Source organism: Hymenobacter antarcticus, from assembly GCF_039539545.1.
Taxonomy (GTDB): domain Bacteria; phylum Bacteroidota; class Bacteroidia; order Cytophagales; family Hymenobacteraceae; genus Hymenobacter; species Hymenobacter antarcticus.
This window is the reverse complement of the sequence record NZ_BAABDI010000004.1, coordinates 1-56,684: the sequence shown is the minus strand read 5'-3', so window position 1 is coordinate 56,684 and position 56,684 is coordinate 1. Positions and strand designations below refer to the sequence as shown.

Below are 56,684 nucleotides of genomic sequence, written 5' to 3'. Positions count from 1 at the left end.
TGGCCCGCGCCATATCCAGCACATGAATGAGCGGCCGCCAGGGCGTGCCGTCGCTCATGATGCTGATTTCGCCGGTAGCCACCGCGCCGGCCACGAAGTCGTTCAGCACCAGGTCGAGCCGCAGCCGGTCGCTCCAGCCGCAGGCCGTGGCAAAGCGCAGGCAGGTCACCCGGAACTTCTCGTCGGCCAGCGGGGCCAGGTCGCGCTCGCTGGCCACCTTGGAGCGGGCGTAGGCCGTGAGCGGGTTCAGGGCCGACTCCTCGGTTTTGGCATCGGAGCCGCCCAGGCCGTACATGCTGCACGAGCTGGCAAACACAAAGCTTTTCACGCCGTAGGCCTTGGCGCGCTTGGCCAGCGCAATGCCGGCCCGGTGGTTTATTTCCATCGTCACGTCCTCGTAGGCCGTGCCCATGGGGTCGTTCGAAATTGCGGCCAGGTGCACCACCGCATCTACCCCGGCCAGCAGGCCCGAGGGCAGAGCGCGGATATCGCCAAATACCTGCCGCGTCAGCCGGGTTTCGGGCAGGCGCGTGGTACCCGTCAGGCAGTGGGCAAAGTAGCCCAGGTCGTAGCCAATCAGCTCGGCTTCGGGAAAAGTCTGGCGCAGGTGCCGCACCACGCCGGGCCCCACGTAGCCCATGTTGCCGGTAATGAGAATTCGGGCTGGTTTCATACTCTTTGCAGTTAATGGAGGTAATCTTTCGGAACGTCATGCTGAACGAACGGTCATGCTGAGCGGAGCGCAGCGCAGCCGAAGCATCTCTACCGCTTCGTTGTGGCAGCATTGAATTACTTGCGCGGCAGAGATGCTTCGACTTCGCTGCGCTTCGCTCAGCATGACGTTTTTTTTGTTGCGGATTCAACCGCTGAAAGAAATCAGTCGCGGGGCATCACGGCCGCCGGGCCGGCGCGGCGGCTCACCGGCGTAGCGAGCGGCGCGGTTAGTATCTGGTCGAGCTCGGGCCTGGTCACGGGGCGGGCGGCCTCCTGGGCCCACACGTTCCATTCGGCCTTGCCGGCCTGCCACAGCTCTTCCAGCATGTTGCGGTCGCGCAGCGTATCCATGGGCTGCCAGAAACCGGCGTGGCGGTAGGCGGCCAGGTGGCCATCGGCGGCCAGGCGCTCGAGCGGTTCTTTTTCCCACACCGTCTGGTCGTTGTCGAGGTAGTCGAAGATGCCGGGCTCCAGCACGAAAAACCCGCCGTTAATCCAGGGCGTTTCGCCGCCCTCGGGCTTCTCCCTGAAGTTGCTCACGCGGCTGTCCTCGCCGGCCAGGTTGAACACCCCGAACCGGCCCGGCTGCCGCACCGCCGTGAGGGTGGCCAGCGCGCCCTGCGCCCGGTGGTACCGGATGCTGGCCGCGATATCGACGTTGCTCACGCCGTCGCCGTAGGTCAGGCAGAAGGTTTCGTCGTCGAGGTACTTCTGCACGCGGCGCAGGCGGCCGCCGGTCATGGTTTCCAGGCCGGTATCCACCAGCGTCACGGTCCAGGGCTCGGCGTTGTTGCGGTGCACCTGCATCTCGTTGCGGTCCATGCGAAACGTCACGTCGGAGTTCAGCAGGAAGTAGTCGGCGAAATACTGCTTTATCAGGTGCCCTTTGTAGCCGCAGCACACCACAAAGTCGGTGATGCCGTGGTGAGCATATATTTTCATGATGTGCCACAGAATAGGCTTTCCCCCGATTTCCACCATCGGCTTGGGCCGCACGCCACTTTCTTCGCTGATGCGGGTGCCGTAGCCGCCCGCTAGAATCACTGCTTTCATGAGGTGAAGGTTTTTGGGGTAGGAGGGTATGAGGGTTTGGGGGTAGGAGGTTTTTTAGGGTAAGAGGGTAGGAGGGTGTGAGGGTGTGAGGGTAGGAGGGTGTGAGGGTAGGAGGGTGTGAGGGCAGGAGTTTTTTTGGGGCAGGAGGGTGTGAGATTTTTTTGGGTGTGAGGGTGCGACAACAATTTCCCCTCCTACCCTCCTACCCTCACACCCTCCTACCCTCTTACCCTCCTACCCTAAAAAACCTCCTACCCTAAAAGCCTCACCACTAAGCAAACGCGGGCAGCTGCCCGGCCAGGTTTTCGAGGCTGCGGCGGGCCATCAGGTACACGAAGCGCGCGTTGGTGCTCAGGTAGCGGCGGCCCAGGCGGCGGGGCTCCTGCCACAGCCGGTAGGCCCACTCCAGCCACAGCCGCCGGGCCCACACGGGCAGGCGCGGCTCCAGCCCGGCATACACCGGAAAGGCCTGCCCCACCCCCAGCATGCACGCCCCGATGCGGTCCTGGTGGGCCGCCATCCAGGTTTCCTGGCGCGGGCAGCCCAGCGCCACAAACAGCAAATCCGGGTCGGCCGCGTTGATGTGCGCTACCTCGGCCGCATCCTCGGCGGCCGTGAGGGGCCGGAAGGGCGGCGCGTGCACGCCGGCAATGCGCAGCTCCGGCACCTCCCGCCGCGCCCGCTTCACCATGGCCCGCAAAACGTCGGGCGTGGTGCCGTAGAAATACACCGACTGCTCCCGTTCGGCGGCCTCGCGCAGCAGGGCCGGCAGCAAATCCATGCCCGCCACCCGCTCCTGGGTCGGCCCGCCGCACCAGCGCACGGCGGCGGCCACCGGGCTGCCATCGGGCACGGCCACGGCGGCGGCATTCAGCACCTGGGCAAACGCGGGGTTGCGCTCGGCTTCTACCAGCATGTGCACGTTGGTAAAGCACACGTAGGCCGAGGCACGCGCCGCCCCCAGCCGCAAAATGGCGTCCACGAAATCGGCCGGGCAACCCGTCGAGATATTAGCGTGCAGAACGGAGAATTTAGGTAGCATTGGAGGCAATGAGTAAATGAGTGAATGAGCGAGTGAGCGAACGGTGGGATAGGTTTGAGTTGTGTGATTGTGTGAGCTTGGCCAGATTCACTCATTCACTCATTCACTCATTGCCCTAATAGGCATTTTCCTCCCCGCGCACCATGTTGCGCACGGTTTTACCGATGATTTGCAGGTCGAGCGCGAACGACCAGTTTTCCACGTATTTCAGGTCGTATTCCACCCGCTTTTCCATGGCGTTGGGAGCCCGGGTTTCGCCCCGGAAGCCGTTCACTTGGGCGTAGCCCGTGATGCCCGGCGTCACGGCGTGGCGCAGCTGATAGGTGCGGCTGCGCTTGGAGTATTCCTCCAGCTGCGACACCATGTTGGGCCGGGGCCCCACCACCGACATATGCCCCAGCAGCACGTTGAAAAACTGGGGCAGCTCGTCGAGGTTGTATTTGCGCAGGTACCGGCCCACGCGCGTCACGCGCGGGTCGGCTTTGGTGGCCTGCAACTCCCCCTGGCACTGGTCGGTGCGCATGGTGCGCAGCTTGAAGCACGGAAACAGCTTGTTGCGCTTGCCCGGCCGCATCTGCCTGAAGAACACCGGCCCGGGCGAGTCAAGCTTAATGAGCAGGGCCAGCACCGGCAGAATGAACGGAAACAGCCCCCCTATCACCAGCAGCGAAAAGCCCAGGTCGAACAGCCGCTTCAGTACCTGGTTGGTGCGGAAACCCAGCGGCTCGTGCCGCACCGTGAGAATGGGCAGGTGGTCGTTGAAATACACGCTCACTTCCTTGCCCACGGTGCCCTGGTAGTCGGGCACGATGCGAAAGGCCAGGAAATGGTCCTCCGCGTAGCGCGACAGCTCCTCAATCAGGTCGTGGCGGTCGAGGGGCAGGGCGTAGTAAATCTCATCTACCGGCGTGCTCTGGCAGTAGGTTATCAGGTCGGTCACGGCCCCGCGCCGCAGCGCCCGCAACGAGGTGGGCAGCGGCTCATCGGTGAAAAACCCCTTAAACTGGTAGCTCGCCGAATCGTCGGCCATCAGGTAGTGGTACAGGTCCTGTCCGCTCTGGCTGGCTCCCAGTATTACGAAGCGGTTGTGCTGGCGCGAAAAGTGCCGCAGCCACGCCCGGTAGCACAGCGTGACACCAAACCGCCCCACCACCACGCCCACCACCGCAAACCCGTAGATGGCCACCAGGTAGCTCGTGGCGGCATCGGCTACCCGCAGCGCTACCACGGTGCCCACCACCAGCACGCCGTGCACCAAAAAAGCCTTCAGCAGGTGGCGCAGCTTTTCGCCGTAGGTAATGCGCCGGTCCAGCCGGAACACGTTGGCGTACTGCCAGGCCAGTATCCACCACAGCAGCACAAACGTGAGAAAAAAGAATAAACCCTCCCTTTCGATGGCCCACGAGTGCCACACCACAAAGCCCGCCAGGTGAAAAGCCACCCAGATAAGGCAACTGTCCAACACGGTCAGGATGTTGCGGGAAGTGTCCGAGTATCGTACATATCGTTCCATAAGTAAGCACGGATAATGCGCGGGATAAAAAGTGGCGTCCGCCGGGCACGGATACGGCCAGACCGGGTAGTTCTGAACGAAAGTTAACCATTTATATACATTTTACAATATTTAATATAACCCAACTCTTGCGGTCAAATTTTGACTATCGATAAAATCATATTCAATACATCTGTAAATCATTCACTTGACATAATAAAGCCGTATATATTACATTTAATATATTTGTGCTTATCCCCATTCGTGGCGCTATTGCTGATGGCTTCCCTGCCCATTGGTGCCCCAATCCCGCGCCTGGGCAGCGCTACGGTCCTTTCCCACCAAAGCACCTGCCCACTGCCCCTCACCCGGGCTCCCGCATCCACCACAGGCCAGTCCCGTTCAGATTAGCAATAAACTACTAATCAGATTATTTTATTTATAATATTTATGCTATATTTAATAATCCGCTCGCCTCGGAGAATATTTTTCCGTTGGGGTGCCATATGCGGAGCGGGGTATAGTCCACCGCCTAATACTTCCATACCGGGCCATTCCCATCAGGTCAACGGTATTTCCGCCTAGCGGCTTTTCGCCATGCGCTTATATCACCTCATTTACCAAAGTCAGGCTCTGACGGCTTTCACGCAACCAGAGCTCGTCGAGCTGTTGCGGAAATCCTGGACCTGCAACCTTGAGCATCATGTGACGGGCATGCTGCTGCACGCCCCCAACGGGCAGTTTCTGCAAGTGCTGGAGGGCGAGGAAGCCGCCGTGCACCACCTCTACTACAACCGCATTGCCCCCGACCCGCGCCACGAGCACCTGATAGTGCTCAGCGAGGGGCCCAGCTCCACCCAGGTGTTTGCCGACTGGTGCATGAGCTTCCGGGCCAGTCCGGGCCTGCCCGCCCTGCCGGGCTACTACGCCCCCACGGCCCTGTACCTGCGCGTGAGCAACCTCACCCGAGCCACCCCCGAACTCAAGCGGCTGCTGCTGGACTTTGCCATGGGCTACGACGATAGTGCCCTGTGCGAGAGCATGATTGGCAGCAGGCGCTAGCCAAGCCCAAGCATTACGTTGGGAATCGGACAAAAAAAACCGCCCGGCCATGATGGCCGGGCGGGGTAGCATTGCCCAAATTGCGCCGCGATTAGTGGGAGAAAACGGACGTGTAGGTGGAAGGTTTGCCGCTGGCACCGCCATCGGTGTAGGTGAGGCTGAGGGTGGAAGCCGTCAGCTCGGTCACGGCCAGGTGGCGCGTTTGGTCGCCCTGGGTCACGATGAGCGAGTCGGCGGCGGCGTTCAGGCGCCATTTGCCGGTCACGGGCTCGGCGAAGGCGCTGCCGGCGCGGGCCCCGCGCATCAGCGAATACGTGCCGTCGGCTTTGTAGGAGGCTACTTTAACCAGCATCGACGGCTTGGCCTGGGCAAAGAGGTCGGAAGTGGCAATCAGGGCGGAGCCTTCGGTGGCCGAGCTCACGGTGAGGCCGGTCTGGTGCCAGTCGCCGGTGGTCAGCAAGTCAGGCTTGGCCTGCAACGAAGCGGCGGCGGATTGGGGCGAGCTGTCTACTTGTTCCAACTCTTTTTCGCAGGAGGCCAGCGTGAGGGCGGCCAGGGCCACACCTATCATTAGGGGCATTTTTTTCATGCAATCAACTTGTGGGGTTTAGGAGCCGGAAAGCGACTCCCGAGTGAAACGTATAATTGTTTAAGGGCAAGCAGATAACTACCGCACCAGTCCAGTGGCTGATACTGCCGACCTAACTACGCCTCAAATATTTTGGTTCAGCTATTCACGGAAAAAGCCTATTATTAGAATTTTGTATTTATAAATTTATATCACTGGAGCAACCATAACAGGGTCAATATTCATCATTTACGAATAATTAATTGTATTATACTGCACCAATTCAAAAATATGCTAATATCCTGTATTGGTTTTGTTTTAAATCAAAACTTTAAATACACTGTAAAAACGCATTATTCAGGAATGTCCGGGCAACGCGGAGCTCCCCGCTGCCGACCGGACAGCAAAAATTATTCGTGCCCGTTTCGGGGTCGCCCTGAAATTTTCGGATTAACGCCAGTTAAAAAACCGCCGGCGGCGACCTGCTTATCCCACGGGCTGCGCCACTTTAGCGCCCATGGCGAAAACCTCCTCTTTCACAAACAGCTCCCCCTCCTGCCGCAGGATGGTGATGTTGTCGATGGTCAGCTTCAGGTTGTAGGCTTCCTGGTTGAGGTAGCTCAGCACCGGCCCCAGCAGGTCGGGGGTGGTGTCGTGCAGGGCCAGCGAGATGTGCGGCAGCCAGCAATCGGGGCCGCTAAACTTATCGGTGCGCAGGCACAGCGGGGCCGTGGCGGCCAGAATGCGCCGGTGCAGGGCGTTGAGGGCATCGGAGCGCAGCACCGGAATGTAGATAACCGGCTGCGCGCCCGGAAACACGCCCAGCCCCGTGGTGAAGGCCGGAAATGGCGGGGTAGTGTCCGCCACGTCGGCCAGCACCTTTTTCAGGGAGCTTAGTTTTCGGACGCCGGCCAGCTGGTAAGTCAGGTGCGGGTCGAGGGTGGCCTGCACGTCGTCGAGGCCGAATTTTTCTTCGAGCCGCTTAATAATGCCGTTGATGTGCAGCACATGGGGCGCGCTGAGGAGGGAAGTAATGGCAAGCATGGTTTCTGATACGGATTTTGGACGCGGGACGACGAGCGCACCCGCCGATTCCCGCAACTCATATTGCGCGTTCATGAGCGGGCCGCTAGTTGGTGGTTGAATTCCTGGCTCTGGCCGCGCGGAATACTCAGCGACTGGAAGGCCTCGCCCCGAGTAGTGATAGTGCTCCGCAAATCGGTGAACCGGGAGCGCAGGTTGCCCACCAGGTGCTGCACGATAACGGCGGCGCTGTTGCTGCCCGGCGCGGGCTGGTGCAGCCACTCGGCCTCCGAGAGCTGGGCCAGGGCCCGGTCGGCCAGGGTTTTGTACATCCGAAAGTTGTGCCGGAAGGATGCCAGCAGAGCCGCGCCAACGGGGTCGGTAGAAGTCGGGTTCAGCATGGGCCAAAAGTAATAAATTCAGCCCGACCGCGCCAGCTGAACAGTTGGCTTTGTTTCGCCCTTGCTCTGCGCTTCGTAGTCGGCAAATTTCCGGCTTTCATCGGCCTGACCAGCGGCGGCATAACCCTGACCCTGCTGTTTATCGTTACGCTAAGCCTGTCCCTTTGCACCGTGCCCGAAACCATTTCTGCTGCCAATTCTGCCGCCGCCGCTGCTTCGTCCGCGCCGGAAACTCCCACGCCGCGCCCCCGGCACTGGGGGCGCTGGCTGCTGGGCGGGCTGGCGCTGGTAGCGGGCATTTGGCTGGCGCTCACCCTTTGGCTCGACCCGTGGCTGAAGCGGCAACTGGAACAGCAGGTGACCAGGCAAACCCACGGCCAGTACCGCCTGCAAGTGGGCGAGCTGCGCACCAGCCTCTGGCAGCGGGCCGTGCGCCTCAGCGGCGTGCGCCTGCGCCCGGCCGCTACGGTGGCCGATACCCTGCCCCGCATTCGCCTCGACGTGGCCCGGCTGAACGTGACCGGCATTGGCCTACTAGCGTTGCTGCGCAAAGCCGTGGTGCCCCTCGATAGCGTGGTGCTGGATTCGGTTAAGATTGAACTACTGGCCCTGGCCACGCAGCCCACGAAAAACGCGGGCAAACCGCTACACGAGCGTTTACCCCTGAAGATTAAGGGCCTGAAAATCGGGTATCTCGGCCTGCTGCACACCCAGGCCAGCTACCGGCCAAGCGTCCAGCCCACGGCGCAGGTACAGCGTGCCGATTTGAGTGCTCACGACTTGCTCATCACCGCCGCTGGCGCGGCCGATACCCAACGTCTGGGCTACGCGGCTAACTGGGATTTACTATTGCGTCATGCGCAGGGCGCGGCAGCGGGCCACCGCCTGAGCCTGGCGGGGCTGAGCGTTTCGACGGCCGACCAGCGCATTCAGCTTGATTCGGGGCGCGTGCGGCCAATAGGTGCCACTCAGCCCGGCCAGGCCCGCGTCGATTTGAGCCTGCCGCGCCTGCGCATCGCCGGGTTGCGAGCAGCGGCGTTGCAGCGTAAACGCGCATTTTGGGCGGATTCGCTGCTGATTGAAAGCCCGCAGCTCACGGCCAACCTGCCCACTACGGGTTCGGCCGGCAGCTCGAAGTCGATTAGTGCGTACTTGCGCAGCCTGGACTTGGCGCACCTCGCCGTGCGTAAGGGATTTGTGCGCGTGACGGGCGCGGCCCCGGCTCCGGTAATTCACGAGTTGGAGGTAGCCGCCACTGGCCTGCACCTCGATTCGGCGGGCGCGCCCGACACGCGCCGCATTTTCTTCGCCAAAGCCTGGAACGTGGCGCTGGGCGCGAGCCGGGCTACCGTGGCCGCCCACGTCCTGACGCTGAAAAGCCTGCGGCTGTCGACCACGGCGGGCACGTTTGAGTTGCGCGCAGTGCGCATTCAGCCGCCCGCGCCCGGGCAGGGCAAGCCCGGTGCCGTGCGCGTCGACCTGCTGCTGCCCAGCCTGGCCCTGACCGGCTGGAATGCGCTGGCGCTGGCGCAGCAGCATTTTCAGGCTGCTTCGCTGGTGCTGGACCGGCCCAACCTGAAGTTCACACCTCCCGCCCAGCCTCCGCCGCCCGTCTGGAAACTGGTGTCGAAGTTTTTGCGGCGCACCGATTTGGCCCAGCTGCGCGTCAGGCACGCCGAGTTTGAGATTAGCGGCCTGCGCCACCTGCCCCAGGTGCGCGACCTGAACCTGACCGGCCGCGCCATTCGCATCGACTCATTGGCGGCCCTCACGCCCAGCCGCATTGCCTACGCCAGGGGCTGGCAGGCCAATTCCGGCCGCATCACCGCGCCGTTCGACCCGCCCTACTACCTTGCCAGCAGCCAGCGCGCGCGCCTCGACACCGACGCCCAAACCTTCCGCTTCGAAGACCTGGCCCTCACCCCAAAATACTCGCCCGTGGCCATGAACCAGCACAAGGGCTACCAGGCGCCCGCCATCACCATTAAGTTGCCGGTACTGGCTTTGAGTGGGCTTGATTTTGCCGGCCTGGTGCGGCGGGCCGATGTGCGGGCGGCGCGGGTGCTGGTGCAGCGCCCGGTGGTGCGCATCCGGTCCGATGGGCGCGGGCCCATTAACCCGAACATGTCCAAAATATCGCCCGAGGAGATGCTGAAACTATCCACTATCATCGATATCCGCCGGCTTGACCTGCGCGACGGCAACCTCTACTCCTCGTACCGCAGCCCGCTCACGCCCATTCCGGGCCGGCTGAGCATCAACCGCTTCAACGGTAGTTTCTACAACCTGAGCAACGACCGCCGCCGCCAAACCGCTGCCACGCCCCTCACCGGCAAGGCCAGCACCTACCTCCAGAACCGGACCCGGCTCGATGCCCAGGTGTCGATGTATGTGCTCGACCCCAAAGGGCGGCACCGGGTCTGGGGTGCGTTCGGCGCCGGCCCGTTTGCCATCCTCAATCCCATGACCGTGCCCACCCGGCTGGTGAAGTTTAAGAAGGGCGAGGTGCAGCGGATACGCTTCGACCTGCAGGCAAGCCGCAAGGGCACCACCGGTACCATGTGGGCCGAGTATTCGGGCCTGCAGCTGGAGCTGCTGGGCTACAAAAACGAGGAAATCAAGAAGCCGCTGCTGAAACGGGTTATCTCGAAGGTGGCCAACGTGGTAGTCATCCGCGACCAGAACCCGCGCAAGCGCGGCGAGCTGGTGACCGGCGAAATGACCAGCACCCGCGAGCCGCGCTTTTCGGTGTTCACCCTCTGGCGCCAGGGCGTGGTGAGTGGTTTGTTTCACAGCATCGGCGTGCCCCAGAAAATAGCGCAGAAGCTCAGCGAATCGAAGGACGAAGCGCCCCTACCCAAGTAAGTAGGTCGGATGAATTGCTTTGCATTATAAAAGAACGTCATGCTGAGCGCAGCCGAAGCATCTCGCGTGTGGTAGTAACTCATTCGATTGGTTTACTACCACACGCGAGATGCTTCGACAAGCGGACGCAAGATGAGCATGACGTGCTGATAAGTTAAACTAATTCCTCCGACCTACTTAGCACCACGAAATTCACAGCCTGAAAACGCTGTACCTTACAGCATCGTTTATCTTAACGCTAGCTTCATTTCGAACATTCTGGGCCCGCAGCGCCTTTTCCTGCCATCCGCCCGGTGGCGCAACCATACCTATGATAATCCTCGCCTTTTTCCTTGCGCACTGGTACCTCTCGCTGTTTACGCAGACGTTTTTCCAGCACCGCTACGCCGCCCACCGCATGTTCACGATGGGCCCGCTCACGGAACGGGTGTTTTTCCTGCTGACCTACGCCACGCAGGGCAGCAGCTTTATGTCGCCGCGGGCCTACGCGCTGTTGCACCGCATGCACCACGCCTATTCCGATACGCCGAACGACCCGCACTCGCCCCACAACAGCACCAACGCCTTCACGATGATGTGGAAAACCCGCACCATCTACCAGGACTGCGTGAATGGCACCAGTGTGGCCGCCGAGCGCTTCGCCGGTGATTACCCGGTGTGGAATTCGCTCGAAGAATTCGGCAATAAGTGGTACTCTCGCGTGGGTTGGGCGGCGGTGTACGTGCTGTTCTACGTCAACTTTGCTACCGCCTGGTGGCAGTTTCTGCTCCTGCCTGTTCACCTAAGCATGGGCGCTTTCCACGGGGCTATCGTGAACTGGGCCGGCCACAAGTACGGCTACCAGAACTTCGACAACAACGACAAGAGCCGCAACTCGCTGTTTTTCGACTTCCTCACCGGCGGCGAGCTGTTTCAGAACAACCACCACAAGCTGCCCAGCCGCGTCAACTTCGGCGTGAAGAAATGGGAGCTCGACCCCTCCTACCCCGTCATCTGGACGCTGGATAAGCTGGGCATCATCAAGCTGCGCCTGGTGAAAGTGGCAGCGCTGGAAACCGCTGCCGCTAAAGCAGCGGCGGCATAAGCAGAAGTAGCTTTCACCACGAGGCGGCCTCTTCCGATTGGGAGAGGCCGCTTTGTTTTATAGAACTGCTGTCACGCAGCGGGATGTAGCGCGGACTTTGTAGTCCGCGAGTCTGCGCCGTTTAGTGGTTGTAGCGGCGCAGACTCGCGGACTACAAAGTCCGCGCTACATCCCCCGAGGCGCTTTAACAATGAGAATGCGTGACATCAGTTATAGAAGTTGCGGAGCCTCCCGCCGCCCGTTCGGCGGGCAGCGGCGCACTTTCTCAGCGCCAGGTTTGGTTGAGTGAATAGCAACCGGGGTTTTTAGCAGGACTACCCCACCCCTGCGCCGTACCTTTGCGCCCGAATACCCCGCGACCCCATGATTTCAATCTCCGACCTCGACTTCCACTTTGGCTCCCGTGCGCTGTACGATAACGCCAGCCTGCACATCAAGCCCAAGGACAAAATTGGCCTCATCGGCCTCAATGGCACCGGCAAATCCACGCTGCTGCGCCTGCTGGTGGGCGAGTACAAGGCCGACGGCGGCAACATTTCGATGGCTAAGGACGTGAGCCTGGGCTTCCTGAACCAGGACTTGCTGAGCTACGACACGCACGAAAGCATTCTGCACGTGGCCATGCAGGCCTTTGAGGAAGCCCTGGAGCTGCAGAAGAAGATTGACGACATTCTGGTGCTGTTCGAAACCGACTACTCCGACGACCTGATTGACAAGCTGGCCACCATGCAGGAGCGGTTTGAGGCGCTGGGCGGCTACACCATGCAGTCGCGCGCCGAGGAGATTCTCGAAGGCCTAGGCTTCAGCACCGAGGAGCTGACCAAGCCGCTGAAGTCCTTTTCGGGCGGCTGGCGCATGCGCGTGATGCTGGCTAAAATCCTGTTACAGCAGCCCTCCCTTCTGCTCCTCGACGAACCCACCAACCACCTGGACTTGCCGAGTATCAAGTGGATAGAAAACTACCTGGCCGACTATGAGGGCGCGGTTATCATCGTGAGTCACGACCGCGAATTCCTGGACCGCACCACCAACACGACCGTGGAGGTGATTGGTGGCAAGCTGGTGCCCTACGCCGGCAACTACTCCTATTACCTGGAGGAAAAAGAGGAACGCAACCTCATTCAGAAGGGCGCTTTTGAAAACCAGCAGTCCCAAATCCGGGCCGCCGAGCGCTTCATCGAGCGCTTCAAGGCCAAAGCCAGCAAGGCCAAGCAGGCCCAGAGCCGCGTGAAGGCGCTCGATAAGCTCGAGCGCATCGAGGACGTGGCCAGCGACGCGGCCAAAATCAACATGAAGTTTACCTTCAAAACTGAGCCCGGCCGCCACATTCTCCGCATGGAGCACGTGACCAAGAAGTACGACCAGAAGCTGATTTTCCGCGACACGAACGTGCACATCGAGCGGGGCGACAAAATCGCGCTAATCGGAGCCAATGGCAAGGGCAAGTCCACGCTCATGCGCCTCGTGGCGGGCACCGAGGCCCCCACCGCCGGCAAACACCAGCTGGGCCACAACGTGATTATGTCGTTCTACGCCCAGCACCAGCTGGAGTCGCTGACGCTGGATAACGAGATTTTGCAGGAGATGAGCGAGGCCGGCTCGAAGCGCAACGACATGGAGCTGCGCTCGGTGCTGGGTTCGTTTCTGTTCACGGGCGAGGAGGTTTTCAAGAAAATCAAAGTCCTGAGCGGAGGCGAGAAAAGCCGCGTGGCGCTGGCCAAAACCCTGATTTCGGAAGCCAACTTCCTACTGCTCGACGAACCGACCAACCACCTGGACATGGTGTCGGTAAACATCCTGATTCAGGCCCTGGAGCAGTACCAGGGCACGTTCATCGTCATCAGTCACGACCGTTTCTTCGTGGAGAATGTGGCCACCAAAATCTGGTACATCGAGGATTTCCAGCTGAAAGAGTACCCCGGCACCTACGCTGAATACGAGACGTGGCAGGAGGACCGCGAAAAGGCCGCCAAGAAGGCCGGCCTGCCCAGCCCCTCGGCCCCCAAGCCCGTGCCAGTAGAGCAGCCCAAAACGGTGCACGTATCCAACAGCAACGACGCCAAGAAGGCCGCCAAAGAGCTGGCTGAAGTAGAAGCCCGCATCACCGCGCTCGAAAAAGAGCTGGCGATTTACGAAGCCCAACTAGCCGACTCGGCCATCTATGCCAACGCGGCGATGCTGAAGGACGCCACCCTCAAATTTGAAGCGGTGAAGAAGGAACTGACGGCCCAGACCAAGCGCTGGGAGGAGTTGATGTAACCGAGAAAATCCTCAGTTGCTGAGGCTCATGGGCGGCGTCGTTTCAAGGAATATCCCCTTGAAGCGACGCCGCTTTTTTTATTCAGTTTTTGGAGTGCAAAGCTGAATCTTCACCAATTATAATCTGTGGTTATAAAACCATCAATTAAATCAATTTTGATTATGAAAAGAGTAGTTGTAAATTTGTCTCAATCCCAGCTTTCCGAGCGGACTAAACTCAGCATCATCGACTGATTAATTCTATCGAAGAAGCTGGCTACCATATCGGAACGCTCGATTTTCGACTCTCAAAATTCGCAGAACAGGACGACCTAAAAATCAATCTCAAGATGGAAAATAACCTGCACAGCCTCCCCCCGGAAAATTCGATTCTCTACGAGCTGAATGAGCCCGCGGCTCAATGCCCGTTTAGCAGCGGCGCGCTGAAACAGAGCGCCGGCGGTGGCCGCACCAACCGCGAATGGTGGCCCAACCTACTGAAGTTGAGCATCCTGCGCCAGCACGCAGCCCCTTCCAATCCGCTGGGCCAGGACTTCAACTACGCCGAGGAGTTCAAGAAGCTGGACCTTAATGCCGTCAAGCAAGACCTGTTCGCGCTGATGACGGATTCGCAGGACTGGTGGCCGGCCGACTACGGGCACTACGGCCCGTTCTTCGTGCGGATGGCCTGGCACAGCGCCGGTACCTACCGCATCGGCGATGGCCGCGGCGGCAGTGGCTCCGGTGCCCAGCGCTTTGCGCCCCTCAACAGCTGGCCCGACAACGCCAACCTGGATAAAGCCCGCCTGCTGCTCTGGCCCATCAAACAGAAATATGGTCAGAAGATTTCCTGGGCCGACCTGATTGTCCTCGCCGGCAACTGCGCCCTGGAGTCGATGAACTTCCAACCCTTCGGTTTTGGTGCCGGACGCGACGACGTCTGGGAGCCCGAGCAGGATATTTACTGGGGCCCCGAAACCGAGTGGCTGGGCGACAAGCGCTACACCGATAAGCGGGAGCTGGACAACCCCCTGGCCGCCGTGCAGATGGGCCTCATCTACGTGAACCCCGAAGGCCCCAACGGCGTGCCCGACCCGGTGCGCTCGGCCCACGACATCCGCGAAACGTTCGGCCGCATGGCCATGAACGACGAGGAGACGGTGGCGCTGATTGCCGGCGGCCACACCTTCGGCAAAACCCACGGGGCGGCCAACCCCGGCGAGCACGTGGGCATGGAGCCCGCCGGCGCCAGCCTGGAAGAGATGAGCACGGGCTGGAGCAACAGCTTCGGCAAAGGCCACGGCGGCGACACTATTACCAGCGGCCTCGAAGGGGCCTGGACCCGTACGCCCGCCCTGTGGAGCAACGACTACTTCGACAACCTGTTCGGTTTCGAGTGGGAGCTGACCAAGGGCCCCGGCGGAGCGCACCAGTGGCGGCCCGTGAACGGCGGCGGTGCCGGCACCATTCCCGATGCCCACGACCCGGCCAAGAAGCACGCTCCCTTCATGCTCACCACGGACATCGCCCTGCGGGTCGACCCGCGATATGAAGTCATTTCCAAGCGCTTCCACGAGAACCCCGACGAGTTTGCCGATGCCTTTGCCCGGGCCTGGTTCAAGCTGACGCACCGCGACATGGGCCCGAAAGAGCGGTACCTGGGCCCGGAAGTGCCCACGGAAGAGCTGCTCTGGCAAGACCCCATCCCGACCGTCACTTATCAAGTGATTGATGAGCAGGATATCGCCGCGCTGAAAGGCAAGATTAAGGATTCGGGCCTGTCGGTGTACCAGTTGGTATCCACCGCCTGGGCCTCGGCCTCCACCTACCGCAGCTCCGACATGCGGGGCGGCACCAACGGTGGTCGTCTTCGCCTGGCCCCGCAGCGGAATTGGGAAGTAAACAAGCCGGCCGAGCTGGCGCAGGTGCTCCAGAAGCTGGAAGGCATCCAGCGGGAATTCAACGGTGCCCAAACCGGCGGCAAGCAGGTTTCCATGGCCGACCTGATTGTCCTCGCCGGTGGTGTGGGCATCGAGCAGGCTGCTCAGCAGGGCGGGCATGAGGTGACGGTTCCGTTCACCGCCGGCCGCGCCGATGCTTCCCAGGAGCAAACCGACGTAGCGTCGTTTGCGGCCATGGAGCCGGCCGCCGATGGCTTCCGCAACTACCTGAAGTCCCACCACAAGGCGTCGGCTGAAGAAATGCTGGTCGACAAAGCCCAGCTCCTGACCCTGAGCGCGCCCGAGCTCACGGTGCTATTCGGTGGCCTGCGGGCCATCAACATCAACTTCGACCAGTCGCAGCACGGCGTCTTCACCGACCGCCCGGGTGCTTTAACTGCTGACTACTTCGTGAACCTGCTCGACATGGGCACCACCTGGAAATCGACGTCGGACGCCCAGAATACCTTCAACGGCCGCAACCGCAAGACCGGAGAAGTGAAGTGGACCGGCTCCCGCGTGGACCTGATTTTCGGCTCGAACTCCGAGCTGCGGGCCCTGGCCGAAGTGTACGGCTGCTCGGATGCCCAGGAGAAGTTCACAACGGACTTTGTGGCCGTGTGGAGCAAGGTGATGAACCTCGGCCGCTTCGACCTGGCCTAAGAGTAGCGCAGCCTAACCGGCCGCAGACAGTTGCATTATTGTGCGTTAAAAAAAGGTGGCCTTGCAAGAGGCCACCTTTTTTTTTGAGTAGAGCTGATGCGCGGTGTGCGGCTGGCACGCCTCTCAGGTGAACGCCGGCCGCTCTCGGACGAGGCCAGCAGCCGGTGGGGGCCGTACTTTCGCGTCATGCGCCTTCTCATCTTCGCTTCCCTCCTGCTCGCTACCGCCTGTGTGCCGCTGGGCACGCCCATCACCAGCACCAACCCCGCCGCGCCCGGCCAGCAGAAGCCCCCGGAATATTACGCCGACAAAACCCTGCGCTACCAGGACTACACGTACGCGCCCGACGTGCGCAGCGTGCAGTGCTACGTGGCCTCGGGCCAGCCCAACGAGGTGTTTAGACCGCCGGTGGTGCCGCTGGGCCAGAGCCCCGGCATCTTGCTGGAGTTTGATGTGCTGGGCGAGCAAAGCCAGCGCTACACGGCCAAGCTCATTCACTGCGACGTGGACTGGAAGCCGTCGGTGCTCACCGACATGCAGTTTCTGAACGAGATAAACGAGTTTCTCATCACCGACTTCCGGGTGGGCACCGGCACCAAAGTGCCGTATTTCCACTACCGGCTGCGGGCCCCACAGGTGAAAATAAGCGGCAACTACCTGCTGGTGGTGCAAAGTTCGGGCAGCGTGCCCGTGGTGTCGCGCCGGCTGCTGGTGTATGAAAACCGCGTGCAGGCGAGCCTGCAGCCCGGTATTGTGATTGGCGGGCAGGAGCGGTTCACGCTGCAACAGCTCGACTTTGCCATCGGCTACGCCAGCGTGGACCTGGTGAACCCGGCCGTGGAGGTGAAAGTGGTGCTGCGCCAGAACTTCCGTTGGGACAACGCCAAGTACAACCTGCGCCCCACGTTCGTGCGCGACGCCGAGCGCCGGCTCGAATACCAGTTTTTCGGCTTCGAAAACGCTTTCCCCGGCCTGAGCGAATACCGATTCTTTGATACCCGCTCGGTGCAGGCTGCCGGCATTGGCGTGCTGCGCGTGGACCCGCGCGCCACGCCCGTCACGGCCGTGCTGCAGCCCGAAGTCACGCGCAGCCTACAGGCCTACAACCAGTACCAGGATGCCAACGGTCAGCGCGTATTCGAAAGCCGCGAGTTCGGCAACGGCGACGTGAACGCCGACTATGCCGACGTCACCTTCCAGCTAAAGGCCACCCAGGCTGCCCCCGGGCCGGTTTACGTGTTCGGCGCGCTCACCGACTGGCAGCTCAAAGACGAGTTTCGCCTCGCCTATGACGAAGCCCAGCAGCTCTACACCGGCCACGCGCTGCTTAAGCAAGGCTACTACAACTACGACTTTGCAGTGGCCGGCGCCCGCGGCGCGGTTCCCAACGAAGTGTATTTCGAAGGCACGCATAACGAAACCGAAAACCAGTATGACCTGCTGGTGTACTACCGCCCGCCCGGAACCCGCACCGACCTGCTCATCGGCTACCAGACCGTGGGTTTCAACAGCCGCCAATAGCGAGGCTCAACAACCCACTGCGGCCAGTTGCGTTTGTTAGCACAAATCACCCAGCCGTTGATGGGCGGACCGCATCCGGCCCGCCGTCCGGTTCCTGGCACCTCTTTCTTATGAAAACACGTCATACCCTGCGCCTTGGCGCGGCTGCCATCCTGCTGTTTAGCGGCTGCGCCGTGAACCCCGTGACCGGCAAAAAAGAAGTCATTCTGGTATCCGAAGGCCAGGAAGTGGCCATGGGCGCGCAGTCGGACCCGGCCGTAACGGCCCAGTTTGGCTTGTACCAGGACCCGAAGATGCAGAAGTTCATCGACGAGAAAGGCCAGAAAATGGCCGCCATTTCCCACCGTAGCAACCTCAAATACCAGTTCAAAGTCGTCGACTCGCCGGTGATTAACGCCTTTGCCGTGCCCGGCGGCTACGTGTATTTCACGCGGGGCATCATGGCGCACTTCAACAACGAGGCCCAGTTTGCGGGCGTGCTCGGCCACGAAATCGGGCACGTGACGGCCCGGCACTCGGCCCGGCAGCAAACCAAGGCCATTCTGGGCCAGGTGGGGCTGATGGGGGCCATGATACTCTCGCCCCAGGTGGCGCAGTTCGGCAACCAGGCCATGCAGGGCATGCAGCTGCTGTTTCTGAAATTCGGGCGTGACGACGAGCGGCAGTCCGACGAGCTGGGCGTGCAATACTCGTCCAAAATTGGCTACGATGCCAGCCAGATGGCCGATTTCTTCCAAACCCTGTCCCGCGAGCAGGCCAAGAGCGGCAAAGAAGCCATTCCCGATTTTCTCTCGACCCACCCCAACCCCGAAGACCGGTACGCCACCGTGAAGCAGCTGGCCGAGCAGTGGAAGCAGGCCAACGGCAATCCCAAGCTCGCCGTGAACCGCGACCAGTACCTGCGCCTCATCGACGGCATGGTGTACGGCGAGGACCCCAAGCAGGGCTTCGTCGAAAACAGCGTGTTTTACCACCCCGAGCTGAAAATCCGCTTCCCCGTGCCCACCGGCTGGAAGCACCAGAACACGCCCCAGCAATTTCAGATGGCCGACCCCGCCGGCAAAGCCCTGCTCATTCTGATGACGGCCCCCGGCGCTTCGCTCGACGAGGCTGCCCAGGCCATTGCCAAGCAGCTCAGTCTGCAGGCCGCCGAGGCCCCGCGCCGCACCACCCTCAACGGCTTTCCGGCCCTGGTCTTCGTGGCCGACCAGGTGCAGCAGGACCAGCAAACCGGCCAGCAAGTGGCGGGCGTGCGGGTATTGGGCCACATCATTCAGGACGGCAAAACCTTATACGCCCTGCTCGGCGTGGCCGCCCCGGCTGATTTTCCGGCCTACGCGCCGCAGTTCAGCGGCGTGGCCGAAGCCTTCCAGCGCCTGAGCGAACCCGATAAGCTCAACCGCCAGCCCGAGCGCATCCGCATCGTGAAGTTGAAGTTGCGCAGCAACCTATCCAAAGCTCTCAGCACCAACGGCGTGCCCGAAAAACGACTGGAGGAAATGGCCATTCTCAACGGCATGCAGCTCAACGAGCAGGTGAACGCCGGCTCCCTGATTAAGGTGGTGGGAAAATAACTGGCATTATGTTGGTTTAACCGCACTTGTGCTTGCCGTGCAACCCTGTTCCCAGCGGTGCGTTCCAAGCTCAGCCGTCGCAGCTCATGCGGCGCATTTAGCTTACTTTTTGGACTATGAATTTTTCCTTCCTGCGTACCGGTGCCGCGCTGCTCCTGCCCCTCACGTTGGTCAGCGCCATTCCCACCAGCCCCAACCAGGGCCCCAAGCCCGACCCCCAGGTACTGGCCCAGTTCGGCCTCTACAACAACCCCACGCTGCAACGCCTGATTGACACCAAAGGCCAGCAGATGAACAAAGTATCGGACCGCCCCGGTGACTACGGCTTCACCATCGTGGACTCGCCCGTCATCAATGCCTTCGCCACGCCCGATGGCCACGTGTACTTCACGCGGGGCATTATGGCCCACTTCAACAGCGAGGCCCAGTTTGCCGGCGTGCTCGGCCACGAGCTTGGCCACATCACGGCCCGGCACGGCCAAAGCCAACAGCGTCGCTCCACGGCCGCCGGCATTGGCCTACTGCTTGGCTCCATCATCGCACCCAAAATCGCGCAGTCCATCGGCGGCATTGCGCAGCAGGGCCTCGGCGTATTGTTCCTGAAATACGGCCGCGACGATGAGCGGGAGTCCGACCAGCTGGGCGTGAAATATTCGACTAAGATTGGCTACGACGCCAGCCAGATGGCCGACTTCTTCCAAACCCTGCAGCGCAACCAGGCGGCCAGCGGCGGCTCCAGCGTTCCTGATTTCCTCTCCTCCCACCCCAACTCGGCCGACCGCTATTCCACGGTAAAAAAACTTGCCGCCCAAGCCAAGCAAAACGCCGGTGGCCGCCAGCTCAATGTGGGCCGCGACACCTACCTACGCATGATTGAGGGCCTGCCCTACGGCGACGACCCGCGCCAGGGCTACGTGGAAAGCGGCGTGTTTTACCACCCCGACCTAAAGTTCCGGATGCCCGTGCCCTCGGGCTGGAAGTCGCAGAACTCGCCTTCCCAGTTCCAGATGGGCGAGCCCAACGGCAAAGCCATGATAGTGCTGGTGCCCGCCAGCGGCAACTCGCTGGACGAGGCCGCTCAGGGCTTGGCTAAGGCCGTCGGCCTGCAATCGGCTAATGCGCAACGCACGACCATCAACGGCTTCCCGGCCGTGGTGATGCAGGGCGAGCAAGCCGCTCAGCAAAACCAAGCCGGAGCCGCCGTGCTGGCCCACGTCATCCAGGACGGCAGCAACTACTACGGCATCGTTGGTCTCACGGCACCGGCCTCCCTATCTGCCTACGCCAACACTTTTAATGGCGTGGCCCAAGGCTTCGCCCGCCTCACCGACGCCAGCAAGCTGAACCGCCAGTCGGACAAAATCCGCATCAAAGCCGCCACCGGTAGCCAAACTCTGGCCCAGGCCCTCACCGCGTCCGGGGTGCCCAGCCGCCGCCACGAGGAACTGGCTATTCTCAACGGCATGCAGCGCACCGACCGTTTGAGCAAAGGCATGCTGTATAAGACGGTGGGCCGGTAAAATCACTGATTGACACGGATTTTAGCGGATTTCACGGATTTTGTAGTCGATTCTCAGAACTGATATGTCACGAAAAAAGGCTTGCCACTTGGCAAGCCTTTTTGGTTTTAAGTAGTCGTTCAAAAGTAACCGTATTCGAGTCGGGCCTGCCGGTCTGACCGCCCCAGGCGGTCTGACCGGTTGAAGAAACAACGATTTTGGTCAAACGGCAACCGGTTAGACCGCCTAGGGCGGTCGGACCGGGGCATTCGATTACTTATGCATGAGTGCTTAATCGACTACAAAATCCGTGAAATCCGCTAAAATCCGTGCCAATCAGTGATTCTAGACGTTGAAGCGGAAGTGCATGATGTCGCCGTCCTGCACCACGTAGTCTTTGCCTTCCACGGCCATTTTGCCGGCTTCTTTGATTTTCACTTCGGTCTTGTACTCCTGGTAATCCGGCAGCTTAATAACCTCGGCACGGATGAAACCTTTCTCGAAATCGGAGTGAATAACGCCGGCCGCGGCGGGCGCTTTGTCGCCGCGGTGCACGGTCCAGGCGCGCACTTCCTGCACACCGGCGGTGAAGTAAGTAATCAGGTTCAGCAACTCGTAGCTGGCCCGGATTAGCTTGTTCAGGCCCGACTCGGTGAGGCCGTATTCGCCCAGAAACATAGCCTTCTCCTCGGGGTCTTCCATCTCGGCAATCTGCGCCTCAATGGCTGCCGATACCAGTACCACCTGGGCACCTTCGGCCTTCACGTGTTCGCGCAGGGCGGTTACGTGGTGGTTGCCGTTGGCCGCAATGCTGGCTTCGTCCACGTTGGCCACGTAAATCACGGGCTTGATGGTGAGCAGCTGTAAGTCGGCCACGGCCTCCAGCTCGTCGGCGGTGGCAACCACGGCGCGGGCGTTCTGGCCGGCTTCCAGCTCGGCTTTGAAGCGCTGGAGCACGGTTACTTCCTTCTTGGCCAGGGCATCGCCGGCCTTGGCGCTGCGCTCCGACTTCACCAGCTTCTTATCGATGCTCTCCAAATCCTTGATTTGCAGCTCGGTGTCGATAACGTCTTTGTCGAAAACGGGGTCAACCCCGCCGGCTACGTGCACGATATTAGCGTCGTCGAAGCAGCGCACTACGTGGATGATGGCGTCTACTTCGCGGATGTTGGCGAGGAATTTATTGCCCAGGCCTTCGCCCTTGCTGGCACCTTTCACGAGGCCGGCGATGTCCACGAATTCGATAATCGTGGGCAGCACGCGCTTGGGATTCACGAGGGCTTCCAGTATCTGCAGGCGCTCATCGGGCACGGTGATAACGCCCACGTTGGGCTCGATGGTGCAGAACGGGTAGTTGGCCGATTCGGCCTTGGCGTTCGATAACGCGTTGAAAAGAGTGGATTTACCGACGTTCGGCAAGCCGACGATACCGCAGCGGAGGCCCATGCTTCGAATTAAAAATTATGAATTAAAAATTATGAATTGGGGACAATTCGGGCGCAAAGGTACGGCTTGCAACCACGCAAAACGGCGCGAACGGATGCTCATCCATTCGCGCCGCTGAAATCGGGCTAAAAAATTAACCGCTAACCACTAATCATTCACCACTAATGCCTAGTAGTTGTCGTCGCTCCGGTTGGGGTCGAAGGCGGGGCGGTCAAGCTCCGGCCGGGGGCGGTCGGGCTCCGGCGCGGGGCGGTCGGGCTCGCGGCGGGGCTGGTCGCGGTCGTCGTAGTCGCGGGGGCGGTCAAGCTCGGCTACTTCTTCGGGGCTCAGCAGCTCTTCGCGCACGTAGTACACGGCATCCTGCAGGGCATCCACGAATTTGAGAAAGTCCTCCTTATATAGGAAGATTTTATGCTTTTCGTAGCTCACGGTCTCGTCGCCGTTCTGGCGCCGCTTGCTTTCGGTGATGGTCAGGTAGTAATCCTGACCGCGGGTGGCTTTCACGTCGAAGAAGTACGTGCGCTTGCCGGCTTTAATGCGTTGGGAATAAATTTCTTCCTGGTCGTGACGGTCGTCCACGGCGTTGGGTTGGGGTATGAGTGGGAAATAGAATCGGTCGATTGATTGAAAGGGCTAACTTACGAAATGCGGGCCAAAGATAAACGGTTGGCGTGGCGGTGGTGTTGATGATTGGCAACGCCACCAGCCCGTCTACAGAACGTCATGCAGAGCGTAGCGAAGCATCTTTACCTCAATACTATTCCTTTCAATTGAGTTACTGCTGCGGCAAAGATGCTTCGCTGCGCTCTGCATGACCGTGCTTTTACGCCGTTCTTTATGCTCCCGTACTCCCTGCCCATGCCCCTCGACCTCGCCGCCATCCGCTCCTTCGAAAACCTCGAATTTCTGGCCCGCCAGCTGGTCGATGGGTTTATTACCGGGCTGCACCAGTCGCCGTACCACGGCTTTTCGGTCGAGTTTTCGGAGCACCGCCTCTACAACCCCGGCGAGAGCACGCGGCACATCGACTGGAAGGTATTTGCCCGCACCGATAAGCTGTTCGTGAAGCGTTACGAGGAAGAAACCAACCTGCGGGCGCACATTTTGCTCGACGTAAGCCCCAGCATGTACTACCCCGCGCCGGGCTACGACAAGCTGAAATTCAGCATTCTGGCCGCCGCGGCGCTCACCACGCTGCTCACCCGCCAGCGCGATGCCGTGGGCCTCGTCACCTTCGCCGATACCATTGAGCTGCAAACGCCGGTGCGCTCCACCAGCACCCACCGCCACACCCTGCTGCTGGCCCTGCAACAGCTGCTGGAGCGCCCGCCCGCGCCCAAAACGGGCCGGGGCACCGACGTGGCCGGCACCATCCACGCCATCGCCCAGCAGATTCCGAAACGCTCGCTCGTCATTCTCTTTAGTGACATGCTGGGGCGCGGCGCGGCCGAGCAGGACGCGGCGCTGTCTGCTTTGCAGCACCTCAAGCATCAGCACCACGAGGTACTGCTTTTCCACGTGCTGGACCGGGCCACCGAGGCCGATTTTGAATTCGCCGAGCGCCCCTACATTTTCGAGGACGTGGAAACCGGCCTCGAAATCAAGCTCCAACCCGGCCAGATTAAGGAGCAGTACCGCGCCGCCATGACGGCCTACGAGCAGGAGCTGGCGCTGCGCTGCGGCCAGCTCCGCATCGATTTTGTGCCCGTAGACGTACGTGAGCCCTTCGAGAAAGTATTGTATGCCTACCTGGTGAAGCGCGGCAAGGTGCGGTAGCTCACTGCCCTGCCGGCTCGTTCTTATTTCCTTCGTCTCTATTTCCGAATTCGTGTTTCAGCTTCGCCTTCTCCTCATTCTCACGGTTTCGCTGCTGGTCTTCGCGCCCATCACGGGCTACATTGCTTACAGCTACGGCCGGTCGTTTTGGCGGTGGTTTGGGTTTGGCATGGTGGTGCCATTCGTGTCCGTGTTCGTGGCTTTGTTCGTGGCCATGCGCACCCGGGCCGCCGAGGACGAGGCCACTGCCCGCCCGCCCCGCTCCTAGCAGCTTTTGCCAGGTCTGAAACCTGTTGCAACGCCCCTTCAGGCTCTTATTGACAGCTCATCAGCCGTACCTTTGCCGTGATAGTATCACCGCTGCGTTGCTATGATTGAGGCCCTACTTGTTATTCTGACCCCGCTGTTTTTCATGCCGCTTATGACGGCGTTTATGGCTTCCAGCCACGGCCGCTCGTTCTGGCGGTGGTTTGGCATCGGCTGTGCGCTGCCCTACCTCTCGCTGTTCGTGGTTATGTTCGTGGTACACCACGATAAGAAAAAGCTCACCGCGGCGCTGGCTGCCTAGATTACTTGCCCCGCCAGCGCGGTATTTCAGTCGATTTCTTTGCTCACCTCTTCCCCCTTTTATGTACCAATCCCTGCTCCTTATTCATTCCTGGTCCCGCTGGTTCGTGCTGATTTTCGGCCTCATTGCCGTGTACCGCGCCTACGTGGGCTGGACGGCCCGCCGCCCCTTCCTGAGCGCCGATAACGGCATGGGGGCCAGCTTCTCGGGCTTCATGTGGCTACAGGTACTCATCGGGCTCGGCTTGTATTTCGGCCTCAGCCCCTGGGGCCTGAACGCCATGAAGCAAGCCGGGGCCATGAAGGACCCCACCAAACGCTTTTTCGGCCTGGAGCACGTCGTCGTGATGATTCTGGCCGCCATCGTGGCCCAAGTGGGCCGCATCGTCGTCAAAAAAACGTCTGATGCCACCCTGAAGCACCGGAAGGCGTTGACCTACTTCGGCATTGCCCTGGTGCTGGTGCTGATTATGATTCCGTGGGGCATCTGGAACCCGTACCGGCCGCTGTTCCGGTTCTAAGCGCTGGTTGAACCTATAAAAAACACCTTCTCACTACTATGCGGGAAGGTGTTTTTTTGTGGATACCAGACCAGCTACCGAAGTATGCCGCCCAATGCGGCGAGCCGTAAGGCGGCGACTTACTACCTGGCTCAGACTTCGCAGCACACCCCTGCCGCCGGGCTGAGTGCCCTTGCTTTATATGCGCCGCTTCCGATATTGCAATGCCATACATTTTCCTGGCCTCACACTTGGTATTCTGCGCTTATGTCATTTGATTACTCCACCCACCTGACGGCGGTAGTGGCCACCGAAGCCCTCGAAACTGCCCCCGGCGGCGGCCCGCCGGCCCACCACGCCTGCCTCGACTGCGGCGCGGCCCTGGCCGACCGGTTTTGCGCCCACTGCGGGCAGCCCGCCGACACGCACCGCATCACGCTGAAGCACCTGCTGTTTCACGACCTGCCCCACTCCGTGTGGCACGTCGACAAGGGGCTGGCGTACACGTTTTACCAGATGCTGACGCGCCCGGGGCTCACCATCCGGGGGTATCTGGCCGGGCAGCGCACGCGGCAGTTTCGGCCCATCAGCTACATGCTGCTGCTGCTGGGCCTATCGGCCCTGCTCATGTCGGCCTTTCAGCCGGCTTTGCTCAAGGCCATGGTTTCGGACCAGACGGAGCAGAACCCCGCGCTTGTCTCCGTGGTGATGGAACGCTACCTAACGCTCTACCTCAAACATCCGGCGCTGGGACAGCTCGTGCTGCTACCACTCAATACGTTGGCGGCTTGGTTCCTGCTGCGGCGCAAGGGCTACAATTTCGCCGAACTGCTGCTGGCCAATGCCTTCATTTCGGGGACACTTACCATCATCAACATGGCTATCATGCTGCCTGCGCTGCTGTTTGGCAACCCGACAACCCTCAAAATAGCCTCACAGCTGGTTTTTATCCCGACAGTGTTCTACTCGCTCTGGGTAAATGCGCAGCTGCTGCTGGCGGCCCCGCTTACAACGGTGCGGCGCTACGGCCGGGCGCTGAGTATTGCCCTGCTGCAAGTTGTTCTGATGTTCGTGGCTATTATGGTGTTTATCATCATCCTCACGGTGCAGGTGCTGCGCGAGCGGCCCGACTTGCGGCCCAACGCCACGCCGAAGAAGCCGCAGGCCGCCGCCACCCGGTAGTTGCGGCAGCCCACAACGACCTGCAGTTTCAGGTAGGCAGGCAGGCAAACAGGCCAATGTGGCGTTTGAAAGTGAGCACGGCGGGCACCGTCTCACGTCAAGCCAACCAGAAACTGAGCGGCCTGCCACCGGGGGGCGTTGTCTCATTTTCAATTTTTGCTTACTAAGTTTGACCCGCTACGTATGAGGCGTAGCACCCCGCTATACTGCCCGATTATCCCTTGTTGTTTTGCCCGTGTCCACCGCGCCGCACCGTTCCTACACCGTAGAGGACTTCACCGATTTGATAAATGCCCGCCTGCAGCAGCTGGAGCGGCGCAAAGAAGCGCAGCAGCGCTTTGGCACCCTCTTGGTGGTGCTGCGCCAGCAGGTCGATGCGTACCGGCAACGGCACACGGCCAACTGAAAATCAGTCCTGAGCGTTCAGCGGCAATATCCGCTGCTGGCCCGCCGTTTTGCTTTTCATCACATAATTGTCTTGCATTTTGAATGCCCGCCTCTCCTGAGGCGGGCATTTTTTGTGCCCCATCGCCAAAAATCCTACCTTCGTCGCCTCACTCCCCCATTCCCACCCACCCATGACCAACCCACAAGACCACGCCCACATCGGCGGCCAGCCGCTGCGCCCCGAAAGTTTGATGATGAGCTACGGCTACACGCCGGCCTGGAGCGAAGGCGCCATCAAGCCCCCTATTTTTCAGACTTCGACCTTCGTTTTTAAGAACGCGGAGGAAGGCAAGGCCTTTTTCGAGCTGGCCTACGGCCTGCGCCAGCAGGGCCCCGACGAAGAAATGGGCCTCATCTACTCCCGCCTGAACAACCCCAGCCTGGAGATTCTGGAGCACCGCCTCTGCCTCTGGGACGGGGCCGAGGAAGCCGCCAGCTTCGCCAGCGGCATGGCCGCCATCAGCACCACGCTGCTGGCCCTGCTGCAGCCCGGCGACGTGGTGCTGCACTCCGAGCCGGTGTACGGCGGCTCCGATTTCTTCCTGAAAAACGTGCTGCGCAAGTTTGGCATTGAGGCCGTGGGCTTCCGGCCGACGGACACGCCCGCGCAGCTGGCCGCCCGCGCCGCCGCCATCGCCCCCGGCCGCCTGGCCATGATTTTCGTGGAAACCCCCGCCAACCCCACCAACCACCTCGTGGACCTGGAAGCCTGCGCCGCCCTGGCCCGGCAGTACGCCACGGCCGATAAGCCCGTGCGCCTCGTGGTGGATAATACCTTCCTGGGCCCGGTTTTTCAGCACCCGCTGAAGCACGGCGCCGATGTGGTGCTGTACTCGGCCACCAAGTTTCTGGGCGGCCACTCCGACCTGATTGCCGGCGCGGCCCTGGCCAGCAAGCCGCTGATGAAGGAAATCAAGGCCATGCGCACCTTCATGGGCACCATGTGCGACCCCAACACCGGCTGGATGCTCATGCGCTCCCTCGAAACCCTGAAGCTGCGCATGGAGCGCGCCGCCCAATCGGCCCAAATCATTGCCGACTGGCTGCGCGCGCACCCGCTGGTGGCCCGCACCTACTACCTCACCCACCTCGAACACAACCCCGCCCAGCAGGACATCTACCGCCGCCACTGCCTCTCGCCGGGCTCCATGATTTCGTTCGACATCCGGGGCGGCGAGGCCGAAGCCTTCCGCTTCCTCAACGCCCTCAAGCTCATTAAGCTGGCCGTGAGCCTGGGTGGCACCGAAAGCCTCGCCGAGCACCCCGGCACCATGACCCACTCCGACATCACGCTGGATGAGCAGCGCGAAATGGGCATCACCCCCCAAATGATTCGTCTCAGCATCGGCGTGGAAGACCCGCAGGACCTGATGCTCGATTTGAACCAGGCCTTTGAGGCCGTGGGGATGGTGAAGGAGCGGGCGCTGGAAATGGCGTAGCCTCACGATGCCAGCAATGCGGCTGAATCACCTCAGCAGTTTCTTTAGAGCCTAACCAAAAAACAGCCCTGGACTTGTATAAGGCCAGGGCTGTTTTTTGGTTAGGCGCTTATCCAGCGCGGGGCACTGCTGTAAGACCGGACCAATGGGCCGCTAATTGGAGGAGCCCAGCGTGCCTTGGTCCACGTAGAAATATTTGCTGGTGCCACCGGTGCCGTTGCCCCAGGCGTTGAGGTCGAAGGTGCCGGTACCGGCGGGGGTGCCGGCAATCTGGTACACGCGCACGGCCTGCCGGCCGCGGTTCCAGTGGAGGCGGGTGCCGCTGACGCAGGTTTCGGGGGCGTTGGCGCTGCCGTTCTGGCTAAGAAAAAAGGCCCGGCCCCGGCCAAACACTTTGCCCGTACCGTCGGCCCCGATGCACACGGCCGTGGCTTCTTCTACGCCAATGCCCCGGCCTACCACGCCGAAGTCCTGGCTCAGCCGGGCCAGGAAAGCAACCAGACGCCCGCTGCGGTCGGGGTTGTTGAAATGGGTGTCGGTCACCACGTCGGCCAGGTAGGGGGTATTGAGGAAATCGTTGCGGCCCAGGGTGAGCAGGCTGTTGTAGGGGTTGGCCAGGGCTTCGGCCGAGGTGATAGTGCCGTTGAGGGCGCTGAAGTAGGTGCGCCCCTGAATGGCGCAGCCCGCCGAAGTGCCCCCAATGGGCACTTGCTTGGTATTGCGCAAGTAGTTGAGAGCGTCTTCGAGCTTGGTACCTTTCCAGAAGTTGACGTAATTGGCCTGGTCGCCGCCGGCGATGAACACGGCTTCGGCCGCGCGCACCCGGGCTTCTACCTCGGGGGCATTGGCCAGCGCACGGGAGTTGATGAGCAGGGTTTCGCAGGAATTGACGCCGCCGAGCTCGCTAAAAACATAGGTGTTGTAGGCCGCTGTGCCCGAGGCGCGCAGCACCACAAAATCACCGCCGCCAGCCTTGGCAACCATCCACCGGATGGCCTCGTCCACGTCGGTGCTGCCGCCCATGAGCACGGTACCGCCGGTGGTAGGGCCCGTCGCGTCGGCCGGGTCGCCGGCAATGCCCAGCGAGCCAGTGAGATTCGGTGCCAGTGGCGCAGCGGGCGGCACCACTTGGGTTGGTTTGCAAAAGCTGAGCGTGCCCAGCAACGCCGCATTCAGGAACAACAAACGAAAACGCATAGGCCGAACGAAAAGTAGCGAGAACAACAACCAACCAGCACCGACGGGCTGCCCGGAAGTAGGCCGGGAAGGTAGCGCCTCTCCTTCAATAATCCATAACCAAAGCGGCGCAATACCCGCCCTCATTCGTTGGACAAACCTTGAAGCCGCCATATGTGGCGCGGGTTCAGCGCAGCGCATTGCCTGTATCCGGCTGCAATGCAGCCGCCTGCGCCGCCGAGCAGTGGCAATAATACCCGCAAAATACCCCCAAGTAAAACCGCAAAGAGCCTGCCGCTGGGAAGCGACAGGCTCTTCTGTTTCGAATCAAGCAAAAATTACTGCCCCAACACAATCGCAAACACCAGCGGCGCGACAATCGTAGCGTCGCTTTCGATGATGAATTTCGGGGTTTTCTCACCCAGCTTGCCCCAGGTAATTTTCTCGTTGGGCACGGCCCCCGAGTAGCTGCCGTAGCTGGTGGTGGAATCCGAAATCTGGCAGAAATAGCCCCACAGCGGCACGCTGGTGCGGCCCAGGTCCTGGTGCAGCATGGGCACCACGCAGATGGGGAAGTCGCCGGCGATGCCGCCCCCGATTTGGAAGAAGCCCACCGTGCTGTCGTCGGTGGCCTGGGCGGTGTACCAGTCGGCCAGGTACATCATGTACTGGATGCCGGTGCGCATGGTGTGCACGTTCTTGATGTCGCCGGTCATGACGTGGCCGGCGTAGATGTTACCGAGCGTCGAATCTTCCCAGCCGGGGCAGATGATGGGCAGGTTTTTCTCGGCGGCGGCCAGCATCCAGGAATTCTTGGGGTCAATCTGGTAGTACTGCTCCAACTCGCCGGAGAGTAGGATTTGGTAGAAGAATTCGTGAGGAAAATAAGCCTCGCCGGCCTTGTCGGCCTTTTCCCAGAACTTCAGCACTGAGTGTTCGAGGCGGCGCATGGCCTCTTCCTCGGGGATGCAGGTATCGGTCACGCGGTTCATGTGGCGCTTGAGCAGCGCGGTTTCGTCGGCGGCCGTCAGGTCGCGGTAGTTCGGCACCCGCTCGTAGAAATCGTGGGCCACGAGGTTGAAGATATCCTCCTCCAAGTTGGCCCCGGTGCAGCTGATGATGTGCACTTTGTCCTGGCGAATAAGCTCGGCCAGCTGAATGCCCATTTCGGCGGTGCTCATGGCCCCGGCCAGGGTTATCATCATTTTGCCACCCTCGGCGAGGTGCTTGTTATAGCCATCGGCGGCATCGATGAGGGCGGCCGCGTTGAAGTGGCGGAAGTGGTGGCGGAGGAAATTGGTTACTTGCATGTAATTAGCTTTTAGCTGCCGGCCAGTAGCTGGCGGCTTTTGAGAAAAATGAATTAATTAACATTGGCCGGCGCTGGAATTTCCAGGTCGCGACAGATTTTGAGGGCGGTCGGGCCCTTCACCTCGTTGTGGCGCGGCACGGCTGAAACCGTGCGCAGAACCGGGTTGAAAAACACAGAATGGCTGCCGCCTTCCCGCTTCAATACGCAGCCGTGCTGTTCAAGATGCCGCAACAAGTCGCGCCGCTTCATCTAGGCCGCCAGCTGAATTGCCTCGCGGATTACCACGCGGCCGACCTGCTGCTCTTCGGCCAGCCCCCGCCGTACCTCAAGCACCATTTCCAGGGCTTCACGCAGGTTTTCGCGGGCCTCTTCCAGCGTTTCGCCCTGCGTATTCACGCCCGGAATTTCCTCTACGTAAGCCGAATATCCACCCTCGGCCACGGGTTCAAATACAGCGGTGAATTTCAGCGAAGCTTCCATAAAACAAGGTTTAGCTGGGTTGCTCAATCATCAGATTATGATTGGTGTAAATGCAGATATCAGCGGCAATGTGCAGGCCTTCTTCCACCATCTGGCGGGCGGTGAGGTGCGGCGCGTGCTTCTTGAGGGCCAGGGCGGCGGCCTGGGCATACATCGCGCCCGAGCCAATGGCGGCTACGTCGGAGTCGGGCTCCAGCACGTCGCCGGTGCCGCTCAGGATTAGCAGTTCGTCTTTATCGGCCACCACCATCATGGCTTCGAGCTTGCGCAGGTACTGGTCTTTGCGCCAGTCCTTGGCCAGCTCGATGGCGGCGCGCTTGAGGTTGCCGCCGTAGCTGGTCAGCTTCTCATCGAATTTATCGAGCAGCATGAAGGCATCGGCGGTGGAGCCGGCAAACCCGGTCACGACTTTGCCATCCTGCAGCTTGCGGATTTTGCGGACGTTGCTTTTGGCTACGTGCTTGTCCATGGTGGCCTGGCCGTCGGCGCCCACGGCAATTTCCCCGTTGTGACGCACCCCGAGGACGGTGGTAGAGCGAATTTTTGCTTGCATAGGGGCAAAAATACAACGCATACGTCAGGCTGGAGCAGAACGCAGAAAGAACGTCATGCCGAGCGCAGCCGAGGCATCTCGCGTGCAGCAGTAACCCAATCTTCGAAAAGGATTACTACCCCACGCGAGATACCTCGGCTGCGCTCGGCATGACGCTCTTTTTTCTCAGCTCAGAAAACCCTAGCTCGCCTACTTGCTTACCCGAAACTGGAGCTTGGCGAACAGGAAACGGCCGTTGCTGCCCATCTGCACCGCATCCCAGGCCCCCCCGTTTTCGGTGACCTGGGGATTGAAGAAGTCGGGGTACTCGTTGAACAGGTTGGACGCGCCCACCGAAAGGCGCAGCTGGTTGGTGAGGCTGTACGAGAGCGCCACGTCGGTGGTGAGGCGGTCGCGGTAGGCGTTGCGCTCCACATTGTAATCGTAGAGGAGGACGTGGCCAAACTGCACAAACCGCACCAGCGCGCCGAAGCGACCCAGGCTGTAATCAAACGTCAGGTTGACTTTGTACGGCGGAGCCGAGGCTTTCACGAAGGCCCGCTCGCGCACACCGAAGAAGATTTCTTCCTTACCGGCCAGGCCCGGCGTGGTTTGGGCATTGCCCACGATGAGCAGGCGGTTGAGATAAGTGGTGTGAGTAAACTATTTTTCATGAAGCATGCAGAATTAGAAAGTGGAGGGTAGACTTGCCCACCGGCACCTGATTGGCCGCGCGGCAGGCGCAAGCTAGTGCATTACCGCACAAAAAAACCAGCCGGGCGGGGCTGGTTTTTTTCATTATTCACTATTTTTTTGGTGCATTTGCTTAAATCATCAGGCGCATAGGGTCTTCCAGCAGGCTCTTCAGCGTTTGGAGGAAGGCCGCGCCGGTGGCACCGTCTACCACGCGGTGGTCGCAGCTCAGCGTCACCTTCATGATGCTGCCGATGGCAAGCGCACCGTCCTTCACAATGGCGGTTTGCTTGATGCCGCCCACGGCCAGAATGCAGGAATCGGGCGTGTTGATGATGGCCGTGAATTCATCAATGCCGAACATGCCCAGGTTCGAGATGGTGAAGGTGCTGCCCTCCCACTCGGCGGGCTGCAGCTTCTTGGTCTTGGCCTTACCGGCCAGCTCTTTCACCTCGGTGGCAATCTGGGCGAGGCCCTTCTGGTCGGCGTTGCGAATCACGGGCACCAGCAGGCCTTCATCCACGGCCACGGCCACGCCGATGTTGATGAGCTTGTTCTGGCGGATTTTATCGCCGAGCCACGAGGAGTTCACCGCCGGATGCGAGCGCAGGGCCACGGCCGCCGACTTCAGCACCAGGTCGTTAAAGCTCAGCTTAATGGGCGACAGCTCGTTGAGCTTCACGCGGGCTTCGATGGCCTTGTCCATGTTGATTTCCATCGTGAGATAGAAATGCGGAGCCGTGAACAGGCTTTCCGACAGGCGCTTGGCAATCACCTTGCGCATCTGCGACACGGGCGTGTCGGTGTAGGTATCCGATGCCGGAGCCGGAGCGCTGGCCGCCGGCTGGCTGGCTGGAGCGGCGGCCGGCTGAGCCGCTGGGGTCTCAGCAGCTGCTGGGGCGGCAACGGGAGCAGCCGCTGGCGCGGGTGCAGGAGCAGCGGCCGTAACAGCGCCGGGCTGGAAATTCTCCACGTCGCGCTGCACGATGCGGCCGTTGTCGCCGCTGCCAATTACCTGGGCCAGGTTGATGCCCTTTTCCTTGGCAATGCTCTTGGCCAGCGGCGAGGCCAGAATGCGACCCGTAGTGGCCGGGGCCGCCGTAGCAGCCGGCTGGGCCGCAGCAGTGGTTGCGGCAGCCTCCGGAGTAGCCGCGACGGCAACCGGAGCAGCTTCGACAGGGGCCGGCGTTTCGACAGGCGCGGGCGTGGCGGCAGGGGCAGCACCGCCACCCAACAGCGTCTGAATATCAGCCCCTTCCTCACCGATAATGGCCAGAATACCATCGACAGCTACGGCTTCGCCGGCTTTGGGGCCGGTGTAGAGCAGGGTGCCGTCTTCGTAGTTTTCGAGCTCCATGGTGGCTTTGTCGGTTTCGACTTCAGCCAGGATATCCCCGGATTTCACTTTGTCGCCCACGTTTTTCAGCCAGGCGGCAATGGTGCCCTCGGTCATCGTGTCGCTCATTTTGGGCATGCGCACCACGGTGGCTTTTTTGCCATTGGCTGCGGCAGCCGGGGCGGCGGCGGGCGCGGGGGCAGCAGCGGCGGGCGCTGGCGCGGGGGCCGCTTTAGGAGCTTCCGGCGCGGGAGCAGTCGGAGCCGGAGCCGGCTCAGCTTTGGGCGCTTCGGTCGCGGGGGCCGCGCCGCCGGTCTGGCCGTTGAGCAGGCCGGAAATGTCTTCGCCTTCCTTGCCCACAATGGCCAGAATGCCATCAACCGGCACGGAATCGTTCTCTTTCGGACCGATATAAAGCAGGGTGCCGTCCTCGTAATTTTCGAGCTCCATGGTGGCCTTGTCGGTTTCGACTTCGGCCAGAATGTCTCCGGATTTAACTTTATCGCCCACTTTTTTGAGCCAGGCCGCGATGGTCCCTTCGGTCATCGTGTCACTCATTTTGGGCATTTTTATGATTTCGGCCATCGGATTTGTCGCGCTTGGTATTGAGGAGGCCAAAATTAGCCCGAAAAGTTGGTCAGGCAATCAGCGCAAGGTTACGCGGGGTTAAAATGAGGTTTCGCAAAGTTGAGGTTCCAGCGGACCTGGTGAAACCTCTTTGAACCTTGCGAAACCTCGCGCTCAGCCGGCCACCTGCAAGTGCGAAACGTCCAGAAAATTCTTAATCGTGAACACCGTGCCCGTGAATTCCAGCTTATACAGGCACAAGTTGCTGTGCTCAAAGCCTTCCATGCAGCTGAGCGGGTAGTTCAGCAGCTGGCAGAGCAGCACGCGCATGGCCCGGCCGTGCATGCAGACGAGGACGGTGCGCTCGTCGTCGCGCGATTTCAACAGCTCGATAATGGGGCGCTGGCGGGCGGCTACTTCTTCGGGGCTTTCGCCGCCGGTGAGCCGGCCATCGGTGTTGCCGGCGGCCCAGCCGGCCAGCACTTCGCGGTATTCGGCGTCTTCTTCGAGGGTAATGCGGGTGCCTTCGCGCACGCCCCAGCTTATTTCGTTGAGGCCGGCGTGGGCCTCGTGCGGGTGGCCGGCATCCAGAAAATGCTGCACCGACTCCTGGGTACGGCGCAGGGCTGAGGTATAAACCTTATCGAATAGCACATGGCTATAGGCCGCGTAGAACTGCGCGGCCTGGCGGCGGCCCGTCTCATTCAGGCTCGAATCGACGCCGCTGCCCTGCACAATGCCTTGCACGTTGAAATCGGTCTGGCCGTGGCGTAGGAGAAAGATGGTCCGGGGCATCACGTTGGGTGGTAGTTTTGCGTAACCGTGCGTCAACAATCCTACAAAGTACGGGGTTTGACTTTTAGTTGTTCGTTGCTAGTTGTCAGTTGTTAGCTCAGCACTAAAACCCAGCTGCTTTCTTCCAATGACTAACTGCCGTTACGCACTCTCCTTGTTAAAGCGCCTCGGGGGATGTAGCGCGGACTTTGTAGTCCGCGAGTCTGCGCCGCTACAACCATCACACGGCGCAGACTCGCGGACTACAAAGTCCGCGCTACATGCTGCTGCGTAACAGCAGTGACTAAAAACTGACAACCAACAACTGACAACTCCCTATAAATGACTCTGGAAGAAGTGAAGCGCTGGACGGCCTCCCGCCCCACCCTGGCCGATGCCCTCGGCATTGAAATCACGGCCGTGGCCGACGACTACATCGAAGGCCGCATGCCGGTGGATGGCCGCACCCACCAGCCCATGGGCCTGCTGCACGGCGGGGCCTCGGTGGCGCTGGCCGAAACCCTGGGCAGCCTGGCCGCCGCCACCCGCCTGCCCGACCTCACCAAACAAGCCTGCGTGGGCCTCGAAATCAACGCCAACCACCTCAAAGGCGTGCGCGATGGCTGGGTGCGCGGCCGGGCTACGCCGGTGCATATCGGCCGCAGCACGCAGGTGTGGGAAATTCGCATTACCCACGAAGAAACCGGGGCCCTGGTCTGCATCAGCCGCATCACAATGGCCGTTATCGACCTGCCAACCACCAGCGCGAAAGCCCCTTAATGCCTGCCCCTGACCTCCGCTATTTGCCCTGGCCAGCCGTGGCCGCCGACCTTGATGCCCCGGCCCGCCTGCGCCACCTCGTGGCCGGGGCCTTGCGCACCGACCGGCCGCTGGCGGCGTGGCGCGAGCCGGGGGCCGGGCACCCGCGCCTGGTGGTGGCCCGCTCGCTCGAAGCGACCTACACCGGCCTGCCACCCGCGCTCGATGCCGAGGCCCCGGCCGGCTTCGCCTTCTTTCCCTTCCGCGATTCCGACCACAACCCGGCCTTGTTTCTGCCTGCCGACGTGCGCTACGACCTGGCGCACCCCGAGGCCGTGGCCGTGGCCGCCACCGCCGCCCGCGAGCTGGTGCCCCTGCTCACGGCCTGGCTGGCCCTGCCGCCGGTGGCCGAGCTGGCCTGGCACCACAGCCCGCAGCCCGCCCCGACGGCCGCCACCGAAGCCGAGTATTCGGCCCTGGTGAGCGCGGGAGTAGCGGCCATCGGGGCCAGGGCGGTGATGAAAGTGGTTTCGTCGCGGGCCGCCCGCCGGCCCTTGCCCGCGGGGTTCGACCCGCTACGGGCATTTGCCAAGCTGTGCGACAAGTACCCCCGCGCATTTGTGTCGCTGGTGAGCGTGCCGGGCGTGGGCACCTGGCTGGGGGCCTCGCCCGAGGTGCTGGCCGAAGTAACGGCCGGCGGGCAGTTTCATACCATGGCGCTGGCCGGCACGCAGCCACTCGCGCCGGATGTGCCGCCGCAGTACGCCATCTGGCGGCAGAAGGAAATTGAGGAGCAGGCCTTGGTCGCCCGCTACATCGTGAACTGTTTCAAGCAGCTGCGGCTGCGCGAGTACCACGAAACCGGCCCCCGCACCGTGGTGGCTGGCCAGCTGCTGCACCTGCGCACCGACTTTGAAGTAGATTTAAAAAACGTGCCGTCCCCGGCCTCGCTGGGCACCGATATGCTGCGGCTATTGCACCCCACCTCGGCCGTGGGCGGCATGCCCAAAGCCGCCGCAATGGCCTTTTTGCAGCAGCACGAGGGCTACGACCGCGCCTACTACAGCGGCTTTCTGGGCCCGGTAAACGTGGCCGCCCCCGGCATCTCCGGCCTCTACGTGAACCTGCGCTGCCTGCAGGTGCGCGCCGATGAAGCCGTACTCTACGCCGGCACCGGCCTCACCGAGGACTCCGACCCCACCCGCGAGTGGCAGGAAACCGAAATGAAATTGCAAACCGTAGCCGCGGTTTTGAATTAAAAATTGAGAATTAAACATTAAAAATAACTGCGCTTGCTACCCATCGGCAAACGTTTCTTCACTACTTGAACTCAATTATTAATTCTCAATTTTTAATTTTTAATTCTTTCTATGCAGGCTGTTTATAACATCGCCGAAATTTGTGCCCGGCACGGCATTACCGATGTGGTGCTTTCGCCCGGCTCGCGCTCGGCCCCGCTCACGCTGGCCTTCGCCCGCCACCCCGAGCTGACGGTGCGCGTGGTGCCCGATGAGCGGGCGGCGGCTTTCATCGGCCTCGGCATCGCGCAGGCGCAGCGACGGGCGGTGGCGCTGGTCTGCACCTCCGGCACGGCGGGTCTGAATTACGCGCCCGCTGTGGCCGAGGCCTTTTTTCAGCAAATCCCGCTGGTGATTTTCACCGCCGACCGCCCGCCCGAATGGATTGACCAACTCGACGGGCAGACCATCCGCCAGCACAATTTATACGGCGCGCACGCCAAGGGTGCATTTGAGTTTCCGGTGGAAACCTCGCACCCGGATGCCAAATGGTATTCGGCACGAATAATTAACGAAGCGATTAATCTGGCGCAGGCCGCGCCGGCTGGGCCGGTGCAGGTGAACGTGCCGTTACGCGAGCCGTTATATCCGAATGCGGGGGAGGAAATTCGGTATGATGAGGATGTGAAGATTATTCGGGAATATTCTGACCCATTATTTGTTAAAAAAGGCAATTCGAATTTGCTGGCTGAAATAAATAGCGCCAACCGAATTCTGGTAGTTGCCGGACAGCGGCCGCTCGATGAATCGTTGGCCGCAGTTCCAGTATTTGCTGCAAAGAGCAATGCCACTGTTGTAGCTGATGTCATTTCCAACGTAAATATTCCGGCAATCACTAATCAGGATATTTTTCTAGCGGGCCTTTCCGAAACAAAGCAGCAGGAATTACAGCCTGATTTATTAATTACGTTTGGCCAGTCGCTCATATCTAAAAGCCTCAAGCTCTTTCTGCGAAAGCTAAAGCCAGCACGGCATTGGCACATTCAAGCCCAAGGGCAGGCCCCGGACACGTTTCGAACTTTGACCGAAATTATTCGGATGGAGCCCCACGACTTTTTTCAGTACGTGGCGGGCTGTGACCAAAAACTCGTGAACACGCAGTTACTTAATTGGAAGGAAGCGAGTAGCAAGGCCAGCGAATTTCTGACGAAATTCGCTGTTGCGGAAGGTTCTCGTTTTAATGAGTTCGTAGTATTTCGGCGCATCACTGTAGAGCTGCAACGTAACACCGCCCTGCACCTAGCCAACAGCATGGCCGTGCGCTACGCCAACATCCTCGGTATTCCGCAAGGCAAGCAAATTGAAGTTTTCGCCAACCGCGGCACCAGCGGCATCGATGGCTGCACCAGCACGGCCGTGGGTGCGGCACTTGCTACACCGCAACGCCCGGTGGTCCTGTTAACCGGCGATGTGGCGTTTTTCTACGACCGCAATGCCTTCTGGCACAATTACTCCACGCCCAACCTGCGGGTGGTGCTGTTCAACAACCACGGCGGCGGCATCTTCCGTATCATTGATGGGCCGCGCCAGCAGCCGGAGCTGGAGGAGTTTTTTGAGACGCGCCAGACGCTAACAGCTGAGAATACGGCCAAGGATTTTAACTTGCGCTACTTCCCGGTTTCATCGTTCGAAGAACTAGAAGCCGCGCTACCGGTTTTCTTTGCAGCCGAAACCGGCGCGGCGATTCTGGAAGTCTTCACCGACAGCAAGACCAACGCCGCATTTTTTGAGCAATACCGTAGTGCGGTGAAAGCCGCCTTTTAGCGCAAAGTTTCGCGAAGTTTAAATTTAAGTTTCGCGAAGTCAGACGTTGAAAATCCTTTGCGAAACTTAATTTTTAAACTTAGCGAAACTTCGCGCGACATGACAGAACCCATCAACTGGACGCCCATCAAGGAGTTCAAAGAAATTCTCTTCTCGCAGTTTGGCGGCATTGCCAAAATCAGCATCAACCGGCCGCAGGTGCACAACGCCTTCACGCCGCTCACGGTGCAGGAGATGATTGAGGCCATGCGTATGTGCCAGGACCGCACCGACATCGGCGTGATTATCCTCACCGGCGAGGGCGGCCGGGCCTTCTGCTCGGGCGGCGACCAGAGCGTGCGCGGCCACGGCGGCTACGTGGGCGAGGACACCGTGCCCCGCCTCAACGTGCTGGAATTGCAGCGCATCATCCGCTCCATTCCCAAGCCGGTGATTGCCATGGTGGCGGGCTGGGCCATTGGCGGCGGCCACGTGCTGCACGTCGTTTGTGATTTGACCATTGCGGCCGATAACGCCCGTTTCGGCCAGACCGGCCCCAACGTGGGCTCCTTCGACGGCGGATTCGGGGCCTCCTACCTGGCCCGCGTGGTGGGCCAGAAGAAGGCCCGCGAAATCTGGTTCCTCTGCGACCAGTACGATGCCCAGGAAGCCCTCGACATGGGCCTGGTGAACAAAGTGGTGCCCCTCGACAAGCTGGAAGAAACCACCGTGGCCTGGTGCCACAAGATTCTGCAGAAAAGCCCGCTCTCGTTGCGCATGCTCAAATCGAGCTTCAACGCCGAGCTCGACGGGCAGGCAGGCATTCAGGAGCTGGCCGGCAACGCCACGCTGCTGTACTACCTGAGCGACGAGGCCAAGGAAGGCCGCAACGCCTACATGGAGAAGCGCCAGCCCGACTTCTCGAAGTTTCCTAAGTTTCCGTAAGCGGCCCCGAATCATGCCGAAACAACACCTGCAATCTTAGCAAACATGGGGCTGACCGAACTAAAAAAGGAGCTGCAAAAGCTCGACCAGGATAAACTGATTGCCCTGATAACGGACCTGTACAAGAAAATCCCGGCGGCCAAGGAATTCCTGGATTTTTACGTCAGCCCCAATGAGCAGGCGCTCTTCGAGGAATACCGTGAAAAGGTATTGCGGGCTTTTTTTCCAAAGCGCGGGATGAGGTTGAAGCTGCGCGAGGGTAAGCAGGCCATCAGCGAATTCAAGAAGCTGGGCACTTCACCGGAGCTATTGGCCGAGCTGATGCTTTTTTACGTGGAAACGGGCGTGCAATTCTCCAGGGAGTTTGGCGACATCAGCGCGGAGTTCTGTGCGAGCCTGCAAGGCCTGTATGAGCAGGCATTGGGGCTGATGAAGGAGAGCGGGTTGCTAGGGAAGGTTGCCGGGCGAGCCAGGCAAGTGGTAATCGACACCGGTGGCTCAGGCTGGGGATTTCACGACGAGCTGCACGGCCTGTACCAGCAATTCTACAAGGCCTGAGCTTGCCGGCCCGTGCAACACCTGCGCCCTTTACCAGCCACTTATTGCCATGACTACTAAACAAGCCGAACGGCTCCGCGAGCAAATCGCGGGCGTGAAGCGGCGACTGGCCGCCGAGAAACGCCGCTTCGGCGGCTACGATGACGGCGGGGGCTGGCGCTATTTGCCGCCCAAGCTGTACGTGCAATTGGGCGACTACGCGGGCGGGCTGCGCTACACCCGCTGGTTCGACAAAAACTTCGGGGACGACATCGGCTACCCGGATTTCCTGTTTGAGTGGACCATTCTGCTGTTCAAAAACGGCCGGCTGAAAGACGCGGAGCGGAAGGCGGTGCAGACCTACTGCTGCAATACGTACCTGTTCGACAAGTTCTTCGGCCGCCCGGTGGTGCCGCGCGGCATGTGGGAAGGCTCGAACATGGAAATGCCCTACCTGGCCGAGCAGCTACCGTATTCGAACCAGCAGCCCGAGCTGGCCGACTTTGCCGCCTGGCTGGGCGAGTTCGAGCGCTCGGAGAAATTCGCGGCTTTCGCGGCCCGTTTCATCAGCCTCGGGCAGCAGCTGAAGGTGGCCGACGAATATGAAACCCGCCGGGCACTGCTCGACGAGCTCCGCTTGCTGGAAGCCGGGTTTTAACCCCAGTGAGCGACTGGAACCAACGGGCGGGCCTGGCCGATTTCCGCAGCCGCCGAAAAACCAGCCGCCGTGCGGACGGGTTGCTGGTTGCACCTGCGATGGCAGGAGAAAAATCCCTTATTTGCGACCATGACGGACGCTGACTTTCACCGGGCCATTGGCCGCATCCGCTGGCGGCACTGGCTGCACTACCCCGTGCAGGCCCTGCTGATGACGGGCGCGGTACTGGCCGGCAACAGCCGGACCGCCGTGGGGCCCACCCTGGAGCCCCGCCTGGCCACCTGGCCGGCCCTGTTGTGGCTGCTGGCGCTGCTGCCCATTGTGGGGTTTTTGCTGTATGCCGTGGCCCGGTACCTGCGGCCCAACCTGCGCCGGCCAGCCGAAGAGAACCTGCGCATCTACCAGGCCCGGGTGGTGCTGCGCAACAGCCTGCTGGGCTTGCTGGCCCTGCCCCTGCTCGCGTCTTACCTGATTGGGAACCACATGTACGACCTCGTTCTTGGAGCCGTGGTGCTGGTGGCGTTCGGATGGCAAACGCGACCCTCCGCCCAAACGTACCAGCGGTGGCTTGTGAGGTAGCCCCGGGCCAGCCAACCCGGCAATGGCGCTTGCTTGTTGAGCAGGCGGCGAGCAGGTACATATGTTACGCCACCGGTTGTAGCGCGGCCTTTGTAGTCCGCGGGTCTGTTCCGTTCAGTAGTTGTAGCGGCACGGCAGCACAGCAATTCTTACTTTAATTCGTATGCCTGTCGATTCCGCCAATCTCCCCACTTCCCTTCTGCTCAATGGCCGCGAATACGCCTACGCCGCCATTCAGCAATACCCCGCCCAGCTCGATGGGCCCGTGAACGGCTACGAGGCCAAGGTGTTGGATTTTATCCGGCAATGGCTGAACGGCACCCAGGAATTCAGCCTCACCACTTCGGGCAGCACCGGCCCGCCCTCGCCCATCGTGCTGCGGCGGCGGCAGCTGGAAGCCTCGGCCAGCCGCACGGCCGATTTCTTCGGCCTCGGGCCCGGCGACCGGGCGCTGGTCTGCCTCAACTGCGAGTACATCGGCGGGATGATGATGCTGGTGCGCGGGCTGGAACGGAATATGCACCTGACCATCGTGGAGCCGCACGCCAACCCTTTCGCCCATGTAGCGGCCGAAGCGGAATTTGATTTTTCGGCCTTCGTGCCCTTGCAGCTGAAGGCCGTGCTGGCCACCGGCCACGCCCCGCGCCTCAACCGCCTGAAGTGCCTGCTGGTGGGCGGCGCGCCCGCCGATGCCACGCTGCAACAGGAGCTGCAGCCCCTCACGGTGCCGGTCTGGCTGACGTATGGCATGACCGAAACCTGCTCGCACGTAGCCCTGCGGCGGCTCAATGGCCCGCAGGCCACCACCGCTTTCCGGGTATTGCCGGGCATTGCGGCCGGGCAGGACGAGCGCGGCTGCCTCACCCTGCGCGGCGACGTGACCGACGACCAGCTCATCATCACCAACGACGTGGTAAACCTGCTCGACGCCCACACCTTCGAGTGGCTGGGGCGGGCTGATTTCGTGATAAACTCGGGCGGCGTGAAGGTGCCGGCCGAGAAAGTGGAGCTGGTACTGGACGTGGCCCTGGCCGAAATCGGGGCGGCGCGGCGCTGCTTCGTGGCCGGCCGGCCCGACGAGCGCCTGGGCCAGACCGTGACGGCTTTCATCGAAGGCCCGGCCCTTTCCGCTGCCGTGGAAGAGCAGTTGCAAAGCCTGCTGGCTGCCCGGCTGGGGCGCTACGAGCAGCCGCGCCAGCTGGTGTACGTGCCCGAATTTCAGGTTACGGCCACGGGCAAACTCAACCGGGCGGCCACGCTACGCGGCTTGTAGCGCCACACTGCGGTTGAACTCAAAAAAATAGTTACCCATGGGAAAGAATAAGTAGTGGCTCAGGGGTAATTGTGTGGTATTATTGACCCGAAATTGCAAAAATCCGCTCTTTCGAAACGCATTTGCTTCCTCGTATTATTCATCTTTTTTACGCCTACCTCTGCTTGATGAAAAAACCCTTTACGCCTGTTTTAAGTGGCATTCTCCTTGGCTCCCTGCTGCTGCAAAGCTGCGCTACCATCATTGCTACACCTTTCCAGACGGTGCGCGTGGTGGCTCCCCCGGCCGGCAGCACGATATACGTGAACGACAAGGAAGTTAAAACCAAACCCGTTGCGGGCAGCAGCGACGTGAAAGTGCGGGTGCGGCGCAAGAAAAACGCCGAAATTAAAGTGAAGCACGACGGCTTCAAGGAACACTCGGAAGTGCTGTATCCCGATAAGACCAACGGCCTGACCTACCTGAACTGGATACCGGTGCTGGGCATGGCCAAGAGCATCAGCACGGACCAGGATGGCAATAGCGAGTTCAACCCGCTGATTTACGGTTGGGCGGTGGGCCTGGGCGGCTATTTTGTTGACGTGATTTCGGGCGCGGGCAAAAAGCTCAACAAAAGCGAAATCAAGCCCGTGATGCCGGCCCTACCCAAGGCCGTGGCCAGCAGCCAGACCATTCAGTGCGGTGCCGTGAACGTGCGCCTGAAGGGCGGCGACAAGATGGGCAACTTCATCGTCGGCAAAGAAAACTCGGATATTCTCTACTTCGGCAAGTCGCTCGACGTGGATGCCGACCACCTCAAATCCAACGTCAACGCCTCACTGAAAGACCTGGGCTACACCGTACCGACGACGGAAGGCAAAAGCGTGTTTTCGACAGGCAGCAACTCGCGCTACACCATTCAGGGCGAGATGCGCGACGTGAAATACGACATCTACGCGTCGGACCAGTATGAATTCCGGGCCCACTACGAAACGCGCTGCGCCGTGGAAGTGACGTGGAAGCTGCAAAACCAAAACCGGCAAACGGTTTTTGAGCACAAGGACGCGGGCGCGAGCGTGAAGTTTGAGAAAGGCGGCAGCGCGGCCTTCGAAGACGCGTTTGAGAACTCGCTGTACGCTTTCCTTTCCAGCAAGGAAGTGGCTGCCGCGCTGGCCAAGCCGACCGGTGCCGCGGCCGCGGCGGCCAGCGATAAGCTGGAAGCTATTGCCGTGCATCGCGCAGCCCTGAGCAAAGTAGTGAGCGACAACGGCGTGAGCCTGGCCGCCAAGAGCGTGGTTATCGTGGAAACGACGGACGGGCACGGCAGCGGCTGCATCATCTCGAACGACGGCTACATCGTGACCAACGCCCATGTGGTGGGCGAAGAACCGGAAGTGAAGGTGCTGATGGCCGATGGCCTCACGGCCAAGGGCCGCGTGGTGCGGGTGAATGCCGAAATGGACCTGGCACTCATTAAAATTGATGCCGATGGCCTCACCGCCTTCCTGCTGCCCAGCGTGAGCGGGGCCGAAATTGGGTCGGATGTGTACGCCATCGGCACGCCGGCCGACAAGGAGTTGGGCCAGACCATCTCGAAGGGCATCATCAGCGGGCGGCGCAAAATCGAGGGCCACTCGCTGCTGCAAACCGACGTGAGCATCAACGGCGGCAACAGCGGCGGGGCCCTGGTGGCCCGCTCGGGCCAGCTGCTGGGCATTGTGAACGCCAAGCTGGTGGGCCGCGGCATCGAGGGCATCGGCTTCGCCATTCCGGCCGAGCAGGTGACCGAGGCGCTGCAGCTCAAGTTTATCGACTAGAGCCGTTTTATAGTCTTTGCAAGGAGTTAAAAATCATGCTGTCTGCATTTTAACTTTTAACTCTCAACTTTTAACCTCTTACACCAACCTGAAAATTGCTGTAGTTGAGGCGGTGCCTTCCCAACGCGAAACGGCCGGTTGTTCCCAGGGAACAGCCGGCCGTTTCGCGTTGGGAAGGCGTTGGCCGTGTACCCCGAATTTCCAATTCGGTGCGTGCGGGGCTGACCGCACGACTGTTTTGCTACTGGCGCGCCGGCCGAATTGGAAATTCGGGGTACACGGCCTGCTGGCGCGTGCAGCTGCTTAGTCGCGCCGCATGTTGGCTTGCGTGAACAGCGGCTCCTTGTCTTTCATCACCTTTATCAGCTCGCCCAGAAACACGTTGGCGCGGAGGTAGAACACGGGGCCGTTCAGCTCCTTCTGGATGGCGGCGGGCACGAATACCGGCTGCCGCCAGCCCACGCCCGTGCCCACGCCGGCCCAGCGAAATACCCGCAGCTGCGCGGCCATGGCGGGCTCCACCACGCCCAGAAAGTCGCGGGGCGTTTTGTCGAGGTCGCCGTCGAAGTTTTCGTAGATGACGTAGGCCGAGCCCATGCCCAGCTGCAGGTTGGCGCTGATTTCCCAGCGCTTGGTTTCGAGTAGCGCGTAGCCGGCGTAGGCGGCCAGGTAGCGGAAGCGCAGCTCGGCTTCAGCGCCCTCGGCGGCATTCTCGGGCGCGGCGCGGCGGGTGGGCACGCCGGTACTCAGGAAATAGATGGCCGCCCCGGTCCGGAAGCGGCTCTTGAATTCGATGCCCAACTTCAGGCCGTTGATGGTGGTGAAGTGGCGGTTGATGATGGAGTAGCGGGAGTCGTACTGCGCCACGAAGCGGTTGTGGGGCAGGCGCAGGATGGCGGGGCGGCGCAGCACGGTATCGGCCCGCGGGGCTGGCACTGACTGGGCCCGCGCGCCCAGCGGCAGCAGGGCCAGACTCAGCAAAAAAACGCGCGCGAACCACTCCATCACCAAAGTACTAGGGGCGAAGGCCGGCAGTCGTCCCGCACTTCACCCGGCCCCAACTGCTGCCTGGCCCCAATGTTTTGCCGCCTCACCCGCTAACGGCTGGCGCGGCCCGGCGGTTGCCGCTAGTTTTGACGCACTTCCAATACCAACCCATCATGCTCACGCCCGACCTGCTCTTCGCCATTGCCAACCCCGTAGCCCTGGCCGGCTGGGCCCTGCTGATACTGGCCCCGCGCTGGCGCGGCACCCGCGCCGTGGTGCTGAGCGGGGCGCTGCCCCTGCTGCTGGCCGCGAGCTACGCCGGGCTTATCGGCTACCAAACCGTGGCCCACCCGGCCCCGGGCGGCGGGTTTGGGTCGCTGGCGCAGGTGGCGGCGCTGTTCCGGCAGCCGTGGGCGCTGCTGGCGGGCTGGGTGCATTACCTGTGCTTCGATATGTGCGTCGGGGCCTGGGAAACCCGCGATGCCCAGCGGCGCGGCGTGCCGCACTGGGCGCTGATACCGTGTTTGGTGGCCACGTTTATGCTCGGGCCGCTGGGCTTGCTGCTGTACTCGGGCGTGCGGCGGCGCTATGTGCGGCCGGTGCCGGCCACCCTTTGAATCTTCAATTTTTAAGCATTTTCCCATTTTATGTACCGAGTTAAAAGTTGAGAGTTAAAAGTTAAAATTCAGGCAACTTGTATTTTAACTTTTAACTCTCAACTTTTAACTTCTTTCAAAAAGGCACATAGACCTGGAAACCACTGTAAGCCGTTCGACTTATGAAAACCGCTCTATTTTCCTCGTCTGATTTCGCGGCTACTCCCCCGCCATCGCCGGTGCGCGAGTGGCTGCGCGTGCTGCACCGCGCCAACCCGGCCCTGTTCTGGACGGGCTGGCTGAACGTGGGCCTGGCCACGCTGGCCCTGCTGCTGCTGCCCCTCGACCAGCGCCACGTCACGGGCCTGCTGGTGTGGCTCAAGCCACTAAAGTTTTCGCTGTCTATCATCGCCTTTGCCTGGACGCTGGGCTGGCTGCTGGCCGACCTGCCCGCCGTGGCCCAGCGCAGCGTGCGCCGCCTCAGCCTGGGCGTGGCCGGGAGCATGGGGGTGGAGCAGGCCATTATTTTTTTGCAGGCGGCGCGGGGCACTACCTCGCACTACAACGATGCTTCGCTGCTTGATGGTCTGCTCTTCGCGGCGATGGGCATTTTCATCATGCTGAACACGGCCATGACCATCTGGGCGCTGTACCTCGTGTGGCGGCACCGGCCGCACGGGCCGGCCGGCTACGTGTGGGGCGTGCGCCTGGGGCTGCTGGTTTTCGTGGTAGGGTCGGTGATGGGCGGCATGATGATTGGCCTCAAGCAGCACACCGTGGGTGCGCCCGACGGCGGCCCCGGCCTGCCCGGCCTGGGCTGGAGCACCCGCGCCGGCGACCTGCGCGCCGCCCACTTCCTGGGCATGCACGCCCTGCAAGCCCTCCCGCTGCTGGGCTGGGCCCTCAGCCGCTGGGTGCCGCGCCGGGCCGCCCTGCTGGCGTGGGCCGGAACGGCGCTGTACGCCGGGGCCGTGGGCGGGCTGTTTGCGCTGGCCATGGCGGGCCGGCCGCTGTGGGCCCGCTAGCCCCGTGGCGCTTGGCATCTTTGCAGCATGAATGACCGTCGGTTCCGTCTGTGGGGCATCCCCGTGCTGGCCCTGCTCATCGCGCTGCTCAACGGGCCGTATGCGGGGGCCGATGCGGCGGCCCGGTTTGTGGTGAGCTGGGGGGTTTCGCTCTATTTCACGGCGGCGCTGTGGGTGGGCAGCCGGGCGCTGTGGGCGTGGCTGCTGCGCCGCCTGCCCCGCGTGGAGCAAACCGGGCGGCGGCTGTGGGCGCTGGCGGGGCTGTCGGTGGCGTTTGTGGCGGGGGCCACGGTGCTGCTCATGCTGCCGCTGCACTGGCTGTTTCCGGCTTGGTTTCCGTTGGAGCCGGCCAGCTTGCTGCGCCAGATGCGGTTCAACCTACTGCCCACGGCCGTGGTCCAGACGCTATACGAAGCGCTGTATTTTTTTCAGCAATGGGAGGCCAATGCCCGCCGCGCCGACCAGCTGGCCCGCGCCAGCACCCAGGCCCAGCTCGATGCCCTGCACAGCCAGCTCGACCCGCATTTTCTGTTTAATAACCTCAACACCCTGGCCGCCCTCATCGAGCCGGGCAACGCGCCCGCCCAGCAGTTTGTGGAGCAGCTGGCCGATGTGTACCGCTACGTGCTGCTGGCCCAGGGCCAGCCCACCGTGCCGCTGGCCGAAGAAATTGCCTTCGTTGAGACGTACCTGGCGCTGCACAAAGTGCGGTTTCGGGATAATCTGGTGGTCGAAATGAGTATTGCGCCGGCCGCCCTGGCCCGCCGCGTGGCCCCGCTCAGCGTGCAGCTGCTGGTGGAAAACGCGCTGAAGCACAACGAGGCCTCGCGCCAGCACCCGCTGCACCTGCGCCTGACCGTGGCGGCCGGGCAACCGGATGTGCTCGTGGTTGAGAACACGCTGCGGCCCCGCACCGCCGGCCTGGCCCCCGGCACCGGCACCGGCCTGGCCAACGTGCGCCGCCGCTATGAGCTGCTGCACGCCGCCCAGCCGGTGGAAGTGACGCAGGCCGATGGCCAGTTTCGGGTGAAATTGCCGCTGCTCTAGCTCCTTGCGCCCATGACCATTCTCCTCCTCGAAGACGAGTACCCCGCCGCCGAGCGCCTCCAGCGCCTGCTAACCCAGGCCGTACCCGAGGCCCGGGTGCTGGCCGTGCTCGACACCGTGGCCAGCGCCCTGGCCTGGCTGGCCGCCCACCCCGCCCCCGACCTTATTCTCAGCGATATCCAATTGGCCGACGGCCTGAGCCTGGAAATCTGGGAGCAGGCCGTGGTGCCCAGCCCGGTCATTTTCACCACCGCGTTCGATGCCTATGCCATCCGGGCCTTCCAAGCCAACAGCGTGGCCTACCTGCTGAAGCCCGTGAAGCTGGCCGAGCTGCAGGCCGCCCTGGCCAAGCTGCGCCAGTGGGGCGGATTGCATGAGTTAAGGGTTAGGAGTGAAGAGTTAAGAGTTGACGGAATACCCATAACTCCTAACTCTTCACTCCAAACTCTTAACTCCATCGAGCGTTTGCTCGATACGCTCCGGCCCTACAAAACACGGTTTCTGGTGCGGCAGGGGGAACAGCTGCTGCCCCTGCCGGTGGCCGAAATTGCCTGGTTTCTGAGCCGCAACGAAACCGTGACGCTGGTGGCTGCCGACGGCCGCCGCTTCGTGCTCGACTACACCCTGGAGCAGCTCGAAGCCCTGCTCGACCCGGCGCGGTTCTTCCGCCTCAACCGCCAGCTCATCGCCCAATTGCCGGCCGTGCGCCGCCTGCACCCGCACTTCGGAGGCAAGCTGCTGGTTGATTTGCACCCCGCGCCCAGCGAAGAAGTGCTGGTGAGCCGCGAGAAAGCCAGCGCCGTGAAAGCCTGGCTGGAAGGGTAGCTTTTGGCGTATCTTGTTGCTCTAATCCCCATTGCCATGACTGCCATCACCCTGAAAAGCGCTGTGCTCGAACGCCTCACCGACGAGGAATTCTACCAGTTCTGCATGGACAACCGCGACCAACGCATTGAGCGTAACACCCACCATCAAATCTCTTTTATGCCTCCTGTCAGCAGTGAAAGCGCCTCTGCCAATGGCGAATTATTCCGTCAGTTGGCAAACTGGAATATTGAACAGAATTTAGGTAAAACGTTTGATTCCTCGGCCGGCTTTTACTTGAAAACCGGGGCCATGCTCTCGCCCGATGCCAGCTGGATTGCCTGGGAGCACTGGAACGCCCTTGGCGCCGAGGACCGACGCGGCTTCGCCCGTATCTGCCCCGATTTCGTGGTCGAATTGCTCTCGCCCACCGACCGCCTCACCGACACCATGCGCAAGATGGAGCACTGGCTAGAGGCCGGCGCGAAGCTGGGCTGGCTCATCGCGCCCGGCACTGAATCAGTCTACATTTTCGAGCCCGGTCAGCCCGTGCGGCCAGTCGTGGGCTTCGACCAGGAACTGGTGGCCGGGCCTGTGCTGCCCGGCTTCGCGCTGGAACTGCGGCGGCTGCGGGGGGAATAGTGGTGGATTGGAGGATTGGTTGAGTAAAGACGAACGTCATGCCGAGCGCAGCCGAGGCATCTCGCGTGCAGCAGTAATCCAACCGCTCAACGATTAGGTTAGTGATAGCACGCGAGATGCCTCGGCTGCGCTCGGCATGACCGTTCTGATTGGCTCACTATTTCACCAACTCACCGCTCACCACCTCACCTATCCAGCCAGCTCTTGAACACGTTCACCTTCTCGCGGCTCACCAGCACCTGGGCATCGGGGGCGACGGGCTTGAGCACGGTTTGGAGGCGGGAATTGGTGTAGTGGATGATGTCGTGAATGGCGGTTTGCTGGGCCAGGTAGGCGCGGTTGAGGCGGAAGAAGCGGCGCGGGTCGAGCAGGGTTTCGAGCTGGTCCATCGTGTAGTCGACCACGAACTTGCGGCCCTCAGTGGTTTGCAGGAAGGTGGCTTTTTCGAGGCTGAAGAAGTAGGCAATCTGCTCGATGGGCACCACTTTCAGGTGCTCGCCCACGCGCACCACAAACTGCGTTTTATAGCTGGCGGCCGGCGGGGCTTGCTGCATCTGCTGCATGAGTTGAGCCAGCAGGGCGGGGTCGAAGGCGGGCGCGGACGTGGCGGCCGGCTGGGCGGGAAGCCGTTCGCGCAGCTTGCGCAAAGCGGCGGTCAGCTCTTCCTCATCAATGGGTTTGAGCAGGTAATCAACGCTGTTCACCTTGAAGGCTTGCACGGCGTACTGGTCGTAGGCAGTGGTGAAGATGACCGGGCAGCGCACCGCCGTTTGCTCAAATATCTCGAAGCTGAGGCCGTCGGCCAGGTGAATGTCGAGAAAGAGCACGTCGGGCGCAGGCCCGGTTTCGAGCAGTCGCACCGCCTGGGCCACCGATTCGGCCGTGCCGAGAATTTCCAAGGGCTCGGGCGGGCGGGCCAGCAGTTCGGCGAGCCGGCGGGCGGCGAGGGGTTCGTCTTCGACGATGAGGGCGCGGAGGGGCATATTTTTCAGCAAGCGGGAAGAAACAAGAACGTCATGTCGAGCGCAGCCGAGACATCTCGCTCGCTTCGTTGCAACGGCATTGATTACTATTGCACGCGAAATGTCTCGGCTGCGCTCGACATGACATTACAACACCAGCAGCGGCAAAGAAACTACAAACTCCCCCGCCGCCTCCCCCATCGCCAGGGGCTTATCGGTGAGGAAAGCGTAGCGCGCGGCCAGGTTTTTCAGGCCCATACCCGAGGCCTCGCCCGGCGCGAGGCGGCGCGGGCGCAGCGTGTTGCGCACGGTCAGGGTTTGGGCGGCGGTGTCGAGGCTCACGCGCAGATGCAGCGGGTCGGTTTGAAAGGCGGTGTTGTGCTTGATGACATTTTCGAGCAATAATTGCAGGGCCAGCGGCGGCACGAAGTACCCGGCCACACTGGCGGGCGGCAGGTCCATTTCCACGGCCAACGCATCGCCGAGGCGGGTTTTTTGCAGAAACAAGTAGCTTTCAGCGAAGGCCACTTCCTCGGCCAGCGGCACCAACTCGTGGCTTTGGCTGTCGAGCACGTAGCGGTACACCTGCGAGAGCTGCCGGATGAAGCGCACGGCGCGGGCCGGGTCGTTTTCTTCCACCAGACTCGTGAGCGCATTCAAAGAGTTGAACAGAAAGTGCGGGTCCACCTGCCGGCGCAGCGAGTCGAGGCGGGCCACGGCGGTTTCTTTTTCGAGGCGCTCGGCCCGCACGGCGGCTTCGCGCCACTGAAAGAAAAACGCCCGGCTGTGGTTAAACAGCGAAATAATGACCGTGATAATCAGCGGCAGCATCAGCGGCCAGTACATGGCCGGGGCAAAGAGCTGCGTCAGCGGCTTGCCGCGCAAGAGCAGCATCACGGCGTTCATCAGCAGAATAACCAGCACCGAGCCGCCCAGCGACACGCTCAACGTGAGCAGCAGCCGCCGCCCGGGCTGCACCGTCCAGGCATAGCGCCGGTTCAGCCATTCCACTACGTAGCCGTTGGTCAGCCACAGGCCCAGGCTGTACATCAGGGTATAGCCGTAGGTGATGGCAAAGGCCGACCAGCTGCCCAGCGCCCGCGGATTGACCAATACGCTGATGCCGAGCGAAAGCACCAGCATGATGCGCACGGTTTTCCACCAGCTGTGCGCCGTGCCGCTGGGCAGGTAGCCCCCGGCCACGGACGGGGCCGCCGGGGCGGGGCGGGCCGGAGAAACGTCGGAAGAAATCACGGGCAAAGGCACGATGGCGAGAGTTTCCATCAAAGTAACTAAAAAGCCCGGGCACCGCCCCCCACCGCCTGGGGAGGCCCGGCACCCGGGCGGTGGGATTTATTTGATGGCGACGGCTCCGATTTTGGCCAGCATGGCGTCGGCGTTTTTCTCGCCCCAGTTCGGGCTCAGGGCCGTGGCGGGCCGGAAGGTGGCAAACAGGGCCTTGGCTTGCTCGTAGAGCGGCTTGGCTTTGTCGGCCCCACCGCCGAAGAAGGCCGGGCGAAAGTACAGGTCGTTGGCCAGCAGCAGATACACGCGCGGGTTGGTGGGGGCCAGGGCTTTGGCCTGGTTCAGGGCTTCCTGCACCCGGCCGGTATACACCATGCCGCGCGTCATCGGGCTCACCATGATGCGGCCCTGGTACACGTACGCTTCCAGGATGAGCAGCTCGGCCTGGTCGGCGCCGGCCAGCTTTTTGGCGGCACTCAGGGCGGCCTGGGCCTGGTCGAACAGCTTGTCCTGCTGGTCCCCGTCTTTGCCGGCGAAGCCCAGCTTGAGGTAGGCGCGGGCCTGGTAGTAGCGGGGCTCCCAGGCGGTGGGCGCGGCGGCGGCGGCCCGCTCCAGCCGGGCCAGGTTGGCCTGCACGTCGGCGGGCGTGAGGGCAGCGTTTTGCTCGGCGATGGTGGCGGCCATCATGGCCGTATAGGCATCGGGGGCGGGGGCGGCGCTGGCCACGGGGGCGGCCGGGGCCGGGGTTTTGGACTGGGCGGCGGCGCTGAAGCAGGCGGCGGCCAGGGCGAGGGTGAGGACGGTTTTCATTTGAGTTAAGAGTTGAGAGTTAAGAGTTGGGAGTGTTGGCGTTTTGATGATTCAAAGGTGGCGGCGGGCCGGGGCGGCCGAAAATTCCTGTTCCCGAAGCGACGAATGAGGCGGATGAACCGTCGGCCGGGACCGACCAGCGGGCGGGGCTTTTCGCTGGCGCTAATTTTGGCCATGCAACGCCTGGGGCCCCGCTGTGCTCCTCACCGTGTTCCAACCCCCTTTGCCTTCCCAAGCCATGCGTTTCCTTTCCCTCGCCCTTGGCGGCCTGCTCTTCGCCGCCGCCCTCCCCGCCCGCGCCCAAGCCAGCGCCGAAACACCGGCCCCGCCCCGCTACTATGTGGGCCTGGGGGCCTACAGCAGCTCCTATCAGCAGCTGGGCGGCCAGTCGACGGCCTACAACAGCTCGGTGCGGCTGCCGGTGCAGCTCACGGCCGGCTACCAGCTGCGCCCGCGTCTGGCCGTGCAGGTGGGCGTGGCTTACAGCGGCAGCACGATGCACTACGCCTTCGTGGGCCGCACGTACGGCAGCGGCCCTACCGGCTATATCGACTACCGGGCCGACCTCACTTCCCGCTTGCTCTCGACCACGGTGCTGGCCCGCTACACGCTCACCCGCAAGGCGGCCCACCACGTGCAGTTCGACGCGCTGGGCGGCTTCACCCTGGAACACGGCCGCGGCTTCGAGCGCGGCACCCGGGCCGACAGCCTCGGCGGCACCCGCAACGTGACGAACTTCAGCAACCGCTCCTCCCGCAGCGTGCTCCTGCTCACGGCGGGCCTGGGCACCCGCTTCCGCCTGAGCCCACGCTTCGAGCTGTTCTACGATTTCACCCTGAACAAGGCCCTGACCGGACCAGCGTCCCGCCCTGCTCCAGTGAGCCTCACGGGCAGCAGCGCCCTGGGCCTGCGCTACCGGTTCGGGCGGCGGTAGGCACTCCCGCCCCGCCATGAAAAAAGCGGCCGCCCTTTACCGGGACGGCCGCTTTTTTTGGAAACCCGTTGGGCGGGCCTAGCTGGGCAGGGCCACCTTGCGGGTCGCGACCTGGGTTTGGGCCCCGGTGAGCACCGTGACCTGGGCGGCTATCTGGTCGGCGTCCACGGCGGCCACGAAGGCGCTGGAGCCGCTCACGGCGGCGGTGCTCAGCGTCAGGTTGCCGCGCCGGGCGGTGGCCGCGATGAGGGCCCGCTGGGCGGCGCGCTGCTAGGGAAGGTGAAGACTTCGGCGCGGGTGGGGCCACCGAGGGCCCCCTTGCCGTCGGCCGCAAACTCGCCGAGGGCGCCGTCGGGCTTGGTGCCGTCCACGCTGGTTTTCTTTTCGAGCAGCAGCTGGCGGAGCTCGGGCCGCTCAAACTCGTAGCCCAGCGCCTGCCCGAATATGAGGGTCAGAAACTCGGCCTGGAGGGCTTCTTCCTTCTGGCTGGTCACGTAACCCGAGGCGATGCGCTGCTGCCAGCTGCGCAGCTTTTCGAGGCGGGTAGCGAAGTCGGGCAGGGCGGTGGCGGGCGTGTAGGTAGCGAGCGGGGCGGGAGCGAAAAGGGAAAGTATGGGCGCGAAGGTAGGAAGGCAGTCGCGTAGCGTGGACTCTGCGCGGGCGTGCGCCGTCCTCAGTCCGGCCGCTTATCCAAGTCCACTTTCGTCTTATTTATCGAAATGAACACGCCCACGAACAGCATCCGCGGGGCCGGCTGCCCTACCGCCGCGACGCGGTACTGCCCGCTGGCATCGGCCGCCCCGGCGTAGGTGTAGCCGAAGATATTCTGGCGGCCCAGCACGTTGCTGGCCGACACGTACACGATGGTAAACTGCCCGAACCAGTGGGTGAGGTAGCTCGCGTTCACGCTCAAATCCTGGTAGGCGGGCAGGGTGCTTTGGTTGTAGCCGGGCAGGTTGGGGTTGTGGTAGCGGCGGCCGCTGCCGTAGGCGTAGGTGAAGCCGAACTGGGTGTGCAGCTTCTGGACGTAGTATTTGCCCACCACGCTCAGGTTGTGCCGGGCGGCAAAGGTGGGCATGGCGGCCACCGGGTCGGCGCGGAACTGCCGGCGGGTGTCCAGCAAGCCGTAGCTCACCCAGTAGTCGGCCATTTTGACGGTGGTGCGGTCCCGGAACAGCACGTCCACCCCCCTGGCATACCCGCCGCCACCGTTCTGGTAGGTGGTGGGGTTGAAGGGCTGGGCGGCGTTGAAGGTGGTGAGCCGGGCGTAGTTCTTCTGGTAGATTTCGGCCCGCAGCGTGCGGTCTTTCACCTGGTGCTGGTAGGTGAGCAGGTAGTGCTCGGCCCGCTCAAAGCGCAGGGCGGAGCTGATGCGGAGCAGGTCGGTAGTCGGCGTTTGGTAAAACCAGCCCCAGGCGGCCGAGAGCTGGCTGTTGGCCCCCGTTTTGTAGGCCAGGCCCAGGCGGGGGGCGGCGTTCCAGCGGCCTAGCAGGGCCGAGTATTCGGTGCGCAGGCCGGCGCGGCCGGCCAGGCGGTTGGTCAGCACCAGCTCGCTTTCGAGGAAGCCGGCCCCGCGCTGCTCGTCTACGCCCAGGGCCTGGGTACTGGCTTCGGCGTGGGCCCGGTACTGCTGGCGGTAGCGCTGGGCGTAGCCGTCGAGGCCCATTTTGAGGTTGAACCAGGTGCTGGCCGAGTCGTTGGTGAGCACCAGCCGGGCCACGGCCGAGTGGTCGGTATCGTGCACGGTCTGCACGTCGGGGTGCAGCGTGTTTTCGTCCCGGGTCAGGGCCAGGCCGGTGTTCAGGCTCCAGCCGCGGGTGAGGGGCGCGCGGTAGGTGGTGTGGAGGTAAAGGTTGTCGTTGGCCAGGCTGATGGGGTGGCCGGTGGCGGCAAACTCGGGGTTGGCATCGGGCTGGCGCAGGGCCAGGCGCTGCCGGCTGTAGGTGCCGTACACTTTCAGCATGCCGGCCTCTCCTACTTTATGGGCCAGCTTGAGCGAGCCGCCCAGGGCCAGCGGGGCGCGGTCCCAGCCCAGGTTCTGGGGTACCAGGTTGAAGTAGGGCGCCAGGTTGGTGTAGTCGGCGCTCACGGCCAGGGAGGTGCGCGCCCAGCGCCGGGTGCGCGAGAGGCTGCCGCCCACGCTCATCAGCGAGATGCTGGTCTGGGTTTCGGGGGCCAGGTCGGTCGAGTGCAGGGCCACCACGGCGCTCAGGGCCTGCCCGTATTCGGCCGAGTAGCCGCCCGTGCTGAACACCATGCCTTTGAACAGAAACGGCGAAAACCGCCCCCGGGCCGCCACGTTGGGCACCGCGCCGGCGTAGGGCGTCTGCACGGGCAGGCCGTCGAGGTACTGCTTGGTTTCGGAAGCCGCCCCGCCGCGCACGAACAGCTGGCCGGTTTCGCCCACGCGGGTCGTGCCGGGCAGGGCGTTGAGGGCCCCCGCGATGTCGCCGAGCGCCCCGGCCGTGGTCACGATGTCGAGGGGCTTGAGCACGCTGGCGCGCTTCTCGTCGCTGGCCTCGAAGGCCCCGGCCGTCACCACCACGTCGCCGAGCTGGGCGCGGTTTTCTTTCAGCTTGATGGTGGGCAGCGAAATCGGTCCCGCACCCAGCGTCACGGGCAGCTCCTGCGGCACGTAGCCAATGAGGCTGACCACCAGCACGGCCGGTCCGGCGGCGCGGTCGGTGCGGAAGCTGAACCGGCCCAGCGAGTCGGTGCTGGCCCCGTCGAAGGTGGTTTTCAGGAATACGTTCACGCCGGGCAGGGGCCGGCCGGCGGCATCGCGCACCTGGCCAGTGAGTGACTGAGTGACTGAGTGAATGGGTGAATGCTGGGTCGGCGCGATTTGGGCCTGGGCCGTTTGGGCGGCGCTCAGCAGCAGGAGCAGCGGGAGTAGCGAGGTTTTCATGGAGCCAGCGGTTAGTTGATGGCTCAAAGGTGTTGGCCGCGCCCACTCTACCCTGCCATTTTTCCAGGTATTTGATAACAAGCGACTTGCGAAATAAGCCAGTTCAGTAAGGCCATCACTTGTCGGGCCAGTGCGTCGGTGCTGGCCGTGGCTGGGCGGGTGATTTGGCG

The 56,684-nt window shown here is 61.9% G+C and carries 53 protein-coding genes (1 of these 53 running past the window's edge); 30 read left to right on the top strand and 23 right to left on the bottom strand.

The genetic code is table 11. The features are described 5' to 3' along the window. The 4 genes from ABD819_RS04680 to ABD819_RS04665 all read right to left on the bottom strand — a co-directional run. Positions 1-673: the 5' portion of an NAD-dependent epimerase/dehydratase family protein gene (locus ABD819_RS04680; protein ID WP_345121511.1), read on the bottom strand. Its footprint begins 440 nt before the window's first position; only the first 673 of its 1,113 coding nucleotides appear in the window; the start codon lies at positions 671-673; the stop codon falls past the left edge of the window. A 203-nt stretch (positions 674-876) separates the two neighbouring features. Beyond that, a complete protein-coding gene (gene rfbF, locus ABD819_RS04675) occupies positions 877-1,767 on the bottom strand; it encodes a glucose-1-phosphate cytidylyltransferase (protein WP_345121509.1) in 891 nt (296 codons plus the stop codon). Positions 1,768-2,038: 271 nt separating this feature from the next. Further along, complete coding sequence (locus ABD819_RS04670) at positions 2,039-2,809, bottom strand: WecB/TagA/CpsF family glycosyltransferase (protein WP_345121507.1); 771 nt, start codon at positions 2,807-2,809, stop codon at positions 2,039-2,041. Between the two features lie 115 nt (positions 2,810-2,924). Beyond that, entirely contained in the window at positions 2,925-4,322 is a 1,398-nt protein-coding gene (locus tag ABD819_RS04665; protein ID WP_345121504.1) for an exopolysaccharide biosynthesis polyprenyl glycosylphosphotransferase, read from the bottom strand. 576 nt (positions 4,323-4,898) lie between these two features. Between ABD819_RS04665 and ABD819_RS04660 the strand changes: the two genes are divergently transcribed. Continuing rightward, entirely contained in the window at positions 4,899-5,363 is a 465-nt protein-coding gene (locus ABD819_RS04660) for a BLUF domain-containing protein (RefSeq protein ID WP_345121502.1), read from the top strand. Positions 5,364-5,454: 91 nt separating this feature from the next. On the opposite strand, the gene ABD819_RS04655 is transcribed toward ABD819_RS04660, so the two are convergent. The 3 genes from ABD819_RS04655 to ABD819_RS04645 all read right to left on the bottom strand — a co-directional run bounded on the left by ABD819_RS04655 (position 5,455) and on the right by ABD819_RS04645 (position 7,355). After that, the gene (locus ABD819_RS04655; RefSeq protein WP_345121500.1) at positions 5,455-5,952 is read right to left on the bottom strand and encodes a hypothetical protein; all 498 of its coding nucleotides are present in this window, start codon (positions 5,950-5,952) and stop codon (positions 5,455-5,457) included. 465 nt (positions 5,953-6,417) lie between these two features. Next, positions 6,418-6,975, bottom strand: coding sequence for a 2'-5' RNA ligase family protein (locus ABD819_RS04650; protein ID WP_345121497.1), 558 nt, complete (start codon positions 6,973-6,975; stop codon positions 6,418-6,420). A gap of 71 nt (positions 6,976-7,046) precedes the next feature. After that, entirely contained in the window at positions 7,047-7,355 is a 309-nt protein-coding gene (locus ABD819_RS04645; protein ID WP_345121494.1) for a DUF1572 family protein, read from the bottom strand. Between the two features lie 171 nt (positions 7,356-7,526). Here ABD819_RS04645 and ABD819_RS04640 point away from each other — a divergent pair, with 171 nt between their 5' ends. The 7 genes from ABD819_RS04640 to ABD819_RS04610 all read left to right on the top strand — a co-directional run bounded on the left by ABD819_RS04640 (position 7,527) and on the right by ABD819_RS04610 (position 20,760). Next, positions 7,527-10,220 (top strand): AsmA family protein, encoded by a 2,694-nt coding sequence (locus ABD819_RS04640; protein ID WP_345121492.1) that lies wholly within the window; start codon positions 7,527-7,529, stop codon positions 10,218-10,220. Positions 10,221-10,530: 310 nt separating this feature from the next. Next, entirely contained in the window at positions 10,531-11,304 is a 774-nt protein-coding gene (locus ABD819_RS04635; RefSeq protein WP_345121490.1) for an acyl-CoA desaturase, read from the top strand. A 363-nt stretch (positions 11,305-11,667) separates the two neighbouring features. After that, on the top strand, positions 11,668-13,563 hold the full coding sequence (locus ABD819_RS04630; protein ID WP_345121488.1) for an ABC-F family ATP-binding cassette domain-containing protein: 1,896 nt from the start codon (positions 11,668-11,670) through the stop codon (positions 13,561-13,563). 329 nt (positions 13,564-13,892) lie between these two features. Further along, the gene (gene katG / locus ABD819_RS04625; protein WP_345121486.1) at positions 13,893-16,145 is read left to right on the top strand and encodes a catalase/peroxidase HPI; all 2,253 of its coding nucleotides are present in this window, start codon (positions 13,893-13,895) and stop codon (positions 16,143-16,145) included. 186 nt (positions 16,146-16,331) lie between these two features. After that, the gene (locus ABD819_RS04620) at positions 16,332-17,666 is read left to right on the top strand and encodes a type IX secretion system plug protein (RefSeq protein ID WP_345121484.1); all 1,335 of its coding nucleotides are present in this window, start codon (positions 16,332-16,334) and stop codon (positions 17,664-17,666) included. Positions 17,667-17,776: 110 nt separating this feature from the next. Then, positions 17,777-19,240, top strand: coding sequence for a M48 family metalloprotease (locus ABD819_RS04615; protein WP_345121482.1), 1,464 nt, complete (start codon positions 17,777-17,779; stop codon positions 19,238-19,240). Positions 19,241-19,356: 116 nt separating this feature from the next. Next, positions 19,357-20,760 carry a M48 family metalloprotease gene (locus ABD819_RS04610; RefSeq protein ID WP_345121480.1) on the top strand — a complete coding sequence of 468 codons (1,404 nt, stop codon included), beginning with the start codon at positions 19,357-19,359 and terminating at the stop codon, positions 20,758-20,760. Between the two features lie 324 nt (positions 20,761-21,084). On the opposite strand, the gene ychF is transcribed toward ABD819_RS04610, so the two are convergent. Next, positions 21,085-22,185: a redox-regulated ATPase YchF gene (gene ychF, locus ABD819_RS04605; RefSeq protein ID WP_345121477.1), complete on the bottom strand. Its 1,101-nt coding sequence runs from the start codon at positions 22,183-22,185 to the stop codon at positions 21,085-21,087. Positions 22,186-22,353: 168 nt separating this feature from the next. After that, positions 22,354-22,764, bottom strand: coding sequence for a DUF3276 family protein (locus ABD819_RS04600; protein ID WP_345121475.1), 411 nt, complete (start codon positions 22,762-22,764; stop codon positions 22,354-22,356). Positions 22,765-23,037: 273 nt separating this feature from the next. On the opposite strand from ABD819_RS04600, the gene ABD819_RS04595 reads away from it, so the two are divergent. From ABD819_RS04595 to ABD819_RS04565, 7 genes are all read left to right on the top strand, one after another. Further along, positions 23,038-23,961 carry a DUF58 domain-containing protein gene (locus ABD819_RS04595; RefSeq protein WP_345121789.1) on the top strand — a complete coding sequence of 308 codons (924 nt, stop codon included), beginning with the start codon at positions 23,038-23,040 and terminating at the stop codon, positions 23,959-23,961. A gap of 52 nt (positions 23,962-24,013) precedes the next feature. Then, on the top strand, positions 24,014-24,229 hold the full coding sequence (locus tag ABD819_RS04590; RefSeq protein ID WP_345121473.1) for a hypothetical protein: 216 nt from the start codon (positions 24,014-24,016) through the stop codon (positions 24,227-24,229). A 102-nt stretch (positions 24,230-24,331) separates the two neighbouring features. Then, the gene (locus ABD819_RS04585; protein ID WP_345121471.1) at positions 24,332-24,529 is read left to right on the top strand and encodes a hypothetical protein; all 198 of its coding nucleotides are present in this window, start codon (positions 24,332-24,334) and stop codon (positions 24,527-24,529) included. Positions 24,530-24,590: 61 nt separating this feature from the next. Continuing rightward, complete coding sequence (locus tag ABD819_RS04580) at positions 24,591-25,049, top strand: hypothetical protein (protein WP_345121469.1); 459 nt, start codon at positions 24,591-24,593, stop codon at positions 25,047-25,049. A gap of 246 nt (positions 25,050-25,295) precedes the next feature. Next, entirely contained in the window at positions 25,296-26,210 is a 915-nt protein-coding gene (locus tag ABD819_RS04575; RefSeq protein ID WP_345121467.1) for a DUF3667 domain-containing protein, read from the top strand. Positions 26,211-26,439: 229 nt separating this feature from the next. Beyond that, positions 26,440-26,616: a hypothetical protein gene (locus ABD819_RS04570; RefSeq protein WP_345121465.1), complete on the top strand. Its 177-nt coding sequence runs from the start codon at positions 26,440-26,442 to the stop codon at positions 26,614-26,616. A 172-nt stretch (positions 26,617-26,788) separates the two neighbouring features. After that, the gene (locus tag ABD819_RS04565) at positions 26,789-28,096 is read left to right on the top strand and encodes a cystathionine gamma-synthase family protein (RefSeq protein WP_345121463.1); all 1,308 of its coding nucleotides are present in this window, start codon (positions 26,789-26,791) and stop codon (positions 28,094-28,096) included. 153 nt (positions 28,097-28,249) lie between these two features. Here ABD819_RS04565 and ABD819_RS04560 read toward each other — a convergent pair whose 3' ends face one another. The 8 genes from ABD819_RS04560 to ABD819_RS04525 form a co-directional block, all read right to left on the bottom strand. After that, positions 28,250-29,293, bottom strand: a complete 1,044-nt coding sequence (locus ABD819_RS04560; protein ID WP_345121461.1) for a cyanophycinase — start codon at positions 29,291-29,293, stop codon at positions 28,250-28,252. Positions 29,294-29,610: 317 nt separating this feature from the next. Then, positions 29,611-30,582 carry a deoxyhypusine synthase family protein gene (locus ABD819_RS04555; RefSeq protein WP_345121459.1) on the bottom strand — a complete coding sequence of 324 codons (972 nt, stop codon included), beginning with the start codon at positions 30,580-30,582 and terminating at the stop codon, positions 29,611-29,613. A gap of 53 nt (positions 30,583-30,635) precedes the next feature. Further along, a complete protein-coding gene (locus ABD819_RS04550; RefSeq protein WP_345121457.1) occupies positions 30,636-30,833 on the bottom strand; it encodes a type II toxin-antitoxin system HicA family toxin in 198 nt (65 codons plus the stop codon). Beyond that, on the bottom strand, positions 30,834-31,064 hold the full coding sequence (locus tag ABD819_RS04545) for a type II toxin-antitoxin system HicB family antitoxin (RefSeq protein WP_345121454.1): 231 nt from the start codon (positions 31,062-31,064) through the stop codon (positions 30,834-30,836). Between the two features lie 10 nt (positions 31,065-31,074). Then, positions 31,075-31,617, bottom strand: coding sequence for an ATP-dependent protease subunit HslV (hslV, locus tag ABD819_RS04540; RefSeq protein WP_345121452.1), 543 nt, complete (start codon positions 31,615-31,617; stop codon positions 31,075-31,077). A 189-nt stretch (positions 31,618-31,806) separates the two neighbouring features. Further along, the gene (locus ABD819_RS04535; protein WP_345121450.1) at positions 31,807-32,223 is read right to left on the bottom strand and encodes a hypothetical protein; all 417 of its coding nucleotides are present in this window, start codon (positions 32,221-32,223) and stop codon (positions 31,807-31,809) included. 199 nt (positions 32,224-32,422) lie between these two features. After that, complete coding sequence (locus tag ABD819_RS04530) at positions 32,423-34,210, bottom strand: pyruvate dehydrogenase complex dihydrolipoamide acetyltransferase (RefSeq protein ID WP_345121448.1); 1,788 nt, start codon at positions 34,208-34,210, stop codon at positions 32,423-32,425. A 156-nt stretch (positions 34,211-34,366) separates the two neighbouring features. Further along, the gene (locus ABD819_RS04525; RefSeq protein WP_345121446.1) at positions 34,367-34,987 is read right to left on the bottom strand and encodes a histidine phosphatase family protein; all 621 of its coding nucleotides are present in this window, start codon (positions 34,985-34,987) and stop codon (positions 34,367-34,369) included. Positions 34,988-35,308: 321 nt separating this feature from the next. Here ABD819_RS04525 and ABD819_RS04520 point away from each other — a divergent pair, with 321 nt between their 5' ends. From ABD819_RS04520 to ABD819_RS04480, 9 genes are all read left to right on the top strand, one after another. After that, positions 35,309-35,746, top strand: coding sequence for a hotdog fold thioesterase (locus ABD819_RS04520; RefSeq protein WP_345121444.1), 438 nt, complete (start codon positions 35,309-35,311; stop codon positions 35,744-35,746). Continuing rightward, a complete protein-coding gene (locus ABD819_RS04515) occupies positions 35,746-36,984 on the top strand; it encodes a chorismate-binding protein (protein WP_345121442.1) in 1,239 nt (412 codons plus the stop codon). The genes ABD819_RS04520 and ABD819_RS04515 overlap by 1 nt, the downstream gene beginning before the upstream one ends. Before the next feature lie 111 nt (positions 36,985-37,095). After that, positions 37,096-38,787, top strand: a complete 1,692-nt coding sequence (gene menD, locus ABD819_RS04510; RefSeq protein ID WP_345121440.1) for a 2-succinyl-5-enolpyruvyl-6-hydroxy-3-cyclohexene-1-carboxylic-acid synthase — start codon at positions 37,096-37,098, stop codon at positions 38,785-38,787. 99 nt (positions 38,788-38,886) lie between these two features. Continuing rightward, complete coding sequence (gene menB / locus ABD819_RS04505) at positions 38,887-39,711, top strand: 1,4-dihydroxy-2-naphthoyl-CoA synthase (RefSeq protein ID WP_345121438.1); 825 nt, start codon at positions 38,887-38,889, stop codon at positions 39,709-39,711. Positions 39,712-39,756: 45 nt separating this feature from the next. Further along, positions 39,757-40,269 carry a DUF6155 family protein gene (locus ABD819_RS04500; protein WP_345121436.1) on the top strand — a complete coding sequence of 171 codons (513 nt, stop codon included), beginning with the start codon at positions 39,757-39,759 and terminating at the stop codon, positions 40,267-40,269. Between the two features lie 49 nt (positions 40,270-40,318). After that, the gene (locus ABD819_RS04495) at positions 40,319-40,906 is read left to right on the top strand and encodes a hypothetical protein (protein ID WP_345121434.1); all 588 of its coding nucleotides are present in this window, start codon (positions 40,319-40,321) and stop codon (positions 40,904-40,906) included. Between the two features lie 129 nt (positions 40,907-41,035). Then, positions 41,036-41,485: a hypothetical protein gene (locus ABD819_RS04490; RefSeq protein WP_345121432.1), complete on the top strand. Its 450-nt coding sequence runs from the start codon at positions 41,036-41,038 to the stop codon at positions 41,483-41,485. A gap of 163 nt (positions 41,486-41,648) precedes the next feature. After that, positions 41,649-42,758, top strand: a complete 1,110-nt coding sequence (locus ABD819_RS04485; protein WP_345121430.1) for an AMP-binding protein — start codon at positions 41,649-41,651, stop codon at positions 42,756-42,758. Positions 42,759-42,925: 167 nt separating this feature from the next. Beyond that, a complete protein-coding gene (locus tag ABD819_RS04480; RefSeq protein WP_345121428.1) occupies positions 42,926-44,554 on the top strand; it encodes a S1C family serine protease in 1,629 nt (542 codons plus the stop codon). A gap of 303 nt (positions 44,555-44,857) precedes the next feature. On the opposite strand, the gene ABD819_RS04475 is transcribed toward ABD819_RS04480, so the two are convergent. Beyond that, positions 44,858-45,559: a hypothetical protein gene (locus ABD819_RS04475; RefSeq protein WP_345121426.1), complete on the bottom strand. Its 702-nt coding sequence runs from the start codon at positions 45,557-45,559 to the stop codon at positions 44,858-44,860. Between the two features lie 155 nt (positions 45,560-45,714). Here ABD819_RS04475 and ABD819_RS04470 point away from each other — a divergent pair, with 155 nt between their 5' ends. The 5 genes from ABD819_RS04470 (at position 45,715) to ABD819_RS04450 (ending at position 49,655) form a co-directional block, all read left to right on the top strand. Beyond that, positions 45,715-46,158, top strand: coding sequence for an ABA4-like family protein (locus ABD819_RS04470; protein WP_345121424.1), 444 nt, complete (start codon positions 45,715-45,717; stop codon positions 46,156-46,158). A gap of 161 nt (positions 46,159-46,319) precedes the next feature. Further along, positions 46,320-47,162, top strand: coding sequence for a hypothetical protein (locus ABD819_RS04465; RefSeq protein ID WP_345121422.1), 843 nt, complete (start codon positions 46,320-46,322; stop codon positions 47,160-47,162). A 27-nt stretch (positions 47,163-47,189) separates the two neighbouring features. Then, positions 47,190-48,209, top strand: a complete 1,020-nt coding sequence (locus tag ABD819_RS04460; protein WP_345121420.1) for a sensor histidine kinase — start codon at positions 47,190-47,192, stop codon at positions 48,207-48,209. Between the two features lie 12 nt (positions 48,210-48,221). Continuing rightward, on the top strand, positions 48,222-49,034 hold the full coding sequence (locus tag ABD819_RS04455) for a LytR/AlgR family response regulator transcription factor (protein WP_345121418.1): 813 nt from the start codon (positions 48,222-48,224) through the stop codon (positions 49,032-49,034). A 36-nt stretch (positions 49,035-49,070) separates the two neighbouring features. Further along, a complete protein-coding gene (locus ABD819_RS04450; RefSeq protein ID WP_345121416.1) occupies positions 49,071-49,655 on the top strand; it encodes a Uma2 family endonuclease in 585 nt (194 codons plus the stop codon). A 185-nt stretch (positions 49,656-49,840) separates the two neighbouring features. Here the strand turns inward: ABD819_RS04450 and ABD819_RS04445 are convergent, their stop codons facing one another. The 3 genes from ABD819_RS04445 to ABD819_RS04435 all read right to left on the bottom strand — a co-directional run bounded on the left by ABD819_RS04445 (position 49,841) and on the right by ABD819_RS04435 (position 52,672). Further along, positions 49,841-50,638 (bottom strand): LytR/AlgR family response regulator transcription factor, encoded by a 798-nt coding sequence (locus tag ABD819_RS04445; protein WP_345121414.1) that lies wholly within the window; start codon positions 50,636-50,638, stop codon positions 49,841-49,843. A gap of 126 nt (positions 50,639-50,764) precedes the next feature. After that, positions 50,765-51,901 (bottom strand): sensor histidine kinase, encoded by a 1,137-nt coding sequence (locus ABD819_RS04440; protein WP_345121412.1) that lies wholly within the window; start codon positions 51,899-51,901, stop codon positions 50,765-50,767. Between the two features lie 69 nt (positions 51,902-51,970). Next, positions 51,971-52,672 carry a hypothetical protein gene (locus ABD819_RS04435; RefSeq protein WP_345121410.1) on the bottom strand — a complete coding sequence of 234 codons (702 nt, stop codon included), beginning with the start codon at positions 52,670-52,672 and terminating at the stop codon, positions 51,971-51,973. A gap of 238 nt (positions 52,673-52,910) precedes the next feature. Between ABD819_RS04435 and ABD819_RS04430 the strand changes: the two genes are divergently transcribed. Continuing rightward, complete coding sequence (locus ABD819_RS04430; RefSeq protein WP_345121408.1) at positions 52,911-53,606, top strand: outer membrane beta-barrel protein; 696 nt, start codon at positions 52,911-52,913, stop codon at positions 53,604-53,606. Positions 53,607-53,821: 215 nt separating this feature from the next. On the opposite strand, the gene ABD819_RS04425 is transcribed toward ABD819_RS04430, so the two are convergent. Continuing rightward, positions 53,822-54,100, bottom strand: a complete 279-nt coding sequence (locus ABD819_RS04425) for a hypothetical protein (protein ID WP_345121406.1) — start codon at positions 54,098-54,100, stop codon at positions 53,822-53,824. Positions 54,101-54,279: 179 nt separating this feature from the next. Next, complete coding sequence (locus ABD819_RS04420) at positions 54,280-56,514, bottom strand: TonB-dependent receptor (protein WP_345121404.1); 2,235 nt, start codon at positions 56,512-56,514, stop codon at positions 54,280-54,282. Positions 56,515-56,684 lie beyond the last annotated feature (170 nt).

Coding starts and splice junctions, on each gene's coding strand:
- ABD819_RS04480 (WP_345121428.1), top strand. CDS start 42,926: ATGAAAAAACCCTTTACGCCTGTTTTAAGTGGCATTCTCCTTGGCTCC.
- rfbF (WP_345121509.1), bottom strand. CDS start 1,767: ATGAAAGCAGTGATTCTAGCGGGCGGCTACGGCACCCGCATCAGCGAA.
- ABD819_RS04440 (WP_345121412.1), bottom strand. CDS start 51,901: ATGGAAACTCTCGCCATCGTGCCTTTGCCCGTGATTTCTTCCGACGTT.
- ABD819_RS04575 (WP_345121467.1), top strand. CDS start 25,296: ATGTCATTTGATTACTCCACCCACCTGACGGCGGTAGTGGCCACCGAA.
- ABD819_RS04475 (WP_345121426.1), bottom strand. CDS start 45,559: ATGGAGTGGTTCGCGCGCGTTTTTTTGCTGAGTCTGGCCCTGCTGCCG.
- menB (WP_345121438.1), top strand. CDS start 38,887: ATGACAGAACCCATCAACTGGACGCCCATCAAGGAGTTCAAAGAAATT.
- ABD819_RS04615 (WP_345121482.1), top strand. CDS start 17,777: ATGAAAACACGTCATACCCTGCGCCTTGGCGCGGCTGCCATCCTGCTG.
- ychF (WP_345121477.1), bottom strand. CDS start 22,185: ATGGGCCTCCGCTGCGGTATCGTCGGCTTGCCGAACGTCGGTAAATCC.
- ABD819_RS04565 (WP_345121463.1), top strand. CDS start 26,789: ATGACCAACCCACAAGACCACGCCCACATCGGCGGCCAGCCGCTGCGC.
- hslV (WP_345121452.1), bottom strand. CDS start 31,617: ATGCAAGCAAAAATTCGCTCTACCACCGTCCTCGGGGTGCGTCACAAC.
- menD (WP_345121440.1), top strand. CDS start 37,096: ATGCAGGCTGTTTATAACATCGCCGAAATTTGTGCCCGGCACGGCATT.
- ABD819_RS04620 (WP_345121484.1), top strand. CDS start 16,332: ATGCGCCTTCTCATCTTCGCTTCCCTCCTGCTCGCTACCGCCTGTGTG.
- ABD819_RS04465 (WP_345121422.1), top strand. CDS start 46,320: ATGAAAACCGCTCTATTTTCCTCGTCTGATTTCGCGGCTACTCCCCCG.
- katG (WP_345121486.1), top strand. CDS start 13,893: ATGGAAAATAACCTGCACAGCCTCCCCCCGGAAAATTCGATTCTCTAC.
- ABD819_RS04655 (WP_345121500.1), bottom strand. CDS start 5,952: ATGAAAAAAATGCCCCTAATGATAGGTGTGGCCCTGGCCGCCCTCACG.
- ABD819_RS04485 (WP_345121430.1), top strand. CDS start 41,649: ATGCCTGTCGATTCCGCCAATCTCCCCACTTCCCTTCTGCTCAATGGC.
- ABD819_RS04445 (WP_345121414.1), bottom strand. CDS start 50,638: ATGCCCCTCCGCGCCCTCATCGTCGAAGACGAACCCCTCGCCGCCCGC.
- ABD819_RS04435 (WP_345121410.1), bottom strand. CDS start 52,672: ATGAAAACCGTCCTCACCCTCGCCCTGGCCGCCGCCTGCTTCAGCGCC.
- ABD819_RS04490 (WP_345121432.1), top strand. CDS start 41,036: ATGACGGACGCTGACTTTCACCGGGCCATTGGCCGCATCCGCTGGCGG.
- ABD819_RS04645 (WP_345121494.1), bottom strand. CDS start 7,355: ATGCTGAACCCGACTTCTACCGACCCCGTTGGCGCGGCTCTGCTGGCA.
- ABD819_RS04660 (WP_345121502.1), top strand. CDS start 4,899: ATGCGCTTATATCACCTCATTTACCAAAGTCAGGCTCTGACGGCTTTC.
- ABD819_RS04670 (WP_345121507.1), bottom strand. CDS start 2,809: ATGCTACCTAAATTCTCCGTTCTGCACGCTAATATCTCGACGGGTTGC.
- ABD819_RS04530 (WP_345121448.1), bottom strand. CDS start 34,210: ATGGCCGAAATCATAAAAATGCCCAAAATGAGTGACACGATGACCGAA.
- ABD819_RS04550 (WP_345121457.1), bottom strand. CDS start 30,833: ATGAAGCGGCGCGACTTGTTGCGGCATCTTGAACAGCACGGCTGCGTA.
- ABD819_RS04455 (WP_345121418.1), top strand. CDS start 48,222: ATGACCATTCTCCTCCTCGAAGACGAGTACCCCGCCGCCGAGCGCCTC.
- ABD819_RS04650 (WP_345121497.1), bottom strand. CDS start 6,975: ATGCTTGCCATTACTTCCCTCCTCAGCGCGCCCCATGTGCTGCACATC.
- ABD819_RS04585 (WP_345121471.1), top strand. CDS start 24,332: ATGATTGAGGCCCTACTTGTTATTCTGACCCCGCTGTTTTTCATGCCG.
- ABD819_RS04430 (WP_345121408.1), top strand. CDS start 52,911: ATGCGTTTCCTTTCCCTCGCCCTTGGCGGCCTGCTCTTCGCCGCCGCC.
- ABD819_RS04635 (WP_345121490.1), top strand. CDS start 10,531: ATGATAATCCTCGCCTTTTTCCTTGCGCACTGGTACCTCTCGCTGTTT.
- ABD819_RS04545 (WP_345121454.1), bottom strand. CDS start 31,064: ATGGAAGCTTCGCTGAAATTCACCGCTGTATTTGAACCCGTGGCCGAG.
- ABD819_RS04515 (WP_345121442.1), top strand. CDS start 35,746: ATGCCTGCCCCTGACCTCCGCTATTTGCCCTGGCCAGCCGTGGCCGCC.
- ABD819_RS04630 (WP_345121488.1), top strand. CDS start 11,668: ATGATTTCAATCTCCGACCTCGACTTCCACTTTGGCTCCCGTGCGCTG.
- ABD819_RS04525 (WP_345121446.1), bottom strand. CDS start 34,987: ATGCCCCGGACCATCTTTCTCCTACGCCACGGCCAGACCGATTTCAAC.
- ABD819_RS04450 (WP_345121416.1), top strand. CDS start 49,071: ATGACTGCCATCACCCTGAAAAGCGCTGTGCTCGAACGCCTCACCGAC.
- ABD819_RS04460 (WP_345121420.1), top strand. CDS start 47,190: ATGAATGACCGTCGGTTCCGTCTGTGGGGCATCCCCGTGCTGGCCCTG.
- ABD819_RS04665 (WP_345121504.1), bottom strand. CDS start 4,322: ATGGAACGATATGTACGATACTCGGACACTTCCCGCAACATCCTGACC.
- ABD819_RS04500 (WP_345121436.1), top strand. CDS start 39,757: ATGGGGCTGACCGAACTAAAAAAGGAGCTGCAAAAGCTCGACCAGGAT.
- ABD819_RS04470 (WP_345121424.1), top strand. CDS start 45,715: ATGCTCACGCCCGACCTGCTCTTCGCCATTGCCAACCCCGTAGCCCTG.
- ABD819_RS04560 (WP_345121461.1), bottom strand. CDS start 29,293: ATGCGTTTTCGTTTGTTGTTCCTGAATGCGGCGTTGCTGGGCACGCTC.
- ABD819_RS04520 (WP_345121444.1), top strand. CDS start 35,309: ATGACTCTGGAAGAAGTGAAGCGCTGGACGGCCTCCCGCCCCACCCTG.
- ABD819_RS04610 (WP_345121480.1), top strand. CDS start 19,357: ATGAATTTTTCCTTCCTGCGTACCGGTGCCGCGCTGCTCCTGCCCCTC.
- ABD819_RS04495 (WP_345121434.1), top strand. CDS start 40,319: ATGACTACTAAACAAGCCGAACGGCTCCGCGAGCAAATCGCGGGCGTG.
- ABD819_RS04580 (WP_345121469.1), top strand. CDS start 24,591: ATGTACCAATCCCTGCTCCTTATTCATTCCTGGTCCCGCTGGTTCGTG.
- ABD819_RS04420 (WP_345121404.1), bottom strand. CDS start 56,514: ATGAAAACCTCGCTACTCCCGCTGCTCCTGCTGCTGAGCGCCGCCCAA.
- ABD819_RS04555 (WP_345121459.1), bottom strand. CDS start 30,582: ATGCAAGTAACCAATTTCCTCCGCCACCACTTCCGCCACTTCAACGCG.